The sequence below is a fragment of the Hymenobacter nivis genome (genome assembly GCF_006439025.1).
Taxonomy (GTDB): Bacteria; Bacteroidota; Bacteroidia; order Cytophagales; family Hymenobacteraceae; genus Hymenobacter; species Hymenobacter nivis_A.
In genome coordinates, this window is record NZ_RCYZ01000010.1 from 1 (window position 1) to 57,671 (window position 57,671).

Sequence of the window (57,671 nt, forward strand, 5' to 3'; positions counted from 1 at the left end):
GGGCCCCGGCGGGCCGCACAGCGGGCGGCCCGGGCGCTACCGGCGGCGCGGCGGGTTGCGCCCGCAGGCCCAGGGGCCCCAGCGCGGCGAGTAGCAGCGGCAATAGTTTCATGGCAAAATGAAAGTTCTGCCCTAAAGAACGCACGGCGCGCGCTACGGCCGCCCGGGCCCAGCCGGCACGGGCCAGTGGCGGCGGTGCGCCTATCTTAGCCGGGGCCCCGCGGGGCGGGCGCGTTGCTTCTTCTCCCCTTTTTGCTTTTGGCCGATGGCGCACCCCTGGTTCGAGTTTTTGTGGTTCGCGCTGGCCTACCCGGCGTCGTTGGTGGCGGCGGTGGCGGTGGGCTACGCGGTGGCCGAGGTGCAGTACCGCCGCCGGGGCCGGGTGTGGAAGCCCTCGGGCATCGAAAGCGCGCTGATTACCGTGTTTGGGCTGCTGCTCTCCTTCACGCTGCTGTCTTCTAACAACGCCTATAAGGAACGCACCGCCCTCGTGCACCAGTCGGCCGGTGCCGCGGCCGAGCTGTACCGTGAGAGCCAGTTGCTGCCGGCCCCCGTGCACGCCACGGTGCGCGCCTTCACGCGGCAATTTCTGGCCTTGGAGCTGGGCGCGCACCGCCCTGGGCAGGCCCGCGGCCCGGGGCACATTCGCGCCCTCGCCGGCCTCTACCAGCGGGCGTGGCAGCAGCTGCGCGACTCGCTGCGGGGCCCCGCGCCCCGCGCCGCCGACCTGCGCCAGCTGCTGCCGGCCTTAAACCGCCTGAGCGCCGCCACGGAGCGCCTGCACTACGCCAACCAGGAGCGCACCCCGGCCTCCATCATGGCGCTGCTGCTGGTGTCGTCGTGGGCCATTGGCGTGCTGGTGGGCTTCACCAACAGCGCCCAGGAGGCCCGCCACTACTTCGTGCCCGCGCTGTTCATCGTCATCTCGGCCCTAACCGTGCAGGCCATCCGCGACTTGGACAACCCCGACCTGGGCGTCATCCGCCCCAGCTACGGCAACCTGCAGGACGTGCAGCGCGCCATCGAGCAGGAGCCGCCCGGGGCCCCGCCCCACTAGCAGCGCCGGCCGCGCACGGGCTAGCGGGGGCCCCGGGCCAGGGCGGCCAGCGTTTCGCGGTGGCGCTTCTCGGCCAGGTCCTGGTTGTGCGAGGCCACGGCCCAGATGGCGGCCGGAATCCAGCCGATGAGCGTGAGGTGCAGCACCCCGCAGATAATGCCCTTGAGGATGTGGCCCCGGAAAATCATTGAAATACCGGGCAGCAGGATGGCGAACAGCATGGCGCAAAAAGAAGAAAAAGTGGAGCGGGCAAACATAGTGCATTTTGGGTTCCGGGGGCCCCGGCACCGCTAGCGGCGGCTTAGCTTTGGCGGCGCGGGGCCCCACGCCCGCGCACCGGCCCCATGCTACGCACCGCCCTGGTTTTGCTCTTGTTCCTGGCCCGGCTGCTGGCCGCGGGGCAGGCCGTGCCCTACGGCCACAACCCCGCCGCGGGCCACTACCAGCCCGTGCGCGGCATTAAGCTCTACTACGAAACGTACGGCGCGGGCCCGCCCCTGCTGCTGCTGCACGGCAACGGCGGCAGCATTGCCTCCTTCCAGCACAACATCGCCGCCCTTGCCCGGCACTGCCGGGTGATTGCCGTGGACAGCCGCGCCCACGGCCGCTCGGTGGACGCGGGCGATTCGCTTAGCTTCGAGATGATGGCCGACGACTGCGCGGCCCTGCTCACGGCCCTGCGCCTCGACTCGGCCAACGTCATCGGCTGGAGCGACGGCGGCATCACCGCCCTGGCGCTGGCCCTGCGCCACCCGGCCAAGGTGCGCCGCCTGGTGGCCACGGGGGCCAACCTCGCGCCCGATTCCACGGCCCTCACGCCCGCCCTCTGGCTGGACCAGCAGCGGAACTACCGCGCCAACCGGGACCGTGCGCGCACTACCCCGGCGCAAAAAAATGACTGGAAGATATTTTTGCTCGACTTGTTCCAGCCCAACATTCCGCTGGCGGCGCTGCGCCGCGTGGGGGCCCCGGCGCTCATCGTGGCCGGCGACGGCGACGTGATTACCCTGGAGCACACCGTGGCCATCTACCGCCACCTGCCGCACGCCCGCCTCTGGGTGGTGCCCAACAGCGGCCACGCCACCCTCATCGAGCACGCCGCCGAGTTCAACCGCACGGCCGACGAGTTTTTCCGCGCCCGGGCCATCCCCGCCCGCCCGCACTAAAAGGCTGTTTGAGTTAGCCAAAAATCGTTTTAAACCGTCCTGCTCATCTGGCTTCCGCGCAGTCGAAGCATCTATTACTGCGCGAACGCCAGATGAGCAGAACCGTTTTAATTACCTCTCACAACTACTCAAGCGCCTGGGGGCCCCAGTGCCGGCACCGCGCAGCGGCTGGCCCGGGGGCCCCAGGGCCGGCCGAACTCACAGCGCGCCGAAATTGGTGAGTAGCGCCACCAGGTGCGGGTCATCGATGGGAATTTGGGGGAGTGCCGGGCGCTGGCGGCGGGCCTCCAGGTAGCCAATCAGCCAGTGAAATTCTGCTGGCTCGACTTGGGCAAAGGCCATGCGCCAGTCGCTGAACATCCGGGCGGGGCCGGCCGCGTCGCTGAGCACCGTCACCTGTTGGTGGCGGCCGTCGCGCAGGATGTGGGCAAACAGCTCGTGCACGGTCGTGGCCTCGCCCTCCAGCACCTGCACAAAGTGGCCGTCGCGGCTGTAGCACAGCAGCCCCGTCAGGTCGTGCTGCGCGTTGTAGGTGCGCGCCTGCTCCAGCAAGTTCAGGAGCTGGGCCTCGGAAAACGGGTGCACGGCCCGGCTGCGGTACAGCAAGTGGTGCACCCGCACGTCGAGGCGGGCCAGCACCTGGTTCAGCGTCAGCTCGCCGCGGGCGTAACGCTCCAGCAGTTCGGCTTCGTATTGCTGCGGGGCCAGGGGCGTGCCGGCTACCAGGGCCGTGGCCCAGGCAATGGCGCGCCGGCGCGCCGCTTCAGTCGGAAGGTCCTCCATGTAACCTTGTGTACGGCGGGGAACCATCCAACGGTTTCTACCACCCAGAAACTACGCAAGTGCGGCATAATGAATACGCAGCGCGCCGGCTGGGGCCCCAGCCGGCGTGGCCAATAAGCAGCACAGTAGAGCTGCCCAGTAGCGCGCCGGCCCGCCCCCTCCCTGCAAGCGGCCCGATAGCCCCCGCAGGTGCCCCTGGCAAACGGCGAACTACCCAAGGCGCAGCCCGTCTTTTAACGAGCCCCAGGCGCGTTTCATCGGGCAATTACGAAGCTTGGGCTAATTATTGCCTTGCTCTTTAGTGCCTGGTTCGCAAGCGCTGTAATCTTGTAAATCAAATAATTATCAATATATATTATCTCCAGGCACGCCTTCGAAAAAACCTATTCTATGGCCTATCTATACGATCTACTATTAGCGGAGCATTTGCAAGTGTGGCTGCACCAGGTGCACCTGGCCGACGCCTGGGCGTTCGGCGGCGAGGCGCGCGTGCAGGCGCTCGTGCACCACGTGCTGGCGCAGGCGGGCCAGTTGCCGCCCAGCGCCCACCCCAACGCGCCCGCCCTGCTGGCCGCCCTGCAAGCGCTGGCGCTGCGGGCCGCGCAGGGCCCCGTGTCCGCCGCGGCGCTCAAGCAGGAGCTGGCCGCGGTGCTCTACACCGCCTTGCGCCGGAGCACCGCGGCCAGTGGGGCCCCGGCGGCCGCGCCCCAGGCGTTTGCCTTTTCGCCCCCGCCCGAGTTTGCCCCCCGCCCCACAACGGTGGATTTTGCCAACTGGACCTAGCGCCCAGCACCGCCGCTAAACCAGCCCGGGGCCCCGCTCCGCCCGGCCATCCGCCCGTGCGGAGGCGCACCAAAAGGCCCGTAGGCGGCCTGGCGGCGCGCCTCCGCACGGGCGGCCGCCTATGCGGATATAACATAATTTTATTTTCGCTTCTGCAAACCTAGGGCGTCCTTTGTGGTAGTTCTACCCGACCACCAACCCCCTTATTCGACGCTAGCAGCAGACCAGCGCGGCCGCCTCATCCGCCGCCCGGCCCGTGAACTTACGCGGTAGCCGCCGCTGTTTTACCCATTCCTCCACCATACTGGGCCGCTTTGCACCGCGCCCCCGGGGCCTGCAGCTACCGCCCGTGCCCGGCCTGGAATGGGCGCCGCCCGGCGGGCCCGGGGCCCCCAAAGCTGCCAACCAAACGCTGCGAGTAATTCCGGCACCGCACTGAAGGCCAAACGGATTGGCCGCAAAATTCCTAAAATTGACTTTTAACTGATCACAACCTTCCATAACAATGGCTGAAGACCACAACCAACACCCGCCCGCCTCCAACACCACGGAGCATTTCATGAATGACGAGTCGGCGGCAAAATGCCCGTTTTTGGCGGGGCAGGCCCAGCAGGCGGCTGGTGGCGGCACCCGCAACCGCGACTGGTGGCCCAACCAGCTGCGCCTCAACATCCTGCGCCAGCAGACGGCCACCTCCAACCCGATGGGCGAGCACTTCAACTACGTGGAGGAATTTAAGAAGCTGGACCTCAACGCGGTGAAGCAGGAGCTGTTTGCGCTGATGACGACTTCGCAGGACTGGTGGCCCGCCGACTACGGCCACTACGGCCCGTTCTTTATTCGCATGGCTTGGCACAGCGCCGGCACCTACCGCATTGCCGACGGCCGCGGCGGCGCCGGTTCGGGCATGCAGCGCTTTGCGCCGCTCAACAGCTGGCCCGACAACGCCAACCTCGATAAAGCGCGCCTCCTGCTGTGGCCCGTGAAGCAGAAGTACGGCGAGCAAATTTCCTGGGCCGACCTCATGATTCTGGCCGGCACCTGCGCCATCGAGTCAATGGGCCTCAAGCCGTTTGGCTATTCGGGTGGCCGCACCGACGTGTGGGAGCCGCTGGACGAAATCTACTGGGGCTCGGAGCGCGAGTGGCTCGGCGACAAGCGCTACACCGGCGACCGCCAGCTCGAAAACCCGCTGGCCGCCGTGCAGATGGGCCTGATTTACGTGAACCCGGAGGGCCCCAACGGCAACCCGAACCCGCTAGGCTCGGCCCGCGACATCCGCGAAACCTTCGGCCGCATGGCCATGAACGACGAGGAAACGGTGGCCCTGATTGCGGGCGGCCACACCTTCGGCAAAACCCACGGCGCGGCCGACCCCGCTCAATACGTTGAGCATGAGCCCGCTGCGGCCGGCATTGCCGAGCAGGGCAAGGGCTGGAAAAACTCGTACGGCACCGGCAACGCCGGCGACACCATCACCAGCGGCCTCGAAGGCGCCTGGACCGCCACCCCCGCCCAGTGGGGCAACGGCTACTTCAACAACCTGTTTGGCTTTGAGTGGGAGCTGACCAAGAGCCCCGCCGGGGCGCACCAGTGGAAGCCCAAGGGCGACGCCGGCGCAGGCATGATTCCCGACGCCCACGACCCCAACAAGTCGCACCAGCCCTTCATGCTGACCTCGGACATCGCCCTGCGCGAAGACCCGATTTACGAGAAAATCTCGCGCCGCTTCCACGAAAACCCCGAGGAGTTTGGCGATGCCTTCGCCCGCGCCTGGTACAAGCTCACGCACCGCGACATGGGCCCCCGCACCCGCTACGTGGGTGCCGACGTGCCCGCTGAAGTGCTCATTTGGCAAGACCCGCTGCCCGCCGCCGACTACGCGCCGATTGACGCGCAGGACATCAACACCCTGAAAGACCGGCTCTTGGCCTGCGGCCTCACCGGCTCGCAGCTCATCCGCACGGCCTGGGCTTCGGCCTCTACGTTCCGCGGCTCCGACAAGCGCGGCGGTGCCAACGGTGCCCGCATTCAGCTGGCCCCCCAGAAGTACTGGGATGCCAACAACCCCGCCGAGCTGGCCAAGGTGCTCGACGTGCTCACCGGCATTCAAAAGGAGTTCAACGGCAACGCGGGCGGCAAGCAGGTTTCGCTGGCCGACCTCATCGTGCTGGGTGGCGCTGCCGCCATCGAGCAAGCGGCCAAAGAAGGCGGCTACGACGTGCAGGTGCCCTTCAACCCCGGCCGCACCGACGCCACGCACGAGCAAACCGACGTGCAGTCGTTTGAGGCCCTGGAGCCGCACGCCGATGGCTTCCGCAACTACCTCAACGCCAACCACGAAGCCTCGCCCGAGGCCATGCTCATCGACCGGGCGCAGCTGCTGACCCTCTCGGCCCCCGAGATGACGGCGCTCATTGGCGGCCTGCGCGTGCTGGACACCAACTTCGACCACTCGAACCACGGCGTGTTCACCGACCGCCCCGGCGTGCTCACCAACGACTACTTCGTGAACCTGCTCGACATGGGCACTACCTGGAAAGCCACCTCGGAGGCCGACCAGCTCTTCGAAGGCCGCGACCGCAAGACCAATATGGTGAAGTGGACCGGCACCCGCGTCGACCTGATTTTCGGCTCGAACTCGGAGCTGCGCGCCATCTCCGAAGTATACGGCACCCACAACGCTGGCCCCAAGTTCGTGCACGCCTTCGTGGCCGCCTGGGCCAAGGTGATGGACGCCGACCGCTTCGACCTGGCGAAGGAGTATCAGGCTTAAGGATTGCGCAAGCTTGCGCTTGCCAATTGCTACAGAAAACGCCGCCCTGGCAACGGGGCGGCGTTTTTTTTGCGGGGGCGGCTGCTACATTAGGGCCCCCAGCCACGCTTGCTCTCCCCGCCCCATGCACAAAACCCGCCTCGAAGCCTTCAGCGACGGCGTACTCGCCATCATCCTCACCATCATGGTGCTGGAGCTCAAGGTGCCGCACGGGGCCGACTTTACGGCGTTGCGGCCATTGCTACCCGTGTTTCTGAGCTACGTGCTGAGCTTCGTGTACGTGGGCATTTACTGGAACAACCACCACCACTTGCTCAGCGGCACGCGGCAGGTAAGCGGCGGCGTGCTATGGGCCAACCTGCACCTGCTGTTCTGGCTGTCGCTGGTGCCGTTTACGACGGGCTGGATGGGCGAAAACCACTTTGCGCCGGCCACGCTGGCCGTGTATGGCGGCGTGCTGCTGGGTTCGGCGGTGGCCTATTTCCTCCTCCAAAACTGCATTATCGCCGTGAACGGGGGCCCCGAATCGCCGTTGGCCCGCGCCGTGGGGCGCGACTGGAAGGGCAAGCTCTCGCCGGTGCTGTACCTGGTGGGCATCGCCAGCAGCTTCTGGTTGCCCTGGCTGTCGGGGGCGTGCTACGTTTTTGTGGCCCTCATGTGGCTGGTGCCCGACCGCCGCATCGAGCGCACGCTGGCCCACGAACAACTGGACTAGCGGCCCGGCCGGGGCCCCATTCCGGGGATATGCCCTACATTGAGCCCGCCGAGCCCCCCGTTTTAGGGGCCCCACGCCCCGCACATGCCCTCCAAGACCCTTGCCGCCCGGCCGCTGCCGGCCCTGCTGCTTGCCCTCGCCGTTGCCACGGGCTGCCAATCTAAACCCGACGCAGCCGGCGCGGCGGCGGCCACTACTGCCGCCGCCGCGCCGGCTGCGTCGGCTGCGCCCGACGCCATTACGGCGGCCGACATCAGCGGCTACCTGAAAACGGTGGCCGCCGACGAGATGCTGGGCCGCAAGCCGTTCACGGCGGGCGAGGAGCGCATCACGGCCTACCTGGCGGCGCAGTTCAAGGCGCTGGGGTTGAAGCCCGGGGGCCCCGGCGGCAGCTATTTCCAGCCGGTGCCGATGGTGGAGATTACCGCCGCCCCCGCCCCTACCATGCAGATTTCGGGCCCCGGCAAGAGCCTGGCCTTGGCGTACAAGACCGATTACGTGCTGTTTACCCAGCGCGAGCAGCCGCTGGTGGAGGTCAAGAATTCGTCGCTGGTATTTGCCGGCTACGGCGTGGTGGCCCCCGAGTACGGCTGGGACGACTACGCCGGCCTCGATGTGAAGGGCAAAACGGTGGTGGTGCTCGTGAACGACCCCGGCAACGCGGGCACGGATTCTACCCTATTTAAGGGCCGCGCCATGACCTACTACGGCCGCTGGACCTACAAATACGAGGAGGCGGCCCGCCACGGCGCGGCCGGCCTGCTCATCGTGCACGACACCCAGCCCGCCGCCTACCCCTGGAGCGTGGTGCTGAGCGGCGCCGTGGGGCCCAAGCTGCGCCCCCAAACGCCCGACCACGGCGCCAGCAAGTGCGCCCTCGAAGGCTGGCTGACGCTCGCCGCCGCCAAGCGCCTCTTCGCCGCCGCCGGCCAGGATTACGACGCGCTGTACGCCGCCGCCAACCGGCGCGGCTTCCGGCCCCGGGCCCTGGGCCTCACCATGAGCACCAGCCTTCAAAACAAGCTGCGCCGCCAAACTTCCAAAAACGTGCTGGCCGTGCTCCCCGGCACCACTAATGCCGGCGAATACATCATCTATTCGGCCCACTGGGACCATTTCGGGGTGGGCAAAACCATCGCCGGCGACTCCATCTACAACGGGGCCGTGGACGACGGCACCGGCCTGGCCGCGCTGCTGAGCATCGCCAAAGCCTTCAAGGAAACGCCCACCAAACCCGCCCGCAGCGTTGTGTTTCTGGCCGTGACGGGCGAAGAGCAGGGCCTGCTGGGCTCGGCCTACTACGCCCAGCACCCGCCGTTCCCGCTGGCCAAAACGGTGGCCGACCTCAACATGGACATGCTCTGGCCCTACGGCCGCATGAAGGACCTGACCGTCATCGGCGCGGGGCAGTCGGAGCTGGAGGATTACGCCCGCGCCGCCGCCCAGGAGCAGGGCCGCTACCTGCTGCCCGACCAGACGCCCGAAACCGGCATGTTCTACCGCTCCGACCACTTCAGCTTCGCCCACGTGGGCGTGCCCTCGCTCTACGCCAGCGGCGGCTTCGAGAGCCGCGCCCAGGGCAAGGCCTACATTGCCGACAAGCGCAAAGCCTACACCACCAGCATGTACCACAAGCCCGCCGACCAGTTCGACCTCGCCTGGGACCTGGCCGGTGTGGCCCAGGACGCGCAACTCTACTTCCGCGTGGGCCAGCGCCTGGCCGCCGAAACCACGTTCCCCCAGTGGCGCGCCGGCTCGGAGTTCAAGGGCATCCGGGAAAAGGCGGCGGGGAAGTAGTGCGCCGCTGGGGGCCCTAGCCCAGTGTTTTCAACACCTTCTCCAGCAAGGCTTTGGTTTTGCGCACGCCCTCTTCCTCGCTGGTCACTTCGCCTTCGTACTCGATGCCCACGTAGCCTTTGAAGCCGGAATCCTTGATGATTTTGAACATCTTCAGGTAGTCGGTTTCCACGCAGTTGCCGTTGGCGTCGAAGTCGAAGGTTTTGGCGCTCACGCCTTTCGAAACCGGCATCCATTCCTTCACGGCTTTGTACTTGTCGTACTCCTCGATGCACTTGCCGCGGTAGAGGTCGCCGGTGTCGCGCCGGATGCAGAAGTTGCCAAAATCGGGCAGGATGCCCACGTTGGGCCGGCCCACTTGCCGGATGGTGGCCAGCAGCCACTCGCCGTCGGAGGTGTAGCTGCCGTGGTTTTCCACAATCACGTTGAGGCCCACTTTCTGGGCGTACTCGGCCAGGCGGGCCAGGCCGTCGGCGGCGGCCTTCTGCACCTCCGCAGCCGAGCCTTTGCCAAAGGCGTTCACCCGCACGGTGGCGCAGCCCAGGTACTTGGCCGCGTCCACCCATTTGTAGTGGTTTTCGACGGCCTTGCGGCGCTCGGCCTCGGTGGGGGCCCCCAGGTCGCCCTCGCCGTCGATCATGATCAGGTGGTTTTTCACCCCGTTGTCGTGGCAGCGCAGCAGCAGCTCGGCCAGGTACTTCTGGTCCTCGGCCTTGTCTTTGAAGAACTGGTTGACGTACTCCACCGCCCCGATGCCGTACTGTTTTTTGGCGATGACCGGAAAATCAAGGTTAGTCATCTTATTGCCGAACAGCGCCTTGTGGAACGACCACTCGGCCAGCGAAATCTCGAAGAACGGCTTGGCCGGCAGCGCCGGGGCCCCCAGCGCCTGCGGGGCCACAGCGGCGGCGGCCACCAGGGCCGCGGCGTTTTTCAGGAAATCACGACGGGAAGCGGACATGGGCGGGGTGGGTTTGGGGGAAAGGATGGGGAAATAACCAGGCCGCCATGCAGAGCGTAGCGAAGCATCTTTCCTGCGTTGCTAATTAATGATTACTGCGGGAAAGATGCTTCGCGGCGCTCTGCATAACGGCTTTTTTGCAGTCAATACATTTACAAATCCGAGTAGTTGGCAGGCCGCAAAAACGTGATGTCGATGTGGGCCACGTTGTTTTGGTACTCGGGCAGGCCCGAGAGCTTCTTCCACTCGGGGTCAGCGCCGAAGGCTTTCCAGTGCGCCTCGCGGTCGGGCATGTTTTTGAACGAAGTCATGTACATCAAGTTCGGCATTTTGGGCCCGAACAGGACCTCGCCGTAGAAGATGCCGTTGAAGCCGAGCCGGTTGAAGAGCTTGATTTCGCCGCCGGCGTTGAACATCTGCACCTTGTTGCGGAAGATTTTTTCGCTGGCGCCCTCGTAGCTGCGCAGCTCGTACACCCGCTCGCCCTTGGGCGCGTCGAGGGCGGGGGCCTTCAGGCCCGCCATTTCGTCGAAGGCCTTGATGAAAATGTTTTCCTGGCGGCCGTAGGCCGGGCTGGTGTAAACCGCGTTTTCGTAGCCACCGCCCGCGGCCAGGAGCTTGGCAGCGACGCCCTTGTCCACCTGCTCCCACTGCTTCACGGAGGCGTAGGGCGTGAACACGTACACGCGCCGGTCGGCGGCGGTGTCGTTGCCCACCGGCTTGAACACCCCGATGGTGGGGATGCCCGCCGCGTGCAGCGCCGGCAGGTACTGGTGCTGCAAAAAGCTGTCGACGAGCCCCTCCTGGCGGCTAGTCTTGAGGTGGTACACTTTGAGGGCGAAGTAGGCCGGGCGGGCGGCCGCGGGCCGGGCCGCCGGGTGGGGCGCCACGTGGGCCCTGGCAAGTCCGCCGCACAAGGCCGCGGCCAACGGCAGAAACAAAAGTTTTTTCATGGATGGGATGAGAATTGTGCCACTTGCACGCCCGAAATGTAGCACCGGCGGCGCGGGGAAGGCCGGCCAGCGCCGAAATTTGCGGGCGCCGCCGGCCCTGGCCCGGCGCGTTTCCCCACTTTGCCCTTGCCGTGTCCGACTCCCCCGCTCCCGCCGCCCCGCCATCCCTCGCCGATTTCGCCTGCTTCTGCCTCTACGGCCTCACCGACAACCCCTACCGCCAGGCGGCCGACGTGGCCCGGTTCGGCCAGCTCTACGACCTGATGGTGGGGCCCCACGGCGGCGTGGGCGTCGGCAGCACCTTCCACCCCTACCAGCTCGTGAACCCGGCCGGCGTCACGGTGTGGTACGCGGCCTTCGCCCAGCTCTACGCCCAGCCGGGCCGCGATGCCCTGTTTGGGGCCCTGGCCGAGGAGCAGGCGCGCTACGTGGTGGCCCCGCCGGCCTCGTTTGCCGACTTCCACCTGTGGCCCGACACGCGGCTGACCAGCACCGAAAACCCGGTGTTCAGCCGCTACATCCCCTTCGTGCTGCCGCTGCTGGTACGCAAGGGCCCCGCCCCTCTGCGCTGGGACACCGAAGCCGCCGCCGCGGCCACCGAGCCCGAACGCTTCCACGCCTACCGCGAGGCCGTGAACGAAGCCCTGCGGTTTGTGCAGCCGCGGCCGGCGTTCGTGCTGGGCCTGGCCGAATTTGACGAGCAGCATCCCGAGCGGCTCATCGACCGTTTCATCGCGGCCAAGCCGCTGCTGGGGGCCCTGTAGAGGCCCAGCGGAAGCTTTCGCAAAAACAAAACGTCCTGCCGCGGTTGCGACAGGACGTTTTGTTTTTGCGCTGGCGGGTACGCCAGGCTGGAAGGGAAGCATTGGGCGGATTCTTAGCTGGCAGTCTTGAACTTGTCCGCGAAAAAGGCCAGCGTGAGGGCCCAAGCCTCGTGGGCGGCGGCGGGGTTGTAGCTGGGGCGCTCGTCGCAGTGGAAGCCGTGGTCGGCGTCGGAGATGACGGTGTTGACGTAGGGCTTCTTGGCCGCGTCCACTGCCTCGATGACCTCGGCAATGTTCTCCTTCGAAATGTGCTGGTCGAGCCCGCCCCAAAAGAACAGGTGCGGGGCATGCAGGTCGGCGGCGCGGTCCTTAATCTGCTCGGTGCCGCCGCCGTAGTACGACACGGCTGCCGCCAGCGGCAGCACGGCGTTGGCCAGGAACGACACGCGCCCGCCCAGGCAAAAGCCGATGCTGCCAATTTTATCGGCCACTACGCCGGGCTGGCTAGTCAGCCAAGCATGGGCCGCCTGCAAGTCAGCCGTCAGGTCGTCGTTGTTGATGGCCGCGTAGTGCGGCATGGCGCTGGGGAAGTCGTTGTAGGGAATTTCCAGGCCCGGCGCGGCCGTGCGGTGAAACAACTCGGGGGCCACCACGGCGTAGCCGGCCTGCGCCAGCCGGTCGGCCACGCTGCGGATGTGGTGGTTCACGCCGAAGGCTTCCTGCAATAGGATGATGCCGGGAACCGCGCCGTTGGCCGCGGCGGGCTGGGCGGTGTAGGCCTGCATGGTGGTGCCGTCACTAACGGATAAGGAAAGGGAATTGGGGGAACTCATGGGCAATGGGCTAAGGGAAAACGAGTATTTGCCAGGGATACGCAGCCGGCCGCAGCGAGGCTGAACTGGGGCCCCCAGCCGGCCGCTGGGGCCCCCAGTTCAGTCGGCGGCCGGGCCGGCGGCCTGCCGCTGCGCGGCGGCGGCGGGGGCCCCGGCCGGGGCCCCGCGCAGAAAGTCGCGGTACCACAGGCCCGAGCTTTTCACGGTGCGCGCCTGGGTGTCGTAGTCGACGTGCACAAGACCGAACCGGGGCCCGTAGCCCTCGGCCCACTCAAAGTTGTCGGTGAGCGTCCAGGCGAAGTAGCCGGCCACGTCGATGCCCTCGCGCTGGGCGCGCAGCACCTGGCCCAGGGCGGCTTGCAGGTAGGCCCGGCGCCGGACATCGGGCACGCTGCCGCCTACTTTCACATCTGGAAACGCTGATCCGCTTTCGGTTACGAGCAATTGTGGCGCATTTGGGTAAGCGCTGTATTGCTTTAACATTTGGTAAATACTCTCCGGGTACACCTCCCAGCCCATGTCGGTGTGGGGCACGCCGCGCTGCTTGGCGGGCACCAGCGTGGCCCACTGCAGCGGCAGCCAGGGCGAAAATTTCACCACCTCGCGGGTGTAGTTCTGGATGCCCCAAAAGTCAAAGTCGAACGCTAGCCGCTGGTCGTCGCCGGGCTTGTGGTAGCGCTCGAGCAGCCAGCGCAGGGCGGGCAGCTCGGCCACGGGGTAGCCCAGGCCCAGGGCAGGCTCGGCAAAGAAGCGGTTGAGCAGGGCGTCGGCGCGGCGGGTGGCGGCCTCGTCGTAGGCGTTGCCCGGGCGGTGCGGCGTGAGGTAGGAGCACGAAAACGTGGTGCCGATGCGGGCCGTGGCCGGCAGCGACGCGCGCAGGGCCCGGCCGCCCTCGGCCTGGGCCAGCGTGGCGTGGTGGGCCGCGGCCAGAAACGCCCCCAGGTGCCGCCGCCCCGGCGCGTGCACGCCCAGCAGGTGCCCCGCCCCCACGAACACCATCGGCTCGTTGAGCACCATCCAGTGCTGCACCCGGTCGCCGAGGCGGCGGGCCAGCACCTGGGCGTAGTCGGCGAGCCAGCCCACCACGCTGCGGTTGGCCCAGCCGCCCTGGGCCTGCAAGGCGCTGGGCAGGTCCCAGTGGTACACCGTCAGCCAGGGGCGCAGGTCGCGCTCCAGGCAGGCGTCCACGAGGCGGTCGTAGAAATCGAGGCCGCGCCGGTTCACGGGCCCCGTGCCGCCGGGCAGCACGCGCGGCCACGACGCCGAAAACCGGAAATCCGTCAGCCCCATGCCCTGGGCCAGGTCGAGGTCGGCGGCGTAACGGTGGTAAAAATCGGTGGCCACGCGCCCGTGCTCGCCGCGTCGGATGGCCCCTTTGCGCCGCGTGAAGTCGTCCCAGATGCTGGGGCCCTTGCCCTGCAGCTGCCAGGCGCCCTCGGTTTGGTAGGCGGCCGCGGCGGCCCCCCAGTGGAAATCGGGCCCAAAATCGGCGCGGCTGAACGCCGGGGGCCCCGTGGGCGGAAAGAACGCCGCGGGCAAAGCAGAAGAATCGTCAATCATGCACAGAAATCAGGCGCGGGGCGCGGAGGCGGAAGCGGTAAGCGAAGAAACAGGGGGCCGGGGCCCCGGCCGCTGCTCGGCCAACAGCTGGTCGAGCACGGCGGCCGTGCGGTCGGGGTAATCAACGGAAATCACCCGGTCTTGGTGCAGCCACTCGTCCACCACAGCCAGGTGCTTGTCTTTGAGATTCTTAATAACGGGTATATCCATTTGGGCAAGCGCGGCGGCGTTGCACTGCTGCTCGTACTGCTGCTTCATGGGCACCACGAGCAGCTTTTTGCCCAAGTACAGGGCCTCGGCGGGCGTCTCAAAGCCGGCCCCGCACAGCACGCCGGCCGCGCGCGCCAGGCTGCCCAGGAAGGCCCCGCCGCTCACCGGCCACACCCGCACGTTGCCGTACACAGCGGGCTCGGCGCTGTGCTTGCTGAACACCTCCCAGCGCGTGGCCCGGCTCAGGTAGCGCAGGCGCTCCACGAGCAGTTTCTCCTCAAACGCGGGCAGGTACACCGTGTAGTGGCCCTCGTTGGTGGGCGCCAAGGCCCGCACCTGCTGCCGGATAACGGGCGTGGCGATGCCCGGCGCGTACTCCTGGAAGTGGAACCCGTACTGGGCCGTGCTCGGGGCGTAGTGGCGCAGCACGGCCCGGCCGGCGGGGTCCTCCACGGCCGGGCGCGGGGCCGCGGGGTGCAGCACGGCGCACTGGTGGCTGAGGGCCACGCAGGGCACCTCGCGCAGCCGGCATGCCCAGCTGGCCACGGGTTCAAAGTCGCTGATGACCAGGTCGTAGCTTTCCACCGGCAGCCCACGCACCTCCTTCAGGAACTTGGCCGAGTTGAACTGCCAGAACGTTTTCACGAAGTTGATGCCGCCCTTTTTGCCGAACAAAAAGCCCATGCCCTGGGCCCGGTAGCGCGCCTCAAACGGCAGCGCCAAATCGGCCGGCGGGCCGCTGATCAACAAATCGAGCTGGTCGCAGCGGGCCTGTAGCAGCGGCACCACGTCGAGGGCCCGGGCCAGGTGGCCGTTGCCGGTGCCCTGGATGGCGTAAAGAATGCGCATTTTCTGTAGTACGGGATTGGCGCAAGGGTGGCGGTGGGGTCCGGGGTGGGCCCCGGGTCGGTGGCCCGCCGGGGCCCCTGCGGCACTTTATTTGATTTTGAATTCGGCCAACAACCCTTCCAGCAGCTGGGCGGGGTGGGCGTCGGCGGCGGTGTCGGTGGCGTCGTCGGGTTCGGCCAGGCCCTGCATCCGGGGGTCGTCGGCGTAGCGGTACAGCGCCCAGCCGGCGGCCGCGGTGTACTCCAGGGCCGTTAGGTTCTCGACCCAGTCGCCGGAGTTGAGGTAGGTGATGGGGCCCTTGGGGGTGGCAATGTCCTTGATTTCGGGCTGGTGGATGTGGCCGCAGGCCACGTAGCGGTAGCCCTCGTCGGCGGCAATGGCGGCCGCCGTGTCCTCGAAGTTGTTGACGGCGGCCACGGCGGTTTTCACCCGCTCCTTCACCAGCTTGGACAGCGCCACCCGGGGCCGCCCCAGCTTATCAAGCAAGAAATTAGCGAAGCGGTTGATGAGGATCAGCAAATCGTAGCCCTGCCCGCCGAGCTTGGCCAGCCAGCGCGAGTGCCGCATGGTCACGTCGAACACGTCGCCGTGGAACAGCCAGGTGCGGCCGTGGGGCAAGTCGAGCACCAGCTTGTTGTCCAAATGGAACTGCCCAATTTTCAGGCCCGCGAACTTGCGCAGCAACTCGTCGTGGTTGCCGGTGAGGTAATAGATTTTGGTGCCCTTGGCGGCCAGGCCGGCCAGGTAGCGCACCACCCGCATGTGGGCCGGCGGCCAGTAATTCTTGCTGAACTGCCAAATGTCTACGATGTCGCCGTTGAGCACCAGTACCTGCGGGCGGATGCTTTTGAGGTAGCGCAGCAGCTCGCGGGCGTGGCAGCCGTAGGTACCCAAATGGACATCCGACACGACGGCCACGTGCACCCGGCGGCGCTTGCCGCGGCGGGCCTTGGGCGGTGGGGGCCCCGGGGCGGCCGGGCCGGTTGCTTCAAATGAGAAAGCCAAGGATTCGCTCATGCAGCGGCGGGTTGGGGGAAAGGAGTGCGCCCGCGCCGGGCCTCGGGGCGGCGCGGGCGCACGGCGGGGCCGGCCCAGCGGGGGGCCCCGTTGGTGCGCCCGCCGCCGCCCAGCGCCGAGCGCAAGCTGCCCAGCAGCCGCAGCCCAAAGGCCACGCCCAAGGCCAGCTGAAACAACTCGTACAAAAACCAGCGCCCCAGGCGGCGCCCCCACGAAACCAAAGCCGGAAAATGCATGGCACGAACGGTTGAGGAAATAAAGAATACCTATTCCTCAAATTTCGGCCGCCCGTGTGACGCTGCGGTTACGAACGGGTTACGTTTTGGTAAAAAAACAAGGAGTAAGTAGGGCCCCGGCCGGGTAGTTTGCGGCGGCAATTGTTTCTTTACGGGCTCATACAGGCCGTTTTTAACTAATTTTACTAACCAGCACCTTTCCTCTAGCTTCTACCCTATTTTATCTTTATCCAATGCACAACATTACCATCGGGGCCCTGCGCGGCCTGCTATTGGTTACCGGCCTAGGCCTAGCCACCGCCGGGGCTGCCCAGGCCCAGGCCCCCGACGCCAGCAAGTTCATCACCAACAAGCGCCACTACATGTTCCCGCAGCGCGACGCCGAATCGCCGGCCGTGCAGAACGTGACCAAGAACACCGACGAGGACGCCGACGTGAACGGCACCTACACCCGCCTCGCCTACCGTCCCTACGCCCAGATGCTGACGGAAATCGACGAGCTGCGCCGCCTGCACACCTGGGCCGACACCACTTATCAGCGCCGCCTGGCCGCCCTGCCAGCGGGCGGCGCGCTGCAGGTTACCATCCGCCGCAAGGGCCCCGGCAGCGCCAACCTGAGCAACCTCGTCATCACGGCCACCGACAAAGCCGGGCAGGAAGTATTCAAAATCGTGCCCCCCGCCACCCCCGGCCGCTTTTTCGGCCGCGACCTCTACCAGGCCCAGGGCCTGATAGCCCTGCCTAAGCTCGAACCCCAGGACCTGAAGGTGCGCGTGGGCGACGCCAAGCTCTACCTGGCCTTCGAGTACGTGGTGGCGGTGCCGCCGGTCCCAGCGCCGTAGCTGGGGGCCCGGCGGGGCGGCAGCGTGGGCTTGGCAACCCCAGAGTTGCGGAAGAGCCCAACGAACTACCCCGTCGGTAGCCCATCTGGCCGTGAAGAAAACGAACGCCTCAGTGGCGCGACCCTTGCAGAAGAGTCGCGCCACTGAGGCGTTCGTTATTCGATTTTAATTGCTTTTTAGTACTACCAGTGAGACGCCCCGACGGGACGGTTCCCGCGGGGTGGGCAATCCGCGCTACGGGCACATCACCCCATTCTACCGCTTCTTCAACTGCGCCCACTGCACGGCCACCAGGGTTTTGGCGTCCTGAAAGGGCTCGGCGAGGAGGGCGGCCCAGTCCAGGGTGACGATTTCGATGTGCTCGTTTTCGCCGGCCATGCCGCCGCCGGGGCCCGTTTGGCGGCTCACCTCGGCGTAGTAGATGGCAATGGTTTCGGTGCTGGCGCCGGGCGTGGAGTACACAGTGGCGATGTGGGTAAGGGTATCGACCTCGTAGCCCAGCTCCTCGTGGATTTCGCGGCGCACAGTGGCGTCGGGCGTGTCGTCGTGGTCAATCATGCCGGCCGCGATTTCGAGCACCTCGCGCTCGGGGCCGTAGCGGAACTGCCGGGTGAGGACGTAGAGCTGGCGCGCGGTGTCGAAAACCAGCGCCGCCACGGCGTTGCCGAAGATGAACTGCTCGCGGGTGAACTCCTGGCCGTTGGAGGCCCGTACGGCCAGCTCGTCAATCTTGTAGTGGCCGGTAAAGACGCGCTTGCGGTCGGTAATCTGCATGGTGGGGAAGCTGTGTTGTACCTTTGTAAAAACCAGGGCCGCCGTCGGAGCAGCCCGCCGCCCAGCTACGCCGGGCAAAGCCCCGCGCCTCGGCTGCCTCCGCAAGTAAGCGCACCTCACCCCAACTTCTCCTGTTTCAGGGAATGCGGCGGCCTCCGACGAGCCGCCACCCCCGCCCGCGCCTGGCCCTCCAGCGCGGCCATGCCCGCCTGTGCAGCTTCGCCAGGCCCCGCCGGCGGCTCCTCCTGAGCCGCTGCCCCTCAACCCGATACGTAGTTTCGAGTACCCAACCCCCTTTATGACGTTTAGCGAATTAAACCTGATTGACCCCATCCTCAAGGCCCTGACCGAGGAAGGCTACACCACCCCCACCCCCATCCAGGCCCAGGCCATCCCACAGGTGCTCGAAGGCCATGACCTGCTGGGCGTGGCCCAGACCGGCACCGGCAAAACCGCGGCCTTCACCGTGCCCATCCTGCAGCTGCTGCACCGCTCGGCGCAGCTCGAAAAGCAGGCCCCCCGCCGCATCCGCTGCCTCGTACTGACGCCGACGCGCGAGTTGGCCATCCAAATCAACGAATCGTTCGGGGCCTACGGCCGCCACCTGAGCCAGATCCGCCACACCGTCATCTTCGGCGGCGTGGGCCAAAACCCGCAGGTGGCGCAGCTGCAGCGCGGCGTAGAGGTGCTCATCGCCACCCCCGGCCGCTTGCTCGACCTCATGAACCAGGGCTTCGTGGACCTGCGCGGCGTAGAGATTTTCGTGCTCGACGAGGCCGACCGCATGCTCGACATGGGCTTCATCAACGACATCAAGCGCATCCTGCCCAAGCTGCCCACCAAGCGCCAGACGCTGTTTTTCTCGGCCACCATGCCGGGCCAAATCCAGGAGCTGGCCAGCACCATCCTGCGCCCCAACCCGGTGCGCGTGGCCGTAACGCCGGTGAGCAGCACCGCCGACACCGTAACGCAGTCGGTATTTTTGGTGGAAGGCAACAACAAGCCCGCCCTGCTCCGCCACGTGCTAAAGGACAAGGAAATTCGCCGCGTGCTCGTCTTCACCCGCACCAAGCACGGCGCCGATAAGGTGGTGAAGGCCCTGGCCCAGTACGAGATTGTGGCCGAGGCCATCCACGGCAACAAGAGCCAGAACCACCGCCAGCGCGCCCTGTCGAACTTCAAGGCCGGCAGCACTCGCGTGCTGGTGGCCACCGATATCGCCGCTCGCGGCATCGACGTGGACGAGCTGACCCACGTCATCAACTACGAAATCCCCAACGAGCCCGAAACCTACGTGCACCGCATCGGCCGCACGGGCCGCGCTGGGGCCTTCGGCACGGCCTTCTCGTTTGTGGAAGACGAGGAGCGCGCCTACTTGCAAGACATCCAGAAGCTCATCAATCGCCAGATTGATTTGGAAACCGACCACCCCTTCACCACGGCGCACGTGCGCCCCGTGGAGCTGAACGGCCGCGAGCGCATCGTCCGGCCCAAGGGCCCCGCGGGCCGGCCCCAGCGCCCCAGCCGTGACGGCAGCAGCGGTGGCGGCCGCTCGGGCGGGAGCCACGGCGGCGGCGGCCGCCCCAGCGGCGAGCGGTCCGGCGGTGGCGAGCGCTCGTCGTCAGCCAACAGCAACCGGCCCGCGGGCGGTGGCCGGGCAGCGGCCCCGGCCGGCGGCGGCGACGCCAACCGTCGCTTCGGCAGCGGTGGCCAGCGCGTGCAGGCCGGCGACGGCGGTGGCCGCCGCGAAGGCGGGGGCTCGCGCCGCAGCTCGTACTAAGGCGGGCTGCTGTTAATTCAGCGGTTAACTTTTGATTTCCCTGAGCGGGCCGGAAAACTTTTTCCGGCCCGTTTTGCTTTTTCAGGGCAGTACCTCGTCATTCGCACCCGTTATGGCCACTACCTCGCTTCCCGTTATTCAGGCCCTGCGCAGCACGGCCCAACGCCTCGCCACCCAGGCCCCCTACCAGTGGGGCCACATGGGCAGCTGCAACTGCGGCCACCTGGCCCAAACCGTCACGAAGCTGACCAAGGGCGAGATCCACGCCCGGGCCATGCAGCGCTACGGCGACTGGGAGCGCCAGCTCATCGACTACTGCCCAACCAGCGGCCTGCCCATCGACACCACCATCGACGAGATGCTGGCCCTGGGCTTTACCCGCACCGACCTCACCCACCTCGAGCGCCTCGCCGACCCGGCCATCCGGGGGGCCATCCCGTTTGAGCGCCGCGACCAGCTGCGCCACAACCAGCGCGACGACGTGGTGCTGTACCTGCGCACTTGGGCCGACCTACTGGAGCAGCAACTGCTGGCCGGCATCACCCTGCCCAACTTCGCCACGGCCCCGCAGCTGGTGTTGGTGGCTAGCTAGGGCCCCGCACACCATCATATGCAAAAAGCCCCCGCTGATTAAAATCGGCGGGGGCTTTTTTGCGCTCAAAAAATAAAGAAGCTGCTGGACGCTTGGACACTCACTGCCGGACAGTGAGCAACCAGGACCGGCAACTTATTGCCGGGTCACGTCGCTCGCCTGGGCCTTGCGGTACATCTCAGACCGGTTGGCCCGCTTGTAGGCAGCGTCGGCGTTGGGGTCTTTCTCCGCATCGGGGGCCTGGGAGCAGGAGGCGGTCAGGAACAAAACTGCGCTGGTGGCCAGCAAGGCAATGGCTCGGGTCGATTTCATGGCACGAAGGTAGCTAAGGGGCACCGAACCGCCAACCGGGCCGGTGCGCATGGCGGTGGTTCTTCGCACGAAAAGTCCCCTTGAGCAATTGATAACATTTGGTAACCCATCCCCGCTATACCCCGGGCCAGGCCGCGGCCGGCGCGCCCCATTTCTGGGGCCGACGCATGGCCCCAGCTGCGCGCAATGCGGGGCAGCCGGGGCCCTGTGGTGAGCCAAACTCCAGTAACCCAAGGCTCATTTGCTTAGCAGCCGCATTGCAAGCCAATCAATGAAAAATGACTTTTTCAAAGTTGCGGCTTTCACCAAATTGCTTAGCACCTTGCCGAGTACAAAATATAGTACCTTTTTTTATTGGCCTACTAAAAGGCAAAAATGAAAACGCTATATTTAGTCGTGGCTGATGCATCTAGCAACCTCACCTATTAGTTCTATTAGCAGCCTATTTTATTCTGATTAATAGCATATTACAATAAGCATAAATCATTCATTCGGCACCACTAAGCATCCTAGTAGTATGCTCCAAGCCAGGCAGGCACAATGCAAAGGGAAGTCATTTTATACTAACATAAAGCAGCCTGTTATTCATGGCTTCGTCATCCATGAGTGGGCAACTGCCAAATTGCACTGCTGACAGAAATTTTTACCCCCTACCCATAAATTCATACACGCGGGCAACCGCACCGGTTTGCCCCAGCGCGGTGCCATACGCGGCGCTGCTGGGGCCCCTGGCTGAGCTGATTAGGAACCCCGGCAGCGCGCCCTATTCCGGCTGGTAGTCGGCGAATGTGCCGTCGCGGTAGAAGATGACGATGCGCCGGATAGCCTTGCCCGGCTCGGCAAACAATGCCAGCTCGGGGGGGATGCTTCCCGCCGGGGCGGCCGCTGCCGCCGGCAACGCCGGGGCACTGGCCGGCACGGTAGCCATCTCGGCTGGGCCAGCCGCCCCAGTAGTGCCCAGGACGGGCGCGTTGGGCACCGGGGCAGGTGCGGGCGCCGCTACTGGTAGGGCCGCTGGCGCGGGTACCGGCGCGGGTGCTGGGGGCCCAGGCAAGGATGCAACAAGCTCTGCAGCCACTGGCGCAGGAGCTACCGAGGCAGGGGCCCCTGGCGCGGGGGCTACGGGGGCCACGGCGCGGCGCGGCGCAGGCCCGCGAAGCGGTGCTGGAGCCGGTGTGGGTGCCTTTTCTGGCACAATGGGGGTGGTACTGGGAGCGGCGGTGGCAGCGGTGTTAGCGGCAACAGCGGCCAGCATGGGGCCCGTACCGCTCAGCAGCCAAGGCATGGACAGGTCGGGGAAGGCAGCCAGTACTTTCTGGACCACCTCCAGGCTGGGCTTGTTGCGGCCCGAGAGGATGTGGCTCACAATGGGTCGGGCCACGCCAATGGCATCCGCAAATTGCGTAGGGCTCAACTGCCGCGCCAGTAACAGCGCCCGAATCCGGTCGACCATGAGAGGTTGTAATTTATTTACAAATGTGCGACAAATAACCTGTTGTACCACCACTCAACGCCTGCAACTTCCTTTGTTTACAATTATACACAGTAGTAGTATGCATACTTCCTGTTTACACTTGTAATTACAAGTGTAAACAATGTTTTGCGAGGCCTGGGGCCCTCATGGTGGGCCGCCCGGGTTTTAAGCCCCGCAAAAAAGGCCCGGTCTGCCGAAGCAGCCGGGCCTTTTTTGCGGGGCCATGCACAGAATGCGACGGGACTGGCGGGGGCCCTAGCTGCGCCTGGGGGCGGCGGCCAGAGCGGCCGGCTTGGCTGGCTGCGGGCGGGTGGCTACCCGCGCCGGGGCAGCCTCAGCGGGCTTAAGGAATAGCTCCCGCGCCAGGGTTTTGTCGTGGCCGTAGATATCGTCGCGGAAGTGGGCGTGGCCTTCGGCATCGGCCCAGGCCGTGAGGTAGACCAGGTACACGGGTAGCTTTTTGGTGAGCGTGATGTACTTCTCGCGATGGGCAGCCACGGTGTCGAGAATGGTTTGCTCGTCCCACTCGGGCTTGTCGCGCAGCAGGTACGCGGCCAGCTTCATGGGCTCCTCCACCCGCACGCAGCCGTGGCTGAAGTTGCGGCTGACCTGCGAAAACAGCTCGCCGTGGGGCGTGTCGTGCAGGTACACATCGTTCGAATTGGGAAAGATAAACTTGGCGTTGCCCAGGTCGTTTTTGGGCCCCGGGCGGCGGCGCACCGTGTACTTGAAATTGGCCTGCGTCACGTTGGCCCAGTCGATGGTGGTGGGGTCGATGACGACGGCCTTGCGGCCGTAGCCTTTCACCACTTCCATGTCGAGGCGGTCGAGGTACTGGGGGTTGGCGGCCAGCTTATTCTTTAGCTCCTTGTCGATGATGCTAAAGGGCACGTTCCAGTAAGGGGCCAGTACCACGTACTCCATCTTGTCGCTAAAAATGGGAGTGGCCGTAAGCACCTTGCCCACGATGACGCGCATGGTCATGGCCTCCTGGCCGTCTTCCACTACGTGCAGCCGATACTCCGGAATATTGACCAATAAATAATCGGGCTCAAACTTTTTGGGGAGCCAGCGCCAGCGTTCCATGTTCAGCAAAACCTGGTCGATGCGCTGGCCGATGGGCACGTTCAACGCGCGCAGCGTGGCGCCGCTCACCACGCCATCGGGCCGCAGGCCGGCGTCGTTCTGGAAGGATTTCACGGCGTTCACCAGGGCCTTGTCGTACGTCATCGCAGCGCGGGCGGCCGTGTCGGCCGGGGCCCCCAGCAGCCGCTGGCGCAGTGCTGGCACGGCCGGCGAGGCTTGCCCCGGGCGCAGGGCCAGGCCCGCGGGCAGCACCGGCCAGCCCCCCGCCGCCTCGCGAACGCGGTAAGCGGCTAGGGCCTTTTTCAGGTTATTGTATTCGGGGTGCAGGGGCGCAAACTCGTAGTAGCCGTACTTGCTTTTGCGGTCGCCGAGGTAGGTGAGCAGGGCCTTGTGAAGCTTGATTTTGTTAGGCTTCACCTGCCAGGCGGTATTCTTGGCGTCGTGCGGATTGGCCACACCGCGGTAGAAATCGGACGCCCACACGAAGTAGGTACCCGATAAAGCCGCGTCAATCTCTTTTTCCAGCGCGTCGCGGTGTTCCGCATCAGGCGCTATCTTCAATTGGCTGAATAACTTAGCCAAATCCTTCACTTGGTACTTGCGGGGGTCCAGGCCTTCGTCGCTGGCTTTGGCGATGGTTTGCAGCAGCTGCGTGGCTTGCGGCACCAACTGGTGGTCTTTGAACCAGCCCAGGCGGTACGCCCGCTCGTGGTAAAACTTGTAGGCCCACGGCAGCTGGCCCCGGAATTGGGGCATGCCCCCCAGGGCCCGCGCCACGTAGGCACTGTCGAGCAGCGGCTGCGGGCCGCTGGTGCCCGCACCTGGCGCGGTGGCCGTGGCGTCAGCGGTTTGCCCGGACTTGTCGGTGCCGCAACTGCTCAGCAGCGCTGCGCCCAGCCCGCTGCCAAGCAGCAGCAGCACGAGGAAATAAGTAAAAAAGGAACGACGAGCGAAAGGCATGAAGCGGAAAGACGGGCGCGGGGGCCCGCCGGGGAAAACGACAGATGGGCCGTTGTACTGGCCAGCACGCGGCGGGGTTGCGGGGCCCCCACTCCACCACGTGCCAGCGCAAGTTACGGTATGCCGGGCAGCCTTGCACGTTTGGGGCCAAAACGTGTTGGGCAGGCCGCGTACTTTTGCCCGGCCCGGCCGGGAAAGCCCGGGGCCCCGGGCGCCTCCCTTCCGCCGCCGCCATGCTCCCCGCTGCCCCGCCCCTGCTCCCCCCCGACCCCCACAGCTACGCCGGCACCGGCCCGGCCCGGGTGCGCCACCTAGCGCTGGACCTCACCGTTGACTTCGCCGCTTGCACCCTGGCCGGTACTGCCACCTGGCACCTGGCCACGCCCGCCGGCGCGGCCGACGCGCTGGTGCTCGACGCCCGCAGCCTGGCCATCGAGGCCGTGGCCGCGGGGCCCCACGCCGGGGGGCCTGCCCTGGCATTTGAACTAGGCCCCGACGACCCCGTGCTCGGCCAGGCCCTGCGCATTGCCCTGCCGCCGGGCACGGCGGCCGTCACCGTTGCCTACCGCACGGGGCCTGATGCCGCGGCTTTGCAATGGCTGGCTCCGGGGCAAACGGCGGGTACCGAGCCGTTCCTGTTTACACAGTCGCAAGCCATTCTGGCGCGCACCTGGTTGCCGTGCCAGGACTCGCCCGGCATCCGCTTCACCTACGAGGCCACCGTGCGCGTGCCGCCCCACCTGCTGGCCCTGATGAGCGCCGAGAATCCGCAGCGTCTTGAGGGGAGCGGTACCTACCACTTCCGCATGGCCCAGCCCATCCCGGCCTACTTGATGGCGCTGGCCGTGGGCGACCTCGCTTTCGCCCCGCTCAGCGGGCGCACCGGCGTGTACGCCGAGCCGGCCACGCTGGCGGTGGCCACCCACGAGTTTGCCGACCTTGAGCAGATGGTGGCCACGGCCGAGCAACTCTACGGGCCCTACCGCTGGGAGCGCTACGATTTGCTGGTGCTGCCGCCCAGCTTTCCGTTCGGGGGCATGGAAAACCCGCGGTTAACATTTGTAACACCAACCATTCTGGCCGGCGACCGCAGCCTGACCAGCCTGGTAGCACACGAACTGGCCCACTCGTGGAGCGGCAATCTGGTTACAAATGGAACCTGGGACGATTTCTGGCTCAACGAGGGCTTTACGGTGTATTTCGAGCGCCGAATCATGGAGCAGCTGTACGGCCGGCCCTACGCCGACATGCTCCAGGTGCTGGGCCGCGCCGCCCTCGCCCACACCATTGCCGAGCTGGGCCCCACCAGTCCCGACACCCACCTGCGCCTGCACCTGGCCGGCCGCGACCCCGACGACGGCCTCACCGAAATTGCCTACGAGAAAGGCTGCGCCCTGCTCTTGGCCCTGGAGGCCCGGGTGGGCCGCCCCCGCCTCGATGCCTTCATCAAGGAGTACTTCGCCCGCTTCAGCTTCCAGGCCATGAGCACAGACGCCTTTGTGGCGTACCTGCGCACCGCCCTGCTCGACGCCACGCCCGGCCTCGAAGCCGAAGTACAATTGGCCGCCTGGGTCGATGGCCCGGGCCTGCCCGCGGCGGCTGTGCCCGTGGCCGCCACCCGCTTCGCGGCCGTGGACGGGGCCCTGGCCGAGCTCGCCGCCGGGGCCGCGCCCGCCGCCCTGGCCCCCGCCGCTGCCGGGTGGAGCAGCCACGAGTGGGTGCACTTCCTCGGCGGCCTCCCGCCCACCCTGGCGGCGGCCGGCCTCGGGGCCCTCGACGCGGCGTTCCACTTCACGGCGTCGGGCAACGCCGAAATTTTGGCGGCCTGGTTTCCGCACACCGTGCGCGCCGGCTACGCCGCCGCCGACGCAGCCCTAGAAAATTTTCTACTCCGCGTGGGGCGACGCAAGTTCATCGTGCCCTTGTACCAGGCGCTGCTGACCACGGCCGGGGGCCCCGCCCGCGCCCGCCGGCTCTACGCCGCCGCCCGCCCCAACTACCACGCCGTGGCCACCGCCACCCTCGACGCGCTGCTAGCCGAAGGGCCAGCGGCGGGCGCGGCTACTCCTTATATATAGGGTGCATTCCCAAAGCCGGTGGCAGGCCCCTATTTCGGGGCCCCGGCACCGGGCCTAGCCGCCTGCAACTGGCCGCCCACCGGCGCGGCGCGGGCCACCGCCCGGAAGTTTGTGCACGGGTTTGCCCGCCGCTGGCCCGACCTTTGCCGCAGCCGGCCCAACTCCGGGGCCCGGCTCCGGTTACTACTTTTTCCAGCTGACATCCATTTCCGTTGAAAATCACTCATCCCCTGGGCAAGCTCATCGCCATCGGCGGCAACGAAGACAAGGGCACTTACCCCAACCCCCGCACCCGCCGCAAGTACTACCTGAATTTTTTTGAGCTGGGCATCCTCAAGCGCGTCGTGTCCGAATCGGGCAAGGCCGATCCGCGCATCGAAGTCGTCACCACCGCCTCCATGATTCCGCAGGAAGTGGGCCCCATCTACACGGCCTCCTTCGCTATGCTCAACTGCCACAACGTGGGCATCATGGACATTCGCACCCCGGCGGACGCCCGCCAGCCCGAGTACCTCGACCGCCTGCTGGCCGCCGACGTGGTGATGTTTTCGGGCGGCAACCAAGGCCGCCTGCGCGAGATGTTCGGCGAAACCGATTTCCTCGACGCCATGCTGCGCCGCTACTACGCCGAAACCCACTTCGTGATTGCCGGCACCAGCGCCGGGGCCATGGCCATGTCGCAGCACATGATCCGGGGCGGTTCCGTGCCCGACGCCCTGCTCAAGGGCGCCGTGAAGATGGGCCCCGGCCTGGGCCTGCTCCCCACCGCCATCGTCGACTCGCATTTTGTGAAGCGCGGCCGCTTCGGCCGCCTCATCGAGGCCGTGAGCCTCTACCCCAAGCTCATCGGCATCGGCCTAGGCGAAGACACCGGCGTGCTCATCACCGGCGGCAACGTGGTCGAAACCATTGGCTCCAACCTCGTCATCATCCTCGACGGCCACAACATCGTGCACAACAACGCCGCCGCCGCCAAGAAAGGCACCGCCCTCTCCATCGAAAACATCACCATGCACGTGCTGGCCAAGGGCAACGTGTACCACATGGAAGAGCGCAAATTCTACCCCAGCCAGGAAAGCTAGGCTCCTTATGCCGACCATATTTTTATTGGATGAGTTATAATTAAATATAACCTATACAATTTATTTTTCTCACTAATCCAGACACCCTTTGGTAGCCACAACATGGCTGCCGAAGGGTGTTTTTCTGTGTCGACCCAGCAGCAAAACCCACTTGCTTTTGCTATTCCTGGCAATGCGGATGCCCCCGCTTATGCGCGCCACTGCGCTACTACGAGCGCTAAATACGCCTTCAGCTTTCATGCAAGGCTTTGTTAGCATAAATTATCCACCTATTGCGCGCAATGCTTTACTTCGTTTTACTGCGAGAGTAAAGCTCGGCTGTATATGCCATCACCATTAGAAATTAAAACTAAAAAATACTACATTTACGCATTCCTTTAATTTATAGACTAGCTGATAATCCTAATTATAGTTCTATTTTTAGTAAGCATATTATTTTTTTCAGATATTCTATTTCTTTTTGATATTCCTATAGTACCCCCAGCCTATTTTATTTAAGATGGATGCTATTATCCTCGATGGCCCCGGGACGGGCGAGCCACTGCCGCCCCCGCGGCGGGTACACCACCTGTTTGAGCAGACCGCGGCGGCCTACGCCGGCCGCGTAGCCGTCGTTTTTGGGGCCGATTCCCTCACCTACCAGCAGCTGAACGACCGGGCCGACCGCCTCTGCCAAGCCGTGCTGCACCACGCGCCCGCCGCCGAATTTGTGGGCGTGAGCGCCGCCCGCAGCCTGGAAATGGTGGTGGGCATGCTGGCCATTTTGAAGGCCGGCAAGGCCTACCTGCCCCTCGACCCCACGTACCCCGAGGAGCGGCTCCGCCAAATTGTGGCCGGCTCGGGCCTGGGGGCCTGCGTGGTGCCCGCCGCGGGCGCGGCCCTGCTGGCGGGGCTGGGGCTGCACATCATCGCCGCCGATGCCGACGCCCCTGCGGTACCGGCCGGGCGCCCCACGGCCGACAACCCCACGGCGTGCGTGCTCTACACCTCGGGCTCGACGGGCCAGCCGAAGGGCGTGTGCATGCCCCACGAGGGGCTGTTGCAGCTTATGGACTGGCAAATGGCGCACAACCAGGCCCAGCCGGGGCTGAACACGCTGCAATTTTGCCACCTCACCTTCGATGTGTCGTTTTTGGAGGTACTGCTGCCGCTGGCCAGCGGCGGCACGGTGCACCTGATCGATAACACTTACCGGCTCGATGCGGGCCAGCTGCTGGCCTACCTGCGCCGCCACCGCATTCACCGCGCCTACCTGCCCTACGTGGCCCTGCAATACCTGGCCGAGGCGGCCACGGCCGAGCAGCTGTTTCCCGACGACCTGCGCGAGGTCATCATCGGCGGCGAGCAGCTCAAGATCACGCCGCAGATCCGGGGGCTGTTTGGGGCCCTGCCGGGCTGCACGCTCATGCACGTGTACGGCCCGGCCGAGGGCAGCATTTGGGTAACGGAAAACAAGCTCCCCGCCGACCCGGCCACCTGGCCCGACATCCCGCACATGGGCTGGCCCATCGTGGACGCCGAGCTACTGATTTTGGACGAGGACCTGCAGCTGCAACCCGCCGGGGCCGGGGGCGAGGTGTGCATTGCCGGCCGGGCGCTGGCGGCGGGCTACCTCCGCCAGCCCGAATTGACGGCCGAACGCTTCATCACCTGGGCCCACCCGCAGCGGGGGCCCCTCCGCATTTACCGCACCGGCGACATGGCCCGCTACCGGCCCGACGGGGCCCTGGAGTTTTTGGGCCGGCGCGACGACCAGGTGAAAATCCGGGGCAACCGCGTGGAGCTGGGCGAGATTGAGGTGGCCCTGAACCGCCTCGCCGCCCTGCGCGAATCGGTGGTGGTGATGCGCCCGGGGCCCGGCGGCCAGAAGCAGGTGGTGGCCTACCTGGTGGCCACCGATGCGCCCGACGACGCGGCCATCCGGCAGGCCCTGGCCCGCACCCTGCCCGACTACATGCAGCCCGGGGCCCTTGTCTGGCTCGATGCCCTGCCGCGCACCATCAGCGACAAGGTGGACAAAAAGCTACTGCCCACCCCCACCCAGCAGCGGACCGCCACGGCGGGGCCCTACCGCGCCCCCCGCACGCCCCTCGAAACCCTCGTGGTGGAGGCGTGGGCGGGCTTTTTGCAGCTTGACCGGGTGGGCGTGGACGACAACTTTTTTGAGCTGGGCGGCAACTCGCTGCTGGCGCAAAAAACGGTGGCTGCCCTCAAGCAGCAGCAGCACGTGCTGCCCATCACCAAGCTCTACCAGTACCCCACCGCCGCCGGCCTGGCCCGCTACCTGGGGGCCCCGGCCGCGGCCCCGACGGCTGTGCTGGCGGAGGCGACGGCGCTCCGCCCCGCTGATGGGGGCCCTACCGAAGTGGCCGTGGTGGGCATGGCCGGGCGGTTTCCGGGGGCCCCCAGCGTGGCGGCGCTGTGGGAAGTGCTGCGCGAAGGCCGCGAAACGACCCGCTTTTTCAGCCCCGACGAGCTGGACGCCAGCATCCCGGCGGCCGTCAAAAACGACCCGCTCTACGTGCCAGCCCGCGGCGTCCTTGCGAACGTTGACCAGTTCGACGCCGGCTTCTTTGGCCTCCCGCCCAAGCTGGCCGAGGCCATGGACCCGCAGCAGCGCATCTTCTTGGAAATTGCCTGGGAGGCCCTGGAGCAAACCGGCCACCTGCCCGCGCAATACGCCGGCCGCGTGGGCGTATTTGCCGGCGTCGGCCACAACACGTATTTTTTGAACAATGTGTGGGGCAACCCGGCGGCCGGCTCCGTGGGCAGCTTCCAGGCGATGCTGGCCAATGAGAAGGACTACGTGGCTACCCGCACCGCCTACCAGCTCGACCTGAAAGGGCCGGCGGTGAGCGTGCACGCGGCCTGCTCTACCTCGCTGCTGGCCATTGCCCAGGCCGTGCAGAGCATCCGCAGCGGGCAGTGCGAGGTGGCGCTGGCGGGCGGGGCCAGCGTCACGGCCCCCGTGCGCAGCGGCCATTTGTACCAGGAAGGCTCGATGCTGAGCGCCGACGGCCACTGCCGCCCGTTCAGCGCCGACGCCCGGGGCACGGTGTTCAGCGACGGGGCCGGGGTGGTGGTGCTGAAGGACGCCGCCGCCGCCCGCCGCGACGGCGACACGGTGTACGCCCTCATCAAGGGCATCGGGGTGAATAACGACGGCGGCGGCAAGGGCAGCTTCACGGCCCCCAACGCCGACGGGCAGGCCGGCGCCATCCGCATGGCCCTGGCCGACGCGGGCGTGGCCCCGGCCACCCTCACCTACGTGGAGGCCCACGGCACGGCCACCCCCGTGGGCGACCCCATCGAAATGGAAGGCTTAACTAGCGCGTTTGGCCAGCAGGCCGAGCGGCAGTTTTGCGCCCTGGGCTCCATTAAGAGCAACCTGGGCCACCTCACGGCCGCGGCCGGCGTGGCGGGCTTCATCAAAACCGCCCTGGCCCTGCACCACCGCCAAATTCCGGCCTCGCTGGGCTACGCCGCCCCCAACCCACTCATCGACTTCGCCAGCAGCCCGTTTTTCGTGAACACGGCGCTGGCCGACTGGCCCGCGGGCGCGGGGCCCCGGCGGGCGGGCGTCAGCTCGTTTGGCGTGGGCGGCACCAACGTGCACGTAATAGTAGAAGAAGCAGGGCCCCCGGCCGCCGCCCCCGGGGCCGCCGCCCCGGCCCGCCCGGCCGAGCTGGTGGTGTGGTCGGCCAAATCGGCCGCCAGCCGCGAGGCCTACGCCCAGCACCTGGCTGAGACACTGGCCGCACCCGACGCACCGGCCCTGGCCGACGTGGCCTTTACGCTGCCCACCACCCGGGCCCCGTTTGCGCACCGCCGGTTTGCGGTGGCCGCCGACGGGCCCGCGCTGCGGGCGCAGCTACACGCGCCGGCCGCCGCCGGCACCGCCGCCGCGCTAGCGGGGGCCCCGGGCGACTTGTTTTTTCTGTTTCCGGGCCAGGGCGCGCAATATGTGGGCATGGGCCGCGAGCTGTACGACCACGAGCCCACCTACCGGGCGGCGGTGGACGAGTGCGCCGCCCTGCTGGGGCCCCACCTGCCCGCCGACTTGCGCACGGTGCTGTTTGCCGAATCCGGCGACGCGGATGCGGAGGCCCGCCTGCGCGACACCCGCTATGCCCAGCCGGCGCTGTTTGTGACCGAGTACGCCCTGGCGCGGCTGTGGGCCAGCTGGGGCGTGGTGCCCACCGGCTACTGCGGCCACAGCGTGGGCGAGTTTGTGGCCGCCCACCTGGCCGGCGTGTTCTCGCTGGCCGATGCGCTGGCGCTGGTGGCCGCCCGGGGCCGGTTGGTGGGCGCGCTACCCGGCGGCGGCATGCTGTCGGTGCGGCTGGCGGCGGGCCCGCTCGCCGCCATGCTGCCCGCGGGCTTGTCGGTGGCCGCCGTCAACGGCCCGGCCGCGGCGGCGGTGGCGGGGCCCAGCGAGGCGGTGGCAGCCTTCGCCCAAATGCTTGATGCGCAGGATGTTCCGAACCGGGCACTGGCCACCAGCCACGCCTTCCACTCGGCCATGATGGACCCCGCGGTGGAGGCCTTCCGGCACGCCGTGGCCGCTGTGCCGCTGCACCGCCCCCAAAAGCCGGTGGCCTCCACCGTGAGCGGCACCTGGCTGACCGACGCCCAGGCCACCGACCCCGATTACTGGGCCGGCCACCTGCGGCACACCGTGCAGTTCGCCCCCGCGCTCGATACTCTGCTTGCAGAGCAGCAGCCCATTTTATTGGAAGTGGGCCCCGGCCACGTGCTGGCCGCCCTGGCCCAGCAGCAGCTGGGCGGCCGGCCGGCCACCGTGCTCGCCAGCCTGAAAAGAGGCCCGGGACTCCACCCCGAGTACCGCGCGCTCTTGGGGGCCCTGGGCCAGCTCTGGCTCCGCGGCGTGGCCCCCGACTGGACCGCCGTGCACGCCGGGCGGCACCCGCGCCGCGTGCCGCTACCCCCTTACGCCTTCGACCGCAAGCCCTGCTGGCTGGCACCCGTGGCGGCACCCGTGGCGGCACCCGTGGCGGCACCCGTGGCGGCACCCGTGGCGGCACCCGTGGCGGCACCCGTGGCGGCACCCGTGGCGGCACCCGCTACCTTATCCCCTCCCCCTGCGCCGCCCGTGGTTTTGGCGGCTGGGGGCCCTATTTCTTCTACCCCGTTGGCTATTCCTATGCGCAAATCTATACTACTCACCACGCTCAGCGAAGTGCTGGAAGACACCTCGGGCATCGAAATGGCCGGCGTTTCGCCCGACCTCTCGTTCCTGGAAATTGGCTTCGACTCGCTGCTGATTACCCAGCTGGCCATCACCCTCAAAAAGCAGTTTGGCCTGCCCATCACCTTCCGGCAGCTCAACGAAAGCTACGCCACCCCCAACCAGCTGGCCGACTACCTCGACCAGGCCCTGCCCCCCGCCGCGTACCAGCCCGCGGCGGCTCCGCCCCCCGTGGCCACTACCCCAGCACCCGTAGCCACCGCGCCGGCACCCGTGGCGGCAGGGCCCCCGGCGCCGCAGTTTGCGGCCCCCGCTCCGGTGGCCTTCGCCCCGCTGGCCGGGGCGGGCCCCGACTCGGCCCTGGGCCTAATGGCCCAGCAGCTGCAGATTTTGGCCAAGCAGATGGCTTTGCTGCAAGGCGCTGCCCCGGTGGCCCCGGCCCCTTTGCCCGCACCCGTCCCGGTGGCAGCAGCCCCGGCCATTGTGCCGGCCCTGGGGGCCCCGGGGGCCGCGCCGCAAATCACGGCCGAAGAAGCGGTGGAAATCAAGAAGCCTTTCGGGGCTTCGCCGCGCATTGAGAAGCAGGCCAGCCAGCTCACCGGGCAGCAGCAGGCTTTTCTGCGCGACCTCACCGCCCGCTACACCCAGAAAACCAAGGCCAGCAAGGCCTACACGCAGCAACACCGCTCGCGCATGGCCGACCCGCGCGTGGTGTCGGGCTTCCGCCCCCTCACCAAGGAGCTGGTGTACCCGCTGGTGGTTGACCGCTCAAAGGGCAGCAAGCTCTGGGACCTCGACGGCAACGAGTACCTCGACGTACTGAACGGGTTCGGCTCGTGCATGTTCGGCCACCAGCCGGCCTTCATTGCCGAGGCGCTGCACGCGCAAATTGAGCGCGGCTACGAGGTGGGGCCCCAGCACGCGCTGGCGGGCGAAGTGAGCGACTTGCTCTGCGAGTTCACCGGGGCCGACCGCGTGGCCCTGTGCAGCACCGGCTCGGAGGCCGTGCTCGGGGCCATGCGCATTGCCCGCACCGTCACGGGCCGCTCGCTGGTGGTGGCCTTTACGGGCTCCTACCACGGCATCGTCGACGAGGTGCTGGTGCGCGGCACCAAGGCCCTGAAGTCGTTTCCGGCCGCGGCGGGCATCATGCCCGAGTCGGTGCAAAACATGCTCATCCTCGACTACGGCACCGACGAGAGCATGCGCATCATCGCAGATCGGGCCGATGAGCTGGCCGCCGTGCTGGTGGAGCCCGTGCAGAGCCGCCGGCCCGAGTTCCAGCCCGTGGAGTACCTACGGCAGCTGCGCACCGTGACGGCGGCGGCGGGCACGGTGCTCATTTTCGACGAAATCATCACCGGCTTCCGCCTGCACCCCGGCGGCGCCCAGGCCCTGTTCGGCATCCGGGCCGACCTGGCCACCTACGGCAAGGTGGTGGGCGGCGGGCTGCCCATCGGCATCATCGCCGGCAAGCGCGAGCTGATGGACGCCCTCGATGGTGGGGCCTGGCAGTACGGCGACGCCTCGGTGCCCGAAGTGGGGGTGACGTACTTCGCCGGCACCTTCGTGCGCCACCCGCTGGCCCTGGCCGCGGCCCGGGCCTCGCTGCTGCACCTCAAGGCCCAGGGCCCCGCCTTCCAGGAGGCCCTTACGGCCAAAGCCGCCCGTTTGGCCGGCCTGCTCAACCCGGTTTTTGCCCAGCAGCAGCTGCCCTTCTTCGTAGCCCAGTTCGGCTCGTTCTGGAAAATCAAGTTTCGCGAAGAAATTCCTTACAGCGAACTCATGTTCACGCTGTTGCGCGAAAAAGGCCTGCACATCTGGGACGGCTTCCCGTGCTTCATGACCGAGGCCCACACCGACGCCGACGTGGCCTTGGTTGCCGAGCTGCTACTGGACGCCGTGCGCGCCATGCAGGACGCCGGGTTCTTCCCGGCCGCTCCGGCGGCGGCCCCGGTGCTGGCTGCGCACAGCCCCGCCCTGGCCCTCAACCAGCCCCCGGTGCCGGGGGCCCGCCTCGGCCGCGACCGCAACGGCAACCCCGCGTGGTTCCTGGCCGACGGCCGAGCCGGGGAGTACACTCAGATTGACGTGAGCCAATAAGCAGGCCACGCCTGGGGTCCCAGTGCCGTGCACGGCTTGGCGCGGCTAGGGGCACCAGGCGTGGGCAATGCGGCAATGCCCAGCTAGTCCCCATCATAACGGCTTTATTCTTAGAACGTCAGCGCAATCATGTGCTAATTAAAATAATATAATTGATAGCTATTTTTAAATAGTTCAATCTTAATTGATTCTTCACTGAATCATAGCCTATTTTATTACAGCAATTGCCGGACAGCGCAACCTATCCGCCCGCACTATGGAAGTACTCGATACCTGGAATATCCTTGATTTTGACCCTTTTGCTGGGCCGGAAATTGTGCGGCTCGCGCCGTTGACGGAACCGCAGGCCGAAATCTGGGCCGCGTGCCTGGTGGGCGGCGACGACGCCAACCGCGCCTACAACGAAGCGGTGGCCCTGCGCCTGACCGGGCCCCTCGACCGCCCGGCCCTGCAACGGGCCCTCGACGCACTGGTGGCGCAACACGAAGCCCTGCGCGCCACCTTCAGCGCCGACGGCCGGCACCTGTGTATTCTGACCCCCGAGCCGCTGCCCCTCGCCTGCCACGACCTCACCGCGCAAACGCCGGCCGAGCAGCGCCAGTGGCTGGCCGCGCACGCCCGCCAGGAGGTGCTGCACGTGTTCAGCCTCACCGCGGGGCCTCTGCTGCGGGTGAGCCTGGCGGCGCTCTCGGATACCGACCACTGCCTCACCCTCACGGCCCACCACATCGTGTGCGACGGGTGGTCCATCGGCGTGATGCTCCAGGATTTGGGCCAGCTCTACTCGGCGTATGCCCAGCAGATGCTACCGTTTTTGCCCGCCCCGCCCACCTTTAGCAGCTACGCCGCCGAGCAGGCCGCGTTCTACCAAAGCGCCGATTACGGCCGCGTCGAGCAGTTTTGGGTGGAGCAGTACCGGGGCCCCGTGCCGGTGCTCGACGTGCCCACGGATTTCCCCCGGCCCGCCGCCCGCACCTACGCCAGCCGCCGCCAAGACTACCCACTGCCGCCCCCGCTGCTGGGGGCCCTCAAGCAGATGGGGCAAAAGGCCGGGTGCAGCTTTGTAACCACGCTGCTGGCTGGCTTCGAAGTGTTTATGCACCAGCTCACCGGCCAAACCGACCTCGTGGTGGGGCTACCGGCGGCCGGCCAGGCCCCCTTAGGGGCCACCCGCCTGGTGGGCCACTGCGTGAACCTGCTGCCGCTGCGCAGCCGCCCCACCGGCGAACTACGGTTTGTGGACTACCTAAAACAGCGCAAAGCGGCCCTCTTCGACGCCTACGACCACCAGGCCCTGACGTTTGGCAGCCTGCTCAAGAAGCTGCCGGTGGCCCGGGGCGGGGGCCGGCTGCCGCTGGTGCCGGTGGTGTTCAACATCGACCTGGGCCTGGGCGACGGGGTGGCCTTCCACGGCCTTACCCACGCGCTCAGCAGCCTGCCGCGGGCCTACGAAAACTTCGAACTGTTTGTGAACGCCAGCGGCTCGGCATCGGCCATGACCGTGGAATGGTCGTACAACGCGGCCCTCTTCGAGCCGGCCACCATCGACCAGCTGATGGCCCGCTTCGAGCAGCTGCTCAGCGAAATAGCCGAAAACCCGAACGTCCGGCTCCGCGACCTGCGCGCGCCCCTGGCCCCGGCCTACGCCGCCCTGAACGCCACCGCCCAGCCCTACCCCGCCACCCAAACCCTGCACCAGCTGGTGGCCACCCAGGCCCGGGCCACGCCCACCAAAACCGCCGTGCAGTGCGGCCCCGCCGCGCTCACTTACCAGCAGCTGGAAGGCCAGGCCAACCAGCTGGCCCACTACCTGCTGGTGCAGGGCGTGCAGCCAGGCGACGTGGTGGCGCTGGTGGCCGACCGCTCGCCCGCCCTGCTGGTCGTGCTGCTGGCCATCGTGAAGTGCGGGGCCGCCTATTTGCCCCTCGACCCGGTGTACCCGCCTGATCGCATCGCCTACATGCTGGCCGATTCGCAGGCCCGGGTACTCATCGCCTCGGCCCGGCTCCGCCACGATTTTGGGGCCCCGGCGCAGGTGCTCGTGCTGGAAGAAATTCTGGCCGCCCTGCCCAATTACCCCGACCAAGCCCCGGCGGTGCCCGTGGCGAGCGAGCAGCTGGCCTACGTACTCTACACGTCGGGCTCGACGGGCCAGCCTAAGGGCGTGCAGGTGACGCACCGCAACGTGGTCAATTTTCTGTGCAGCATGCAGCAGGTGCCAGGCCTGGAATCTACAGATAAGCTCTTGGCCGTAACCACCGTATCGTTCGACATTGCCGGCCTGGAGCTCTTCCTGCCGCTCGTGACTGGGGCCACGGTGGTACTAGCCGAGGCGGCCGAGGCCCGCGACGGCCACCTGCTGTTGCAGCTGCTCGAAACTGCGGGCATCACCGCCATGCAGGCCACCCCCGCCACCTGGCAAATGCTGCTGGATGCCGGCTGGTCCCGCCCGCTGCCCCTCAAGGCCCTGTGCGGCGGCGAGGCCCTGCCCGCCGAGCTGGCCCGGCAGCTGCTGCCCCGCTGCCAATCGCTCTGGAACCTGTACGGCCCCACCGAAACCACCATTTGGTCGGCCGTCAAGCAAATTACCGACCCGGCCGCCGCCATCACCATCGGCCACCCCATCGCCAATACCCAGTTTTACGTCGTCGACGAAAACCTGCGCCCCGTGAAGCCCGGCGCGGTGGGCGAGCTGCTCATCGGCGGCGACGGCGTGACCAGCGGCTACCTGCACAAGCCCGCGCTGACGCACGACCGCTTCATTGCCAACCCGTTCGGGGCCCCGGGCGGGGCCCTGCTCTACCGCACCGGCGACCTGGGCAAGCTCCTGCCCACCGGCGAATTGCAGTGCCTGGGCCGGCTCGACCAGCAGGTGAAGCTGCGGGGCTACCGCATCGAGCTGGGCGAAATCGAGCACGCCCTGGCCGCCATCGACGGCATCAAGGCCGCGGTGGTGGTGGCGGGGGCCCCCAACACCCCCCAGGCCCACCTGCACGCCCACGTCCTCGCCGACGACAACTGGCTGCCCAGCGACCTCGACACCCGGCTCAATGCCTGGAAAAAGGTATTGCACAAGCAGTTGCCGGCCTACATGGTGCCGGCCCGGTTCACCATCCAGCCCGCTTTCCCGCTCACTGCCAACGGCAAAATCGACCGCCTGGCCCTGGCCAGCGTAGCGGGGCCTATGCCCGCCCCCACCCCCGGCCTCCCGGAGGCGGCACCCACCAAAGTGAGCTATGTCGGCCCGCGCACCGATGTGGAGAAGACGGTGGCTGCCATTTGGGCCCCGCTGTTGGGCCTGGAGCGAGTAAGCATCTACGACGACTTCTTTGAGCTGGGCGGGCACTCGCTGATTGCCGTGCAGGTCATGGCGCAGCTGGCCCAGCAAACTGGCAAGCGCCTGCCCCTGGCCGCCCTGTTCGAGCACCCCACGGTGGAGAAAATTGCGTCGATGCTGGCACTCGACAGCAAGCTCATCACCTGGGATTCGCTGGTGCCCATCAAGCCCAGCGGCCGCAAAAAGCCGATTTACATCGTGCACGGGGCTGGCCTTAACGTGCTAATATTTAACGCCCTGTCCAAAAACATGGACCCCGACCAGCCCGTTTACGGCTTGCAGGCCCGCGGGCTCAACGGCATCGACGAGCCCCTGGGCACGGTGGAGGAAATCGCCGCGCACTACGTGTCCGCCGTTGTGGCCAACGACCCCGTGGGGCCCTACGCGCTGGCAGGGTATTCGTTCGGCGGCATCATTGCCTACGAAATGGCCCGGCAGCTGGCAGCGGCGGGCAAAAAAATCAAGGCGCTAATTGTATTTGACACCTACGCCAGCGAAGCCTACAGCGCGGCCAGCCCGCTCAAAAAGCGCCTGTCGCGCTTCAAGTACAACGCCGGCATGGTGCTGCACAACGTCGTTTTATTAGGCAAAAATCCCCGCGGAATCATTCGGCACCGCATCACTACTGCCCAGTCAACATTTAATAAATACTACCTGCGGTTCAGTGGCGGGGAAGCCAAGCAGCACGAGTTGTTTTTCCAGCAGCCGCTCAAGGTAGAAGCCGCCATCAACCAAGCCGCGGAGTGCTACGTCATCAAACCCCAGGCCGTAAAACTTGACTTGTTCCGCGTTAGGAAAACGTTCTATTACATGCACGATACCAAGTACATGGGATGGAAAAACCTGGCATTGGGCGGCATCACCGTCAGCGAAATTCCAGGCGAACACAATTTATTATTTGCCCCGCCCCACGACGTCGAAATTGCCCGCATTTTGCAAGATGTATTGGATGGCTATAATTAATTGCTGGATTTAATTAATTAGAAAAGGCCCCGCTTAGCAGTCGCTGAGCGGGGCCTTTTCTAATTAGTTCCGGGGCCCTGACTTTAGTAAATAGCCACTAATTCCTCGCCTTGTTCCGTCCGGCTGGCGCGGTACATACCTTCCGAATTGAAAGGCAGGGCCAGGTTGCCCAGCGCATCGACGGCAATGAGGCCGCCCTCGCCGCCAGCGGGGGCCAGCTTGTCGTGCACCACCACGCGGGTGGCTTCGGCTAGGCTCAGGCCGCGGTATTCCATTAGGCAGGCCACGTCGTGGGCGGCCACGGCCCGGATGAAGTACTCGCCGTGCCCGGTGCAGCTGATGGCGCAGCGGGCATCGGCCCAGGTACCGGCCCCAATGAGGGGCGTGTCGCCGATGCGGGCGTAGCGCTTGTTGGTCATGCCGCCGGTGCTGGTGGCGGCGGCGAGGTGGCCGCGGGCGTCGCAAGCCACGGCTCCCACGGTGCCTTTTTTCCAGTTGGGGTCGGCGGCGGGCGCGGCGGCGTGGTCGAGCTGCATGCGGCCGGCCGCAATGGCCTCCTGGAGCTGGTCGTAGCGCTGCTGGGTGAAGAAATACGCGGGCGGCTGCACGGGCAGGCCGTGCTCGAGGGCCAGCTCGTCGGCCCCGGGGTAGGCCAGTAGCACGTGCTCGGTGGCCTCCATCACGAGGCGGGCGGCGCGGATGGGGTTTTGCACCTGGCGCACGCCGGCCACGGCCCCGGCGCGGCCGGTGCGGCCGCAGGCCAGGGCAGCGTCCATCTCGTGGTGGCCCTCGTGGGTGAATACGGCTCCGCGCCCGGCGTTGAACAGGGGGCAATCTTCGAGGCTGCGCACGGCGGCTTCTACGGCGTCGAGGGCGGGGCCCCCACCGGCCAGCACGGCGTAGCCGGTGGCCAGGGCCGCTTGCAGGGCAGCGCGGTACTGGGTTTCGGCGGCGGGGGTGAGGGAGGCGCGGGCAATGGTACCGGCGCCGCCGTGGATGGCCAGGGCGAGCATAGGGGGCTTTTAGGGAATGACAAGGCGGGCGGCAGCAAAGGTAGCGGCCCCGCTGCGGGGGCCCTACGCCAGCCAAAATCGGGCAAGACAGGGATTTTTTTCGTAGGTTTGATGTTCTAGTTTCAACCCTACCAAAAGACCAAGTTTTATGGCTTACGACGTAACCGGCCGCCTGATTGAGATTTTCGACGAGCAGCAAATCAGCGAGAAGTTCCGCAAGCGCGAGTTTGTGCTGGAAGTGCAAGACGGCCAATACCCCGAGCAAATCAAGTTCCAGCTGGTGATGGACAAAACCAGCCTGGTGGACCAGTTTAAAGTGGGTGACGAGGTGAAAATCGCCTTCAACCTGCGCGGCCGCGGCTACAACAAAAACGGCCAGATGATGTACTTCACCAACCTGGAAGCCTGGCGCATCGAGCCCGCCGGTGCCGCCCAAGGGGGCGGTGGCAACTACGGCGGGGGCCAGCCCCAGCAGCAGGCCGCCCCGCGCCCCGCCGCTCAAAACCAGAACCCCACCCTGCGGGCCCAGCCTTCGGCGGCCCCCATCGCCAGCGACGACGACAACGACCTGCCTTTCTAGAGTGTTAGCGAGCTATTCGATGGCGTACTGCTGAGGTTTCAGCTTCCAATCGAAAGTTCTTTTGAACGTGCCGCTCCGGTTTTGCCGGGGCGGCACGTTTTGCTTTCGGCCTGCGTATAAGTTTGCATGGAATTAGCCGAGATGATTGCCCGCGGCGAGGGCGAAACGCTGGAGTTTAAGCAGAAAACCACCCACGTGCACCGAATTTCGCGCACGCTCGCGTCGCTGGCCAATACGCGCGGGGGCCACGTACTGGTGGGCGTCGACGATGCGGGCCGGGTGGTGGGCGTGCGCGACGCGGAGGAGGAGTTGTTTGTGCTGCGCGAGGCCGCCGCCCACCACGTAGAGCCGCCGCTGACGGACCTGCGCTTCCGCGAAGTGGAAGCCGACGGGCGCATGGTGCTGGTGGTGGCCGTGCCCGAGAGCTCCACCAAGCCCCACCGCGCCCAAGTGGCCCCCGGCGACTGGCGTGGCTACGTGCGGGTGCGCGACCAAAGCGTGCAAAGCAGCCGCCTTACCGAGCAAGTACTTGAGCAACAGAGCCCCGCTGACGAACCACGCTTCGAGCGCATCCCGCTGAGCCGGCACGAGCTAGCGGCCATCGAGTACGCCAAAACCCACCCGCGCCTCACCCTACCGCAGTTCATGAAGCTGGTAAACTTTGGCAAGCGCCGCGCTTACCAAACGCTAATCAAGCTGGTGCTACACGGCTACCTCCGCTACCACGACAAAGAAAAGGAGCCGTATTACACTATCTGAACCACGGATTTATCGGGTTCGTCGGATTCGTCGGATTCTGGGGTCGATTCGCTGGGGGCCCTATTCAACAAAAAAGCTGCTCGTTGAAGCAGCTTCTTTGTTATCCGAAAATCGGTATTTTGGTTACGATGGCCAACAAACGGCGGAGAAACCTTTGCGGTAGAATTGTCCCCGAAATCCGGTGAATCCGTGATCAGGATTAGTCCTGGCGCATGTCTTTTTGGCGCTTCTTCTCGTCTTTCTCCGCTTTTTTCTCCTTGGTGGTTTTAGCGGGTTCTTTCTTTTTCTCTTTGCGGGCGTCGGTGCTCTTGGCCATGGTTGAAAAGCAGGGTTAGGGGTGGAAACGGGTGAAAAACGCAACAGATTGCTGCGTGTTGTGCGGGGCGAAGGTAAAAAATCTTCGGAATTATCTACGGGTGCAGCACCGGCGCGTACCGCTCGCGGAACACCTGGAGGTGGTGGCGCTCGTGGCCGGGCACGATGAACAGCAGGGCCCGCACCGTGACGGCCGCCCCGTTGGCGGTGCCGCGCCGGCCGAGTTGCGCGTCAGTAAAGCCTGCGAATAATGCCAGCGTAGCGGCGCGCGTGGCGGCGTATTCGGCCAGCAAGTCGCTCATTGGGCGAGCGTTGGCTTCGCTGGCGTCGGCGTAGGCATTTTCGTCGAAGCCGGCCAGGGGCTGGTCGTCGGCGCGGGCAAAGCGCAGGGCCCGGTAGGTAAACACGCGCTCGGCGTCGGCGAGGTGCAGCAGCACCTGCTTGGGCGTCCACTTGCCGGGGGCGTAGGCGGTGAGGGCCTGGGCCTCGGTGAGGGCCCCAAACGTGGCCAGCACCTCGGCCGATTGGGCACGCAGGGCGGCCAGCGGGTCGTGGCCGGCGGGCACCAGGGCCACGTAGTTTTCGTAGAACGCGGCAAAATCGCCGGCTTCGGGGCGGGTGGTGTGCATGGAATCGGCGGGGGGCGGCGGGGCGAATAATACGGGTGGGGGCCCCGCGGCGTGGTGGGCCGGCGGCGGCAGGTTGATGCTGGCCGGCACCGCCGCCAGCGCCGCCGATAGCACCAGCGCGGGGGCCAGGTGCGGGTCGAGGTGCAGGCGCACCACGGGCAGCGGCGGCGGCAGCGCGGCCACCACGGCGGGGGCCCCAAAGGCCCAGGCCAGAAAGTCGGGCAGCACCCGGCCCCAGGTATCGGGGTGGTGGTGGCCGCCCTCCACCTGCACGTAGCGCAGCTGCCGGGCAATGTCGAGCCCCTGGGCGCGCAGGGCGTCCACGAGGTCCAGCGAGTCTTCAATGGCGTCGATGACGCCGTTTTCGTTGCGGTCGTTGCGCTCGTCGAGGGTGCCGGTTTGCAGCCAGAAGGCGTGGGTGGGATGGGCCGCCCGAGCCTGCACCTGCTGGTGCATGAGGCGGTCGGCGGGCGTATAGCCGTCGCCCACGGCCCGCCCGCGCCACCAGAAAGAGCCCGAAAAGGCCCCCGCCCGCGCAAACGCCTCGGGGTGGTGCCACACGGCGTCGAAGGCCATCAGCCCGCCGAGTGAAAACCCGGCAAACACGGCCTGGGCAGGGTCGGCGGCGGCGTGGAGCTGGGCCTGGGCCCAGGGCAGCAGCTCGCGCAGCACAAAGGCGGTGTAAGCCTCGGCGCGGCTGCCGCGGCCGTTGTAGTCGGGCCGGCCGGCAATGCCGTATTCGTGCAGGCGCTGCTCGTTGGCGTGGGGGGCCACCAGCACGAAGGGCGCCAGGGCGCCCTGGGCCCACAGCGCGGCCAGGGTGGCGCGCAGGTGCAGGCGCGCCAAATCCTGGCCGTCGTTGAGGTACAGCACGGGGTAGGGCGCGGGGCGGGCCGCGTCGTGGCTGGGGGGCAGCAGCACGCTCACCGCCACCGGGCGGCCCAAAAACTCCGACGCCAGCACCTCTTCGCGCTGCTGCACGGCCAGCAACGCCGCGTCTGCATTCACCAAAACCATGCGGCAAAGTAACGGCAACCCCGGCACTTACCGTAAGAAACCCCGCGGGGCCTACAACTTAGGGCCCCTGGCCGCCCCCTTATTTCCCGCTTTATTGCTACGGCCAATAATTTTCTTGCTAGTTTGCCGCACCGCACCGGCCGGCTTGGCCGTTCACCCACCTTCCCCCGCCCCCCGATTTTGCACGAACAGCACCGCCGTTTCTATTCGCACCACCTGGGCATGGACCTCGACATGCTCGTATTTGGCACCTGGGGCTACCCCGTGGTCATTTTCCCGACCTCGGGCGGCCGCCACTACGAAGCCCGCGACTTCAACCTCATCGAGGCCGCCCGCCCGCTGGTGGAGGCCGGCCGCGTGAAGCTGTACTGCGTGGACAGCATTGACCGCTACTCGTGGTACGCCAAGCACCTGGAACCCGCCGTGCGCGTGCAAAACCACATTTTGTACGACCGCTTCCTTTGCGAGGAACTCGTGCCGCAGCTCCAGCAAGAGTGCAACGTCGACAAGATTGCCGTGGCCGGGTCCAGCTTCGGCGGCTACCACGCACTCAATTTCGCCTTCCGCCACCCCGATCAGGTGGCGCATCTTTTCACAATGGGCGCGGCGTTCGACATCAGCCAGTTTCTGGGCGGCTACCACGACGAAAACGTATACTACAACAACCCGCCCGAGTTCATGCCCGGGGCCCACAGCGAGCATTTCCAGTGGATGAACATCATCATGGGCACCGCCGAACACGACTTCTGCAAAGAATCCAACTACCAAATGGCCGCCCTGCTGAGCCAGAAAGGCATTCCGTACCGCCTCGAAGTGAACCCCTACGGCACCCACGACTGGCCGGTATGGCGCGAAATGTTCCCGCAGTTTCTAAACACGATTTAGCTTTAACCCTTCTTTCAACACCCTTAAACGCTGCTTATCATGAAAAAAATTGGCATCCTCTTCGGCCAGGAAAATACATTTCCCCAGGCCTTCATCGACCGCGTGAACCAGAAAGCGGTTGATGGCATCACCGCCGAATTTGTTAAAGTCGATCAGGTTGAGCAGGCCGTACCGACCGAATACGCCGTCATTATCGACCGGATTTCGCAAGACGTGCCTTTCTACCGCGCTTACCTGAAGAACGCCGCCCTCACCGGTACCGACGTGATTAACAACCCGTTCTGGTGGAGCGCCGATGAAAAATTCTTCAACAACGCCCTGGCCGTGCAGCTCGGCGTGCCCGTGCCTAAAACCTTGCTCCTGCCCAGCAAGCACCGCCCCGACGACACCAGCGAAAACTCGTTTCGCAACCTCGGCCTGTTCGATTGGGACAAGGCGTTTGAGAAAATCGGCTTCCCGGCCTTCATGAAGCCCCACTCGGGCGGTGGCTGGAAGAGCGTATACAAGGTCGACAACCCCTACGAGGCCATGCGCGCCTACGAAGAAACCGGTAAGCTCGTGATGCTGTACCAGGAAGCGGTTGATTTTACCGACTATTTCCGCTGCTACTGCCTCGGCGGCAAGGACGTGCTCATCATGCCCTACGAGCCCCGCAACGAGTTTCACCAGCGCTACCAAACCGAGATGAAAACCCAGGGCGAAGCCGGCGAAAAGCTGCTCGCTACCGTGAAGGACTACACCCTGCGCCTGTGCCAGGGCCTGGGCTATGACTTTAACACCGTGGAGTTTGCGGTGCGCGACGGCATTCCCATCGCCATTGACTTTGGCAACCCCGCCCCCGACGCCGACATCAACTCGGTGGGCCCCGAAAACTTTGAGTGGGTGGTTGAGCATGCCGCCAACCTCGCCATCGAGCGCGCCCAGGCCCAGCAGCCCGGCCGCAACAACCTCACCTGGGGCACATTTGTGCAGAAATCGGCGGGCCAAAAGGCCGCATCGGCCGCTGGCTCAGTAACCGTAGGCGAGGCCGTGCACGAAACCAACGACCTGGGCGCCACCGGGGCCCCCGCCGCTCCTAAAAAACCTGCCGCGCCCAAAAAGCCCGGGGCCCCCAAGCCCGAAGCGCCCGCAGGCAGCGTGCCCAAGCCCGCCCCCAAGCCGAAGCCAGCCCCTAAATCCGCCCCGGCTGGCGAAGCGCCAGCCAAACCCAAGAAGCCGGCACCCAAAAAATAACCCTCCCTTTTGGGTGCTTCTTCCCTAAAAAGGGCTGCCGTTGCACGTGGCGGCAGCCCTTTTTACGGCTTTACGCCGCGAATTAACAAAGGGTCTTTTCTCTCATTTACAGTAGTTTAATTGCTATGGCCCGCCCAGTTTTCACCCTCGGAATCGAAGAAGAATTCCAAACCATCGACCCCATCACGCGCGACCTGCGCTCGCACATGTCGAAGATTGTGGAGGACGGCAAAATCACGCTGCACGAGCAAGTGAAGGCCGAAATGCACGAGTCGGTGGTGGAAGTCGGCACCAATATTTGCAAGAATATTGACGAGGCGCGCACCGAAGTGGTTCACCTGCGCCGCCAGGTCATCGAGCTGGCCGACCGGGTGGGCCTGAAAATTGCGGCCGCCGGCACGCACCCGTTTTCGCGTTGGCAAGACCAGCCCATTACGCCCGATGCCCGTTACGACAAAATTGTGGAGGAATTGCAAGAAGCCGCCCGCTCCAACCTCGTTTTTGGAATGCACGTGCACATCGGCATCGAAAACCGCGACCTGGGCGTGTACATGATGAATGCGCTGCGCTACTTCCTACCGCACTTGTTTGCGCTTAGCACCAACTCACCGTTTTGGGAAGGCCGCGAAACGGGCTACAAATCGTTCAGAACCAAAGTATTTGAGCGTTTCCCGCGTACGGGTATTCCGGGATTTTTCCATAGCGCCAGCGACTACGACGAGTTTTTGGCGCTCCTGATCAAGACCGGCTGCATCGACAACGGCAAGAAAATCTGGTGGGATATCCGCCTCCACCCCTTCTTCGACACCATCGAATACCGCATTTGCGACATGATGATGCGCGCCGACGAAACCATTGCTGTGGCCGCCGTGATGCAGGCGCTCGTGGCCAAAATTTATAAGCTCAAGGAACAAAACCTGAATTTCCGGGTGTACCGCAGCGCGCTCATTAAGGAGAATAAATGGCGCGCCGCCCGTTACGGCATTAGCGGCACACTCATCGACTTTGGCACGCAGGAAGAGAAGCCAGCTCGCCAGCTCATTCTCGAACTACTTGATTTTGTGGATGACGTGCTGGACGACCTCGGCAGCCGCCAGGAAGTGGAATACGTGCTCAAAATGCTCGAAATGGGCACCGGTGCCGACCGCCAGCTTGCCGTTTTCCACCAGACCGGCGACTTGACCAAGGTAGTTGATTACATTCTGAGCGAAACCACCCACGGGTTGTAATTTTAGGGCTTTATTTAAACTGGAACGCCAGCCGCTTGGTTGGCGTTTCTGTTTGTTCCGTTTCACATTTACGGCTGATTACCAATACGGCTGATTACCAATTTTTTGCTTTATGACGACTATTCGCTTAGCTATCCTGGATATGTACATGGGCGCGGCCAACGAGGGCATGCGCTGCATCCGCCAGCTTATTCGCCGCGCCGAGGCCGACCACGGCCTGCATTTCGCTACCGAAACCTTCGATGTGCGCGGCCAAAACCAGTTGCCCCGCCTCGCCGACTTCGACCTATTTATTTCCTCTGGGGGCCCCGGCAGCCCCCTGGCTACCACCGACGCTTGGGAAAGCGGTTACTTCCAGCTGATTGACGAATTATTTACCCATAACCAAACACTAGGGCCCCGCAAGCACCTGCTGCTGATTTGCCACTCGTTCCAGCTCGTGAGCCGCCACCTAGGCCTTGGCGAATTGAGCCAGCGCAAGTCCACTTCGTTTGGCGTAATGCCCGTACACCTCACCGAAGCCGGCCACGCCGACCCGGTGCTGGGGGCCCTACCGGAGCCGTTTTTTGCCGTCGACTCGCGCGATTACCAGCTCACCCACCCCAACCTGGAGCGGCTGGGGGCCCTGGGGGCCGAAATTCTGTGCCTCGAAAAAGAGCGCCCTCACGTGGCACTGGCCCGCGCTGTGATGGCCATCCGCTTCTCGCCCGAGGTGCTCGGCACCCAGTTCCACCCCGAAGCCGACGGCGAAGGCATGCTCCGCTACATGCTCACCGATGAGCGCAAGCAGCAGGTTATCACGGCTTACGGCGAAGACAAATACCACGAAATGGTGCGCCTGCTCGCCGACCCCACCACCATTGAACTCACCGAAGGCATTGTGGTGCCTACATTTCTGCGCTTGGCCATGGCGCAGCTCGCCCCTGAGCTGGCCGCAGCTAATTAATTAATTTGTTGTTGGGTTATTAATAATAATTAATTACCTGATCAATTTATTTCAGCCCCGCTTCGCTTATGATTCCCGCTCTCCGCCAAGCTTACAACGCTGCTTTCACGCCGGAAAAATACCAGGCCATGCTGGCCGATATAGAGGCGAAACTTCCTGGTCAATTGGAGTTCAGGCTGGCTGAAACCCCCATTTTCGTTCCCGCGCAGCTGCGCGATAAGCTGATGCGGGCGGGCCAGGACATCATAAAGGTTATCCAGCGCCCTGATTTTAAAGCACTGACTGACAATGCAATTCCTTTGCACCAGCGCGTGCCGAATGAAGACGCGCACGCCACATTTCTAACGTTTGATTTCGCGGTGTGCCGCGACGAGCAAGGCGAATTGGAGCCGCAGCTTATTGAGATGCAAGGTTTTCCATCCCTCTACGCCTTTCAAACCTGGCAGCCGGATTCCTACGCCCGGCAGTTCGACATTCCTGATTCGGTCACGCCTTATTTTGAGGTAGCCAATGATGCGGAATACCAAAAGGAGATGCGGCGTTTACTATTGGGCGACGCCAAGCCGGAAGAAGTTATTCTGCTGGAAATATTTCCCGAAAAGCAAAAAACCCGCGTCGATTTTGCACTTACCAAGCAGTTTTGGGGCGTGGATGCGGTTTGCTTAACCAAAATAAAAAAGCGTGGTCGAGAATTATTTTACGAAAAGGAAGGGCGCGAAATCCGCATCAAGCGCATTTACAACCGCATCATTTTTGACGAGCTGGACCGCTACCCCAACCTGCATACCGAGTATCATCTTACCGATGACGTCGACGTACATTGGGTAGGACACCCCAACTGGTTTTTTCGCATCAGTAAGTACACGCTACCGCTGATAAAGAGCCAGTTTTCGCCTCCAAGCTACTATTTGAGCGAACTCAAAACGTACCCCGAAGACCTTGAAAACTACGTCTTAAAGCCGCTGTTTTCGTTTGCGGGCACGGGGGTGCGGCTGCACATCACCGCCGCCGACCTCGACGCGCTGACCGATAAAGAGAACTATTTGCTACAACGTAAAGTGGTCTATGCGCCCGCCATCCAGGCCCCCGATGGAATGGTGAAATGCGAAATCCGCTTGCTCTACGTGTGGCATCCCGAGGACGCGCAGCCGCACCTACTCACCGGCCTGGGCCGCATGAGCCGTGGGGAGATGATTGGCGTAGCTTTCAACAAGGACAAAGACTGGGTGGGTGGTACCACGCCCCTGTTTGAGCGGGCCGCGCCTGCGCAGCCGTAGGAACATCCGGTTGCGGTTGTGCGTATCCGGTGCATTACTTCACCGACCGCACACCATGGCTACCCTCGCCGAGAAAGGCTTCCGCATTTCCAAAAACGCCGTTTTCAACTTGTTTATCGGGCGGGCCACCAAGCTCCTTGGGCGGCCATTTAAAGTGGTTACCATCCTGAACGAGGTGGCTACCAAGCTTGCCAACGAGGAGAGCAAGGACAATAAGTTCAAGCAATTGCTGAATGTGGCCCTGACGTTGGTGCGGCTGGTGCGCCGCTACGCCAGCGGCGACTACCGCGAGGTTTCGACCACCACTATCGTATCGGGGCTGGCAGTATTACTCTACGTGTTGTCGCCAATTGACTTGGTTCCCGACTTCATTCCCGTCATCGGCTTTCTCGATGACCTGAGCCTAATCAGCTGGTTTGTGGGCAAATTCCAGGACGAGATCATCAAGTTTCAGTACTGGGAAAAATCTCAGGAAACCGACGCACCGGATGCGCCGGATGCTGCCGCTGAGCCTGCCCGCGGCGACGCTACGCTGCCCGCTGTGGCCGAATTGGGCCATTCATAGGCTCTGCTATCGGCTTGGTGTTTTTCTTGGGGTTGACTTTATATTTACCATGCCTACATTCGTCGTTACTATCTTATTGCCAGATTCTTACGAGGAAAGTTTCCTGGCCCTTATTCCCCGGCACCGCTCGGTAATCAACCGCTTGCTGTCGGAGAAAGTAATCGAGGCCTACGCCATCAGTGCTGATCGCCGCCGGGGCTGGATTACCATCAACGGCGACGATGCCGGTGCGGTACGCAGCTTGGTGGAGAAGTTTCCGCTGTACAGCTATTTCCTCGGCATTGAAATTGATGAGTTGTTCATTTTCGACTCGGTGGCTACCCGTTTCCCCATCATTAGTTTGAATTAGGGCCCCACAGCCATTCTTTATTTTTGCATTAATGACAGCTTTGCTTATCCGCCATTTCATTTTTCTAGCTGTTATTGGGGTTGCATTGGGTGGAGTGCTCACGGCCGCTCGCCCTGCCCCGGCCATCACAACCGGGCAGTTGGTGGAGCGCATGACCAGCGCCATTGAAAACCTGCGCTACCTGCGTTGCTCGGCCAAGGCCCAGGAGCGGCTCGGCCGGGAGGTGAAGCCGTCCAGCAGCACCATGAAGCTGGGGTTCAATCCCTTCCGGGTTTATTTGAAAGATAATAAGAACGTGGAAGTGCTGTGGGTGACGGGCCAAAACGGCGGCGACGCGTGGGTATACCCGGCCAGCTTTCCGTACGTCACGCTCAGCCTTGACCCCAAGGGGGCCCTTATGCGCAAAGGCCAGCACCACACCGTACTGCAAGCCGGCTTCGGCACCATTGCCGACTTGTTGCGCCCCACCCCTTTGCGCCAGGACGCGACGTATAGCCGCACGTTTCGCTACACCGGCGACACGACGGTGCTGGGCCGACCGTGCCACGTGCTGCGGTCAGATTTCCCGCAGTTTCGCTACGTGGCTTATCGCGCCGGCAAAAGAGAAACCATCGCCACCGTGGCCGAGCGGTTTGGTTGCGGCGAATACCGCGTGCTGGAGCGCAACAACCTGAGCCCCGGCGCGACCCTGACGGAGGGCCAGGTGTTGCAGGTGCCCAACGGCTACGGCCGCCGCGTCACGCTGTGCATCGACCCGCAAAACTATCTGCCCATTGTAGTGGACGTGCGCGACGACCGGGGCCTGTTCGAGAAATTTGAATTCTCCAACCTTGTGGTGAACCAGCCAATCCCGGCCGCTGAATTCACGAAGACTTACCAAGGCTACAAGCTATGATCGCAGATTATGCAGATTATGCAGATTAACCGTGATTTCGCAGATTCTTAAACAAGTGCAAGCCTCATCAAAAGGCATGGGGTGCAACTGTTCAGGAATCTGCGAAATCACGGTTAATCTGCATGATCTACGATCTAGCGGCGCATGGTTTTCTCGATTTGGTCCCACATTTCGGGCGTTAGGGCCCCCAGCTTGTTGAACTCGCCGGCGCCGTTGAGCCACTCGCCGCCGTCGATGGTGACCACTTCGCCGTTGACGTAGGCCGAAAAATCGGATACCAGGTAGGCGGCCAGGTTGGCTAGTTCCTGGTGCTGGCCCACGCGCTTGAGGGGCACGCTGGCGGCGGGGTCGAGCTGGCTGGCTAACGGCTCGGGGAAAAGGCGACTCCAGGCTCCCTCCGTGGGAAAAGGCCCCGGCGCAATGGCGTTGCTGCGGATGCCGTACTTGGCCCATTCCACGGCTAGCGAGCGGGTCATGGCCAGCACACCGGCTTTGGCCGCGGCCGAGGGCACTACAAACGCCGAGCCCACCGAGGCGTAGGTGGTGACGATGTTGAGGATGGTACCGGGCTTTTTGTCGGCAATCCAGCGCTTGCCCACGGCCAGCGTACAGTTGTAGGAGCCGCGCAGCACAATATCCACAATCACGTCGAACGCCTTGTGACTCAGGCGTTCGGTGGGCGAGATGAAGTTGCCGGCCGCGTTGTTCAGCAGCACGTCTACGCCGCCAAACTCGGCGATGGTGGCGTCGAGCATGGCCTCCACTTCGTTGTACTTGCGCACGTCGCAGGCCACGGCCAGCACCCGGCCGCCGGTTTGAGCGCGCAGCTCGGCGGCGGTAGCTTCGAGCACGTCAATTTTGCGGCTGGTGATGGTAACGTGGGCCCCCAGTTGCAGGAAATACGTGGTCATGGCGCGGCCCAGGCCGGTGCCGCCGCCGGTTACGATGATGGTTTTACCGGCCAGGGCATTGTCGCGCAGCATGGGTTGGGCAAAGGGGGTCGTCATAAAAGCACGGAGAAAAGAGGTGGGAATCAACCGGCCGAAGGTACGGCGGGCTCCGGCCGGGGCCCCGCGTTAAAAGTTTTATTAGCAGAAGTATATATTACTAGTAGTTTCCTTCGCAGCTTTGCTGTTTATTGTTGAGCTTTTCTCTTCCCCGCGCCTATGAATCCGTCTCCTCACGCACCCGCGCCCAAGCTGCCCACTGTGGCTTTGTTGGGGTGCGGCTGGCTGGGCACGGCCCTGGCCCAACACCTGCTGGCCGCCGGGCACCGCGTGGTGGGCACTACCACCACCCCGGCGCAGCTGCCCGTGCTCACCGAGCTGGGGGTGCAGCCGCACCTGTTGCAGCTGGGGCCCGACTTTAGCCCGGCCGCCTACGACCAGCTGACGGACCTGCTGCGCGCCGCCGACGTGCTCGTGCTGAACGTGCCGCCGCGCACCGCCGCCGCCGGGGGCTATCCCGCCCTGCTGCGGCCCGTGCACCGGGCCGTGGTCACCGCTGGCATCGGCCGCGTGCTGTTTGTGAGCTCTACCGGCGTGTACCCCGACGAGCCGCGGCTCATGCGCGAAGCCGACGCCTACAGCAACCGCGACGCGGCCTCCGACGTGCTGCGGGCCGAGGGCCACTTCGTGCCGCGCTACGGGCAGTGGCGCAGCACGGTGGTACGCCTGGGGGGCCTCATCGGGCCGGGCCGGGCCCCGGGGCGCTTCTTGGCCGGCCGCCAGGACCTGGCCCAGGGCAATGCCCCCGTCAACCTGTTGCACCTCACCGATGCTGTGGGCGTATTATCCGCTATTATTCAGCACGATACCTGGGGCCATACCTTTAACGTAGCCGCGGCTGAACACCCGCGGCGGCGCGATTTTTACCCCGCCGCCGCCAACTACCTCGGCCTCGTGCCCCCCACGTTCCGCCCCGAAACCAGCCCCACCGGCAAAACCATCGACAGCAGCCTGGTGCGCGAAACGCTGCCCTACGCGTTTCGGCACGACGACGTGCTGGGGGCCCTGCCCTACTGCTAAGGCGCTGGGGCCCCGCGCCCGTGCGTAAATTTGCGGCGTGACTAATCATTCTTCTAATGCCCCCGCGGTGGCCGTGCTGGGCGGCGGGGCGGCCGGTTTTTTTGGGGCCATTGCCTGCGCCGAGGCCAACCCTGGCCAGCCCGTGCTGCTACTCGAAAAAACCGGTAAGCTGCTGGGCAAGGTGCGCGCCTCAGGCGGCGGCCGCTGCAACGTGACGCACGCCTGCGACTCGGCCGCCCAGCTCGTGGCCCACTACCCGCGCGGCGGTAAGGCCCTCAAGGGCGCGTTCCAGCGCTTCGGGGTGGCCGATACCGTGGCGTGGTTTGCCCAACGCGGCGTGGCCCTTAAGGCCGAAGCCGACGGCCGCATGTTCCCCACCACCGACAGCAGCGAAACGATTGCCCGGGCCCTGGAAGACGCCGCCCGGCGCGCCGGCGTGCAAATTTTCACCAACACGGCCGTGGAGGAAATTGCGCCGCTGCCCGGTGGTGGCTTTCAGTTGCAGCTGGCCGGCACCGGCCGGCCGGGCCCCACGCTGGCCGTGGCGCGCCTGCTGGTGGCCACCGGCGGCCAGCCCAAAAGCGCCCAGTACGACTGGTTACGCCCCCTGGGCCACGCCGTGGCCGAGCCCGTGCCCTCGCTTTTCACCTTCAACGTACCCGAATCGCCGCTGCGCGAGCTGCCCGGCGTGAGCGTGCCCCGCGCCCGTGTCACGCTGGCCGGCGAAAAGCTGCACTACGAGGGGCCCCTGCTCGTCACGCACTGGGGCGTGAGCGGCCCGGCCGTGCTCAAGCTCTCGGCCTGGGGGGCCCGGCGCTTGAGCGAGCTCAATTACACCGGCACGGCGCTCATCAACTGGCTGCCCGACCACACCGACGACACCCTGCGACCCTGGCTGCACCAGTTCCGGCAGGAAAACGGCCGCAAGGGCATCGCTGCCAACCCGCAGCTCGGCCTGCCCCAGCGCCTGTGGCGTACGTTGGCTGAGCAAGCCGGCATCGGTCCCGACCTGCGCTGGAGCGACTTGCCCGCCAAGGCCCACAACCGCCTGCTGGAACTGCTGCTGCGCACCCCGCTGGCCGTGCGCGGCAAAACCACTTACAAGGAAGAATTCGTGACCTGCGGCGGCATTGCCTTGGCCGACATTGACTTGCAAACCATGCAGAGCCGCCACGTACCGGGCCTACATTTCGCCGGCGAGGTGCTCGACATCGACGGCATTACCGGGGGCTTCAACTTCCAGGCGGCTTGGACAACGGGCTTTTTGGCCGGGCAGGCCATGGCAAAATCCGGCAATGTTGCCGCGGCATCACTGGCCGGAGCGGGCGCGTAGGGCCCCAGGCGCGGGCTGGGGGCCGTAATTAATTGGTCCTTCATCTGCCAATAATTCCAATCCGGAAGCGGCTGTAACCTTCCCCGGGTTCCAGTAGTAAACAAGGGCATAGTTTCTCACCCTAGTATTTACAATTCCCATGGAAGCCAAAGCCACCCAAGCCCTGCTCAACGAATTGGTTGAAACCCTGAAAGACGGCCAGAAAGGCTACGCCGACGCCATGACCGACGTTGAAGATGCCTCGCTGAAAGATACATTCAAGCACCTGGCCGTGCAACGCGCCGGTTACATCACCGAGATTGAAGACCAGATGTTTAAGCTGGACTTGCACCCCAAAACTGACGAGGGCTCTTCGGTAACCGGCACCATCCACCGCGCTTGGATTGACCTCAAAGCAGCCATTACCAGCAAAGACAATCACGCCGTACTGGCCGAGTGTGAGCGCGGCGAAGATTACGCCAAGAAAGCCTACGCCACCGCCTTGAAGGCCCAGGACCTGCCCAGCGCCCTGAAATCGGTGCTCGAGAAGCAGTCGCAAGGCATCAACGAGGCCCATGACAAAATCCGCGGGCTGCGCGATTCATCGAAGTAAGCGGCCTGTTGCGCTGGTGCTGTTGGATTTACAATCTGATCCGGCATCGTCAAAGTAGCAACGATAGTTATAGGCCAATAAAAAAGCCGCTCAATTGAGCGGCTTTTTTATTGGCCTATAATTAATTCACTTTAATATTTCACGATAATAAGAACCAGCAGGAGGCCTTAGCCAACCCGTCTAATCTACGGGTGGCTAAGGTCTTCCGGATTGCTTACTCGTCAAAATTCTCGGTGCGGGGCGGGCGGGCATCGTTGTCACGGGCGCCACCTTTGTTGCCGTAGGGCTTGCTGCCGTAGGCCGGGCGGTCGCCAGCGCCACCGCGGTTACCGTAGGGCTTGGGGCGGTCGCCGTAGGCCGGACGGTCGCCATAAGCGGGCCGATCACCGGCGCCACCGCGGTTGCCATAGCTGCTGCCACCGTCGCGGTTGCCTTTGTAGCCGCCGCCCGAACCGCCTTCGCGGCGCTCGCCGTAGCTACCCCCGCCGCGGTTGCCGCCGAAGCTGCCCCCACCGCGGTTGCCACCGAAGCCGCCTTCGCGGCGCTCGCCGCCAAAACCGCCGCGGCGCTCGCCGCCGCCGAAGCTGCCGGGGCCCCGGGTGTTGCCTTCTTCTTTCGCCGCCGCGTCCTGCACGGGCGTGGCGATGCTGAAGCTAACCGGCTGGCCTTGGATGCTGCTGCGGCCGAGTTGGCCCACAATCTCCTCGGCAAACTCGCTGGGTACTTCCACGAAGCTAAACTTGTCGTAGAGGGCGATGTCGCCCACTTTGCCGCCTTGCAGGTTGGTGCTCTCCGAAATCAGGTCCACGATGTCGCGGGGGTGAATCCGGTCTTTCTTGCCCATTGAGATGAACAGGCGGGTGAAGCCGGTGCGCACCACGCCGGCCGTGCGGCTGGCGTCGAGGCTTTGCTCGGCCCGCTTGTCTTCCTTCATGGTCATCTTGAGCAGCGCGGCGGCGATATCGAGCGAGGTGATTTCTTCGCTTTGGTCGAGCAGGCGCTGCACGCGGCCCACGTACTTCTCCAGGTTGCCCTTCTCCACAATCTCCTTGATCTGGTTCAGGAACAACGTGGTCTTCACTTCCGACACGTCGGCGAACGACGGCACCTGCTCCAGTTTGATCTGGGCCTTGGTGAAGCGCATGATGTCGCGCAGCTTGTAGATGTCGCGGCCGCTCACGAAGGTGAAGGCTTTGCCCGACTTGCCAGCGCGGCCCGTGCGGCCGATGCGGTGCACGTAGTACTCTTCGTCGGCGGGCAGGTCGTAGTTAAACACGGCCTCCACGTTGTCCACATCGATGCCGCGGGCGGCTACGTCGGTGGCCACCAGCACCTCAAGGGTGCTCTTGCGGAATTTGTCGAGCGTGTTCTGGCGCTGCTGCTGGCCCATGTCGCCGTGCAAGCCTTCGGCGAAGTAGCCCTTGGCTTGCAGGTCGGCCACAATCTCGTCCACCATGCGCTTCGTGTTGGCGAATACGATGGTCGACTTCAGGTTGTACATGTCGAGGATGCGCGTGAGCACGTCCTTTTTCTGGGGGCCCCGTACCTCGAAGTAGCTCTGCTCGATGTTCGTTACCGTCATCGTCTGGTGGTTCACCTTCACTACCTGCGGGTCGCGCTGGTACTTGCGGGTGAGGTCCATGATCGGCTTGCTCATCGTGGCCGAGAAGAACACCGTCTGGCGGTTCTCAGGCATCTTGCTGAGCACAAACTCAATGTCCTCACGGAAGCCCATGTCGAGCATTTCGTCGGCTTCGTCGAGGATGATTTTCGTGGTCTTGTCGAGCTTCAGCGTGCCGCGCTCGATGTGGTCCATCACGCGGCCGGGGGTACCGATAACGATCTGCACGCCGCGCTCCAGGGCCCGGAACTGGCGGTCATAGCTGCTGCCGCCGTAAATCGGCACCACGGCCAGGCCGCGCTTGTATTTGCCCAGTTTCTGGATTTCGCCCGAAACCTGCACGGCGAGTTCGCGGGTGGGGCAGAGCACGAGCACCTGCACGTCGCGCGAGTCGCCGTCCACGCCCTCAATAGCGGGAATCGAGAAAGCGGCGGTTTTGCCAGTACCCGTTTGGGCCTGGCCGATAACGTCTTTGCCGGCGAGCAGCACGGGGATGGCGGCGGCCTGAATGGCTGAAGCCTCCTCATAGCCCATCTCGGTGATGGCGCGCTGCACCTCGGCAGAGAGGTTTAAGTCTTCAAATTTCACTACGTTTTTCTCCGTAGGTTTTTCTTGGGTTTTTTCGGGTTCCATAAGTTGGAAATAGAATGGGGAAAGAGACTACGCTCTGAAAACAGCCGATACAGCGACGTTTCCCCTCCTTCTACCTTCAACTAACAGGCGGGAAAAAACTACCGGAAAAACTACGCGGCCAACGCGTTAACGCCAACTCATGGCGGATGCGGACATGAGGCCATTCTCAAATGCGGGTGCAAAGATACGCAATTTTTGCGGCAATACCTATCATCACTGCCCAATATCTCCGGCAAGTTGCGCCAGGTCTAGGGCTGGGACCCACAGCTAAGCGGTGTCCGGCAAGCCCTGCGTGCACCTCGTGAACGAGATCAGGGCCCCCGGCAGTCCTAATCGATGCGCTGCCTCAGCCAGCCACCGGGCCAGCCGCCACAACCTTCTGCTCCTACCATTGCGCATTCTCGGTCTTTCCGGGCGCCCTTCCCACCAAGATCCTAAAACGCAGCGCAGAAACTTCCGGGCGGCGGGGCGGCCTAGCCAGTAACCGCTGTGCCTTTCACTTGGGGGATCTTTCATTTGAGCGGAAAGGGCATAAAAAAAAGCCCGCCGGCGGCGAGCTTTCTTTATCACAAAGCATGAGCTGGAAACTAAACCAGCGAAACTTTCACAGCGTTCGGGCCTTTTTTGCCCTGAGCTACTTCGTATTGCACTTTGTCGTTTTCGCGGATCGAGCTAACTTGGAGGTCGCTGATGTGAACGAAGATGTCTTCGCCAGTTTCGT

Annotated in this window: 45 protein-coding genes (1 of these 45 running past the window's edge); 27 read left to right on the forward strand and 18 right to left on the reverse strand. The window is 64.9% G+C overall.

Going from position 1 to position 57,671, the window contains the following annotated elements; all coding sequences use genetic code 11:
• Positions 1–265 precede the first annotated feature (265 nt).
• Positions 266–1,057: a hypothetical protein gene (locus EAH73_RS19855; protein WP_140469183.1), complete on the forward strand. Its 792-nt coding sequence runs from the start codon at positions 266–268 to the stop codon at positions 1,055–1,057.
• Between the two features lie 20 nt (positions 1,058–1,077).
• Here the strand turns inward: EAH73_RS19855 and EAH73_RS19860 are convergent, their stop codons facing one another.
• Positions 1,078–1,278: a YqaE/Pmp3 family membrane protein gene (locus EAH73_RS19860; protein ID WP_140469184.1), complete on the reverse strand. Its 201-nt coding sequence runs from the start codon at positions 1,276–1,278 to the stop codon at positions 1,078–1,080.
• Positions 1,279–1,401: 123 nt separating this feature from the next.
• Here EAH73_RS19860 and EAH73_RS19865 point away from each other — a divergent pair, with 123 nt between their 5' ends.
• Positions 1,402–2,223, forward strand: a complete 822-nt coding sequence (locus EAH73_RS19865) for an alpha/beta fold hydrolase (RefSeq protein ID WP_140469185.1) — start codon at positions 1,402–1,404, stop codon at positions 2,221–2,223.
• Positions 2,224–2,421: 198 nt separating this feature from the next.
• On the opposite strand, the gene EAH73_RS19870 is transcribed toward EAH73_RS19865, so the two are convergent.
• The gene (locus EAH73_RS19870; RefSeq protein ID WP_161599620.1) at positions 2,422–3,006 is read right to left on the reverse strand and encodes a BLUF domain-containing protein; all 585 of its coding nucleotides are present in this window, start codon (positions 3,004–3,006) and stop codon (positions 2,422–2,424) included.
• 390 nt (positions 3,007–3,396) lie between these two features.
• Here EAH73_RS19870 and EAH73_RS19875 point away from each other — a divergent pair, with 390 nt between their 5' ends.
• The 4 genes from EAH73_RS19875 (at position 3,397) to EAH73_RS19890 (ending at position 9,077) form a co-directional block, all read left to right on the forward strand.
• The gene (locus tag EAH73_RS19875) at positions 3,397–3,789 is read left to right on the forward strand and encodes a hypothetical protein (RefSeq protein WP_140469187.1); all 393 of its coding nucleotides are present in this window, start codon (positions 3,397–3,399) and stop codon (positions 3,787–3,789) included.
• 505 nt (positions 3,790–4,294) lie between these two features.
• Positions 4,295–6,565, forward strand: coding sequence for a catalase/peroxidase HPI (katG, locus tag EAH73_RS19880; RefSeq protein ID WP_140469188.1), 2,271 nt, complete (start codon positions 4,295–4,297; stop codon positions 6,563–6,565).
• Positions 6,566–6,689: 124 nt separating this feature from the next.
• Entirely contained in the window at positions 6,690–7,280 is a 591-nt protein-coding gene (locus EAH73_RS19885; protein ID WP_140469189.1) for a TMEM175 family protein, read from the forward strand.
• Positions 7,281–7,364: 84 nt separating this feature from the next.
• A complete protein-coding gene (locus tag EAH73_RS19890; RefSeq protein WP_140469190.1) occupies positions 7,365–9,077 on the forward strand; it encodes a M28 family metallopeptidase in 1,713 nt (570 codons plus the stop codon).
• A gap of 16 nt (positions 9,078–9,093) precedes the next feature.
• On the opposite strand, the gene EAH73_RS19895 is transcribed toward EAH73_RS19890, so the two are convergent.
• Together EAH73_RS19895 and EAH73_RS19900 are read right to left on the reverse strand one after the other, a co-directional pair.
• On the reverse strand, positions 9,094–10,038 hold the full coding sequence (locus EAH73_RS19895) for a sugar phosphate isomerase/epimerase family protein (RefSeq protein WP_140469191.1): 945 nt from the start codon (positions 10,036–10,038) through the stop codon (positions 9,094–9,096).
• Positions 10,039–10,190: 152 nt separating this feature from the next.
• Positions 10,191–10,991 carry an NIPSNAP family protein gene (locus EAH73_RS19900; protein ID WP_140469192.1) on the reverse strand — a complete coding sequence of 267 codons (801 nt, stop codon included), beginning with the start codon at positions 10,989–10,991 and terminating at the stop codon, positions 10,191–10,193.
• Positions 10,992–11,122: 131 nt separating this feature from the next.
• Between EAH73_RS19900 and EAH73_RS19905 the strand changes: the two genes are divergently transcribed.
• A complete protein-coding gene (locus EAH73_RS19905; protein ID WP_140469193.1) occupies positions 11,123–11,755 on the forward strand; it encodes a hypothetical protein in 633 nt (210 codons plus the stop codon).
• A 113-nt stretch (positions 11,756–11,868) separates the two neighbouring features.
• On the opposite strand, the gene EAH73_RS19910 is transcribed toward EAH73_RS19905, so the two are convergent.
• The 5 genes from EAH73_RS19910 to EAH73_RS19930 form a co-directional block, all read right to left on the reverse strand.
• The gene (locus EAH73_RS19910) at positions 11,869–12,588 is read right to left on the reverse strand and encodes a dienelactone hydrolase family protein (protein WP_140469194.1); all 720 of its coding nucleotides are present in this window, start codon (positions 12,586–12,588) and stop codon (positions 11,869–11,871) included.
• Between the two features lie 99 nt (positions 12,589–12,687).
• Positions 12,688–14,148 carry a GH1 family beta-glucosidase gene (locus EAH73_RS19915; RefSeq protein WP_140469195.1) on the reverse strand — a complete coding sequence of 487 codons (1,461 nt, stop codon included), beginning with the start codon at positions 14,146–14,148 and terminating at the stop codon, positions 12,688–12,690.
• Between the two features lie 9 nt (positions 14,149–14,157).
• Positions 14,158–15,207, reverse strand: coding sequence for a glycosyltransferase family protein (locus EAH73_RS19920; RefSeq protein ID WP_140469196.1), 1,050 nt, complete (start codon positions 15,205–15,207; stop codon positions 14,158–14,160).
• Positions 15,208–15,294: 87 nt separating this feature from the next.
• A complete protein-coding gene (locus EAH73_RS19925; protein WP_140469197.1) occupies positions 15,295–16,224 on the reverse strand; it encodes a UDP-2,3-diacylglucosamine diphosphatase in 930 nt (309 codons plus the stop codon).
• Positions 16,221–16,460 carry a hypothetical protein gene (locus tag EAH73_RS19930; protein ID WP_140469198.1) on the reverse strand — a complete coding sequence of 80 codons (240 nt, stop codon included), beginning with the start codon at positions 16,458–16,460 and terminating at the stop codon, positions 16,221–16,223. The genes EAH73_RS19925 and EAH73_RS19930 overlap by 4 nt, the downstream gene beginning before the upstream one ends.
• A gap of 233 nt (positions 16,461–16,693) precedes the next feature.
• On the opposite strand from EAH73_RS19930, the gene EAH73_RS19935 reads away from it, so the two are divergent.
• On the forward strand, positions 16,694–17,302 hold the full coding sequence (locus EAH73_RS19935) for a hypothetical protein (RefSeq protein ID WP_140469199.1): 609 nt from the start codon (positions 16,694–16,696) through the stop codon (positions 17,300–17,302).
• Between the two features lie 255 nt (positions 17,303–17,557).
• Here EAH73_RS19935 and EAH73_RS19940 read toward each other — a convergent pair whose 3' ends face one another.
• Positions 17,558–18,076 (reverse strand): NUDIX domain-containing protein, encoded by a 519-nt coding sequence (locus tag EAH73_RS19940; RefSeq protein ID WP_140469200.1) that lies wholly within the window; start codon positions 18,074–18,076, stop codon positions 17,558–17,560.
• A gap of 298 nt (positions 18,077–18,374) precedes the next feature.
• Here EAH73_RS19940 and EAH73_RS19945 point away from each other — a divergent pair, with 298 nt between their 5' ends.
• The gene (locus tag EAH73_RS19945; protein ID WP_140469201.1) at positions 18,375–19,856 is read left to right on the forward strand and encodes a DEAD/DEAH box helicase; all 1,482 of its coding nucleotides are present in this window, start codon (positions 18,375–18,377) and stop codon (positions 19,854–19,856) included.
• 112 nt (positions 19,857–19,968) lie between these two features.
• Positions 19,969–20,448: a hypothetical protein gene (locus EAH73_RS19950; RefSeq protein WP_140469202.1), complete on the forward strand. Its 480-nt coding sequence runs from the start codon at positions 19,969–19,971 to the stop codon at positions 20,446–20,448.
• A 135-nt stretch (positions 20,449–20,583) separates the two neighbouring features.
• Here EAH73_RS19950 and EAH73_RS23220 read toward each other — a convergent pair whose 3' ends face one another.
• The 3 genes from EAH73_RS23220 to EAH73_RS19960 form a co-directional block, all read right to left on the reverse strand.
• Positions 20,584–20,760, reverse strand: coding sequence for a hypothetical protein (locus EAH73_RS23220; protein WP_161599621.1), 177 nt, complete (start codon positions 20,758–20,760; stop codon positions 20,584–20,586).
• 763 nt (positions 20,761–21,523) lie between these two features.
• A complete protein-coding gene (locus EAH73_RS19955; protein WP_140469203.1) occupies positions 21,524–22,213 on the reverse strand; it encodes a helix-turn-helix domain-containing protein in 690 nt (229 codons plus the stop codon).
• Positions 22,214–22,489: 276 nt separating this feature from the next.
• A complete protein-coding gene (locus tag EAH73_RS19960; protein WP_140469204.1) occupies positions 22,490–24,280 on the reverse strand; it encodes a murein L,D-transpeptidase in 1,791 nt (596 codons plus the stop codon).
• Between the two features lie 233 nt (positions 24,281–24,513).
• Between EAH73_RS19960 and EAH73_RS19965 the strand changes: the two genes are divergently transcribed.
• From EAH73_RS19965 to EAH73_RS19980, 4 genes are all read left to right on the forward strand, one after another.
• Positions 24,514–26,358: a hydrolase/aminopeptidase gene (locus tag EAH73_RS19965; RefSeq protein WP_140469205.1), complete on the forward strand. Its 1,845-nt coding sequence runs from the start codon at positions 24,514–24,516 to the stop codon at positions 26,356–26,358.
• A 212-nt stretch (positions 26,359–26,570) separates the two neighbouring features.
• Entirely contained in the window at positions 26,571–27,440 is an 870-nt protein-coding gene (locus EAH73_RS19970; RefSeq protein ID WP_140469206.1) for a cyanophycinase, read from the forward strand.
• A gap of 499 nt (positions 27,441–27,939) precedes the next feature.
• Entirely contained in the window at positions 27,940–34,752 is a 6,813-nt protein-coding gene (locus tag EAH73_RS19975) for a polyketide synthase (protein ID WP_140469207.1), read from the forward strand.
• Positions 34,753–35,008: 256 nt separating this feature from the next.
• Complete coding sequence (locus EAH73_RS19980) at positions 35,009–39,052, forward strand: non-ribosomal peptide synthetase (protein ID WP_140469208.1); 4,044 nt, start codon at positions 35,009–35,011, stop codon at positions 39,050–39,052.
• Between the two features lie 83 nt (positions 39,053–39,135).
• Here EAH73_RS19980 and EAH73_RS19985 read toward each other — a convergent pair whose 3' ends face one another.
• Positions 39,136–40,065, reverse strand: a complete 930-nt coding sequence (locus tag EAH73_RS19985) for an isoaspartyl peptidase/L-asparaginase family protein (RefSeq protein WP_140469209.1) — start codon at positions 40,063–40,065, stop codon at positions 39,136–39,138.
• A gap of 148 nt (positions 40,066–40,213) precedes the next feature.
• On the opposite strand from EAH73_RS19985, the gene EAH73_RS19990 reads away from it, so the two are divergent.
• Positions 40,214–40,645 (forward strand): DUF3127 domain-containing protein, encoded by a 432-nt coding sequence (locus tag EAH73_RS19990; protein ID WP_140469210.1) that lies wholly within the window; start codon positions 40,214–40,216, stop codon positions 40,643–40,645.
• A 126-nt stretch (positions 40,646–40,771) separates the two neighbouring features.
• Positions 40,772–41,404 carry a helix-turn-helix domain-containing protein gene (locus EAH73_RS19995; RefSeq protein WP_140469211.1) on the forward strand — a complete coding sequence of 211 codons (633 nt, stop codon included), beginning with the start codon at positions 40,772–40,774 and terminating at the stop codon, positions 41,402–41,404.
• A 410-nt stretch (positions 41,405–41,814) separates the two neighbouring features.
• Here EAH73_RS19995 and EAH73_RS23800 read toward each other — a convergent pair whose 3' ends face one another.
• Entirely contained in the window at positions 41,815–43,365 is a 1,551-nt protein-coding gene (locus EAH73_RS23800; RefSeq protein WP_240047349.1) for an alpha/beta hydrolase-fold protein, read from the reverse strand.
• A 180-nt stretch (positions 43,366–43,545) separates the two neighbouring features.
• On the opposite strand from EAH73_RS23800, the gene EAH73_RS20010 reads away from it, so the two are divergent.
• The 8 genes from EAH73_RS20010 (at position 43,546) to EAH73_RS20045 (ending at position 50,744) form a co-directional block, all read left to right on the forward strand.
• Positions 43,546–44,250, forward strand: coding sequence for an esterase family protein (locus tag EAH73_RS20010; protein WP_140469212.1), 705 nt, complete (start codon positions 43,546–43,548; stop codon positions 44,248–44,250).
• Between the two features lie 39 nt (positions 44,251–44,289).
• A complete protein-coding gene (locus EAH73_RS20015; protein ID WP_240047350.1) occupies positions 44,290–45,483 on the forward strand; it encodes a RimK family alpha-L-glutamate ligase in 1,194 nt (397 codons plus the stop codon).
• Between the two features lie 125 nt (positions 45,484–45,608).
• Positions 45,609–46,712 carry a carboxylate-amine ligase gene (locus EAH73_RS20020; protein WP_140469213.1) on the forward strand — a complete coding sequence of 368 codons (1,104 nt, stop codon included), beginning with the start codon at positions 45,609–45,611 and terminating at the stop codon, positions 46,710–46,712.
• Between the two features lie 112 nt (positions 46,713–46,824).
• Positions 46,825–47,658, forward strand: coding sequence for a type 1 glutamine amidotransferase (locus EAH73_RS20025; RefSeq protein ID WP_140469214.1), 834 nt, complete (start codon positions 46,825–46,827; stop codon positions 47,656–47,658).
• A 68-nt stretch (positions 47,659–47,726) separates the two neighbouring features.
• Positions 47,727–48,935: a hypothetical protein gene (locus EAH73_RS20030; RefSeq protein WP_140469215.1), complete on the forward strand. Its 1,209-nt coding sequence runs from the start codon at positions 47,727–47,729 to the stop codon at positions 48,933–48,935.
• A gap of 55 nt (positions 48,936–48,990) precedes the next feature.
• Positions 48,991–49,500 carry a YkvA family protein gene (locus EAH73_RS20035; RefSeq protein WP_140469216.1) on the forward strand — a complete coding sequence of 170 codons (510 nt, stop codon included), beginning with the start codon at positions 48,991–48,993 and terminating at the stop codon, positions 49,498–49,500.
• 76 nt (positions 49,501–49,576) lie between these two features.
• Positions 49,577–49,849, forward strand: coding sequence for a hypothetical protein (locus tag EAH73_RS20040; RefSeq protein WP_140469217.1), 273 nt, complete (start codon positions 49,577–49,579; stop codon positions 49,847–49,849).
• A 31-nt stretch (positions 49,850–49,880) separates the two neighbouring features.
• Positions 49,881–50,744 carry a DUF1571 domain-containing protein gene (locus tag EAH73_RS20045; RefSeq protein WP_140469218.1) on the forward strand — a complete coding sequence of 288 codons (864 nt, stop codon included), beginning with the start codon at positions 49,881–49,883 and terminating at the stop codon, positions 50,742–50,744.
• Positions 50,745–50,878: 134 nt separating this feature from the next.
• Here the strand turns inward: EAH73_RS20045 and EAH73_RS20050 are convergent, their stop codons facing one another.
• Positions 50,879–51,751 (reverse strand): SDR family oxidoreductase, encoded by an 873-nt coding sequence (locus EAH73_RS20050; protein ID WP_140469219.1) that lies wholly within the window; start codon positions 51,749–51,751, stop codon positions 50,879–50,881.
• A gap of 159 nt (positions 51,752–51,910) precedes the next feature.
• Here EAH73_RS20050 and EAH73_RS20055 point away from each other — a divergent pair, with 159 nt between their 5' ends.
• From EAH73_RS20055 to EAH73_RS20065, 3 genes are all read left to right on the forward strand, one after another.
• Positions 51,911–52,771 carry an NAD(P)-binding domain-containing protein gene (locus EAH73_RS20055; RefSeq protein WP_140469220.1) on the forward strand — a complete coding sequence of 287 codons (861 nt, stop codon included), beginning with the start codon at positions 51,911–51,913 and terminating at the stop codon, positions 52,769–52,771.
• 37 nt (positions 52,772–52,808) lie between these two features.
• A complete protein-coding gene (locus tag EAH73_RS20060; protein ID WP_240047351.1) occupies positions 52,809–54,104 on the forward strand; it encodes an NAD(P)/FAD-dependent oxidoreductase in 1,296 nt (431 codons plus the stop codon).
• Between the two features lie 139 nt (positions 54,105–54,243).
• Complete coding sequence (locus EAH73_RS20065) at positions 54,244–54,696, forward strand: PA2169 family four-helix-bundle protein (protein ID WP_140469221.1); 453 nt, start codon at positions 54,244–54,246, stop codon at positions 54,694–54,696.
• A 214-nt stretch (positions 54,697–54,910) separates the two neighbouring features.
• Here EAH73_RS20065 and EAH73_RS20070 read toward each other — a convergent pair whose 3' ends face one another.
• Together EAH73_RS20070 and EAH73_RS20075 are read right to left on the reverse strand one after the other, a co-directional pair.
• Positions 54,911–56,950 (reverse strand): DEAD/DEAH box helicase, encoded by a 2,040-nt coding sequence (locus EAH73_RS20070; protein WP_140469222.1) that lies wholly within the window; start codon positions 56,948–56,950, stop codon positions 54,911–54,913.
• 587 nt (positions 56,951–57,537) lie between these two features.
• Positions 57,538–57,671 carry the 3' portion of a cold-shock protein gene (locus EAH73_RS20075; protein ID WP_068239330.1) on the reverse strand. It continues 61 nt past the right edge of the window, so 134 of the gene's 195 nt are visible here — the last part of the coding sequence; its start codon lies off the right edge, out of view; the stop codon is at positions 57,538–57,540.

Coding starts and splice junctions, on each gene's coding strand:
- EAH73_RS19955 (WP_140469203.1), bottom strand. CDS start 22,213: ATGGTCGACCGGATTCGGGCGCTGTTACTGGCGCGGCAGTTGAGCCCT.
- EAH73_RS20025 (WP_140469214.1), top strand. CDS start 46,825: ATGACGACTATTCGCTTAGCTATCCTGGATATGTACATGGGCGCGGCC.
- EAH73_RS20035 (WP_140469216.1), top strand. CDS start 48,991: ATGGCTACCCTCGCCGAGAAAGGCTTCCGCATTTCCAAAAACGCCGTT.
- EAH73_RS19885 (WP_140469189.1), top strand. CDS start 6,690: ATGCACAAAACCCGCCTCGAAGCCTTCAGCGACGGCGTACTCGCCATC.
- katG (WP_140469188.1), top strand. CDS start 4,295: ATGGCTGAAGACCACAACCAACACCCGCCCGCCTCCAACACCACGGAG.
- EAH73_RS20030 (WP_140469215.1), top strand. CDS start 47,727: ATGATTCCCGCTCTCCGCCAAGCTTACAACGCTGCTTTCACGCCGGAA.
- EAH73_RS19915 (WP_140469195.1), bottom strand. CDS start 14,148: ATGATTGACGATTCTTCTGCTTTGCCCGCGGCGTTCTTTCCGCCCACG.
- EAH73_RS19975 (WP_140469207.1), top strand. CDS start 27,940: ATGGATGCTATTATCCTCGATGGCCCCGGGACGGGCGAGCCACTGCCG.
- EAH73_RS20015 (WP_240047350.1), top strand. CDS start 44,290: ATGAAAAAAATTGGCATCCTCTTCGGCCAGGAAAATACATTTCCCCAG.
- EAH73_RS19960 (WP_140469204.1), bottom strand. CDS start 24,280: ATGCCTTTCGCTCGTCGTTCCTTTTTTACTTATTTCCTCGTGCTGCTG.
- EAH73_RS19890 (WP_140469190.1), top strand. CDS start 7,365: ATGCCCTCCAAGACCCTTGCCGCCCGGCCGCTGCCGGCCCTGCTGCTT.
- EAH73_RS19925 (WP_140469197.1), bottom strand. CDS start 16,224: ATGAGCGAATCCTTGGCTTTCTCATTTGAAGCAACCGGCCCGGCCGCC.
- EAH73_RS19865 (WP_140469185.1), top strand. CDS start 1,402: ATGCTACGCACCGCCCTGGTTTTGCTCTTGTTCCTGGCCCGGCTGCTG.
- EAH73_RS19930 (WP_140469198.1), bottom strand. CDS start 16,460: ATGCATTTTCCGGCTTTGGTTTCGTGGGGGCGCCGCCTGGGGCGCTGG.
- EAH73_RS19990 (WP_140469210.1), top strand. CDS start 40,214: ATGGCTTACGACGTAACCGGCCGCCTGATTGAGATTTTCGACGAGCAG.
- EAH73_RS19995 (WP_140469211.1), top strand. CDS start 40,772: ATGGAATTAGCCGAGATGATTGCCCGCGGCGAGGGCGAAACGCTGGAG.
- EAH73_RS20020 (WP_140469213.1), top strand. CDS start 45,609: ATGGCCCGCCCAGTTTTCACCCTCGGAATCGAAGAAGAATTCCAAACC.
- EAH73_RS20055 (WP_140469220.1), top strand. CDS start 51,911: ATGAATCCGTCTCCTCACGCACCCGCGCCCAAGCTGCCCACTGTGGCT.
- EAH73_RS19900 (WP_140469192.1), bottom strand. CDS start 10,991: ATGAAAAAACTTTTGTTTCTGCCGTTGGCCGCGGCCTTGTGCGGCGGA.
- EAH73_RS19980 (WP_140469208.1), top strand. CDS start 35,009: ATGGAAGTACTCGATACCTGGAATATCCTTGATTTTGACCCTTTTGCT.
- EAH73_RS19935 (WP_140469199.1), top strand. CDS start 16,694: ATGCACAACATTACCATCGGGGCCCTGCGCGGCCTGCTATTGGTTACC.
- EAH73_RS19910 (WP_140469194.1), bottom strand. CDS start 12,588: ATGAGTTCCCCCAATTCCCTTTCCTTATCCGTTAGTGACGGCACCACC.
- EAH73_RS19855 (WP_140469183.1), top strand. CDS start 266: ATGGCGCACCCCTGGTTCGAGTTTTTGTGGTTCGCGCTGGCCTACCCG.
- EAH73_RS19940 (WP_140469200.1), bottom strand. CDS start 18,076: ATGCAGATTACCGACCGCAAGCGCGTCTTTACCGGCCACTACAAGATT.
- EAH73_RS19945 (WP_140469201.1), top strand. CDS start 18,375: ATGACGTTTAGCGAATTAAACCTGATTGACCCCATCCTCAAGGCCCTG.
- EAH73_RS20065 (WP_140469221.1), top strand. CDS start 54,244: ATGGAAGCCAAAGCCACCCAAGCCCTGCTCAACGAATTGGTTGAAACC.
- EAH73_RS23800 (WP_240047349.1), bottom strand. CDS start 43,365: ATGGTTTTGGTGAATGCAGACGCGGCGTTGCTGGCCGTGCAGCAGCGC.
- EAH73_RS19875 (WP_140469187.1), top strand. CDS start 3,397: ATGGCCTATCTATACGATCTACTATTAGCGGAGCATTTGCAAGTGTGG.
- EAH73_RS19860 (WP_140469184.1), bottom strand. CDS start 1,278: ATGCTGTTCGCCATCCTGCTGCCCGGTATTTCAATGATTTTCCGGGGC.
- EAH73_RS19895 (WP_140469191.1), bottom strand. CDS start 10,038: ATGTCCGCTTCCCGTCGTGATTTCCTGAAAAACGCCGCGGCCCTGGTG.
- EAH73_RS23220 (WP_161599621.1), bottom strand. CDS start 20,760: ATGAAATCGACCCGAGCCATTGCCTTGCTGGCCACCAGCGCAGTTTTG.
- EAH73_RS19950 (WP_140469202.1), top strand. CDS start 19,969: ATGGCCACTACCTCGCTTCCCGTTATTCAGGCCCTGCGCAGCACGGCC.
- EAH73_RS19985 (WP_140469209.1), bottom strand. CDS start 40,065: ATGCTCGCCCTGGCCATCCACGGCGGCGCCGGTACCATTGCCCGCGCC.
- EAH73_RS19965 (WP_140469205.1), top strand. CDS start 24,514: ATGCTCCCCGCTGCCCCGCCCCTGCTCCCCCCCGACCCCCACAGCTAC.
- EAH73_RS20050 (WP_140469219.1), bottom strand. CDS start 51,751: ATGACGACCCCCTTTGCCCAACCCATGCTGCGCGACAATGCCCTGGCC.
- EAH73_RS20045 (WP_140469218.1), top strand. CDS start 49,881: ATGACAGCTTTGCTTATCCGCCATTTCATTTTTCTAGCTGTTATTGGG.
- EAH73_RS19920 (WP_140469196.1), bottom strand. CDS start 15,207: ATGCGCATTCTTTACGCCATCCAGGGCACCGGCAACGGCCACCTGGCC.
- EAH73_RS20070 (WP_140469222.1), bottom strand. CDS start 56,950: ATGGAACCCGAAAAAACCCAAGAAAAACCTACGGAGAAAAACGTAGTG.
- EAH73_RS19870 (WP_161599620.1), bottom strand. CDS start 3,006: ATGGAGGACCTTCCGACTGAAGCGGCGCGCCGGCGCGCCATTGCCTGG.